This window comes from Corynebacterium tuberculostearicum, assembly GCF_046097255.1.
GTDB classification, from domain to species: Bacteria; Actinomycetota; Actinomycetes; order Mycobacteriales; family Mycobacteriaceae; genus Corynebacterium; species Corynebacterium tuberculostearicum_J.
Window position 1 is genome coordinate 1,990,677 of sequence record NZ_CP175770.1, and the last position, 57,671, is coordinate 2,048,347.

49 protein-coding genes and 1 tRNA gene (2 of these 50 cut by a window edge) are annotated in these 57,671 nt (G+C 61.1%); 26 read left to right on the forward strand and 24 right to left on the reverse strand.

Annotated features, from left to right (window positions below):
- Positions 1-832 carry the 5' end (the start) of a transcription termination factor Rho gene (rho, locus tag ACKFRY_RS09480; protein ID WP_408922741.1) on the reverse strand. 1,016 nt of this gene lie to the left of the window's left edge, so only the first 832 of its 1,848 coding nucleotides appear in the window; the start codon lies at positions 830-832; the stop codon falls past the left edge of the window.
- 354 nt (positions 833-1,186) lie between these two features.
- Here rho and ACKFRY_RS09485 point away from each other — a divergent pair, with 354 nt between their 5' ends.
- Genes ACKFRY_RS09485 through ACKFRY_RS09505 form a run of 5 tightly spaced genes read left to right on the forward strand, consistent with a single transcriptional unit; the run spans position 1,187 to position 6,424 of the window.
- A complete protein-coding gene (locus ACKFRY_RS09485; protein WP_408922742.1) occupies positions 1,187-2,968 on the forward strand; it encodes a long-chain fatty-acid--CoA ligase in 1,782 nt (593 codons plus the stop codon).
- 57 nt (positions 2,969-3,025) lie between these two features.
- Positions 3,026-4,138: a GTP 3',8-cyclase MoaA gene (moaA, locus tag ACKFRY_RS09490; RefSeq protein WP_408922743.1), complete on the forward strand. Its 1,113-nt coding sequence runs from the start codon at positions 3,026-3,028 to the stop codon at positions 4,136-4,138.
- 10 nt (positions 4,139-4,148) lie between these two features.
- Positions 4,149-5,348, forward strand: coding sequence for a molybdopterin molybdotransferase MoeA (locus tag ACKFRY_RS09495; protein WP_408922744.1), 1,200 nt, complete (start codon positions 4,149-4,151; stop codon positions 5,346-5,348).
- 9 nt (positions 5,349-5,357) lie between these two features.
- On the forward strand, positions 5,358-5,837 hold the full coding sequence (moaC, locus tag ACKFRY_RS09500) for a cyclic pyranopterin monophosphate synthase MoaC (RefSeq protein WP_005323396.1): 480 nt from the start codon (positions 5,358-5,360) through the stop codon (positions 5,835-5,837).
- A complete protein-coding gene (locus ACKFRY_RS09505; protein WP_408922745.1) occupies positions 5,837-6,424 on the forward strand; it encodes a molybdenum cofactor guanylyltransferase in 588 nt (195 codons plus the stop codon). The genes moaC and ACKFRY_RS09505 overlap by 1 nt, the downstream gene beginning before the upstream one ends.
- A 228-nt stretch (positions 6,425-6,652) precedes the next feature.
- Here ACKFRY_RS09505 and ACKFRY_RS09510 read toward each other — a convergent pair whose 3' ends face one another.
- The 3 genes from ACKFRY_RS09510 to ACKFRY_RS09520 are packed head-to-tail and all read right to left on the reverse strand — an operon-like array spanning position 6,653 to position 10,265.
- A complete protein-coding gene (locus ACKFRY_RS09510; RefSeq protein WP_408922746.1) occupies positions 6,653-8,020 on the reverse strand; it encodes a multicopper oxidase domain-containing protein in 1,368 nt (455 codons plus the stop codon).
- Positions 8,021-9,199 carry a beta-carotene 15,15'-monooxygenase gene (locus tag ACKFRY_RS09515; protein ID WP_408922747.1) on the reverse strand — a complete coding sequence of 393 codons (1,179 nt, stop codon included), beginning with the start codon at positions 9,197-9,199 and terminating at the stop codon, positions 8,021-8,023.
- Positions 9,186-10,265 carry a hypothetical protein gene (locus ACKFRY_RS09520; RefSeq protein WP_408922748.1) on the reverse strand — a complete coding sequence of 360 codons (1,080 nt, stop codon included), beginning with the start codon at positions 10,263-10,265 and terminating at the stop codon, positions 9,186-9,188. The genes ACKFRY_RS09515 and ACKFRY_RS09520 overlap by 14 nt, the downstream gene beginning before the upstream one ends.
- A 66-nt stretch (positions 10,266-10,331) precedes the next feature.
- Here ACKFRY_RS09520 and ACKFRY_RS09525 point away from each other — a divergent pair, with 66 nt between their 5' ends.
- From ACKFRY_RS09525 to ACKFRY_RS09540, 4 genes are all read left to right on the forward strand, one after another.
- Positions 10,332-10,592 carry a DUF2249 domain-containing protein gene (locus ACKFRY_RS09525; RefSeq protein ID WP_225747104.1) on the forward strand — a complete coding sequence of 87 codons (261 nt, stop codon included), beginning with the start codon at positions 10,332-10,334 and terminating at the stop codon, positions 10,590-10,592.
- 67 nt (positions 10,593-10,659) lie between these two features.
- Positions 10,660-11,424 carry a molybdate ABC transporter substrate-binding protein gene (gene modA / locus ACKFRY_RS09530; RefSeq protein WP_408922749.1) on the forward strand — a complete coding sequence of 255 codons (765 nt, stop codon included), beginning with the start codon at positions 10,660-10,662 and terminating at the stop codon, positions 11,422-11,424.
- A gap of 3 nt (positions 11,425-11,427) precedes the next feature.
- Positions 11,428-13,260, forward strand: a complete 1,833-nt coding sequence (locus ACKFRY_RS09535; RefSeq protein ID WP_408922750.1) for an ATP-binding cassette domain-containing protein — start codon at positions 11,428-11,430, stop codon at positions 13,258-13,260.
- A gap of 38 nt (positions 13,261-13,298) precedes the next feature.
- Positions 13,299-13,958, forward strand: a complete 660-nt coding sequence (locus tag ACKFRY_RS09540) for a helix-turn-helix transcriptional regulator (RefSeq protein WP_408922751.1) — start codon at positions 13,299-13,301, stop codon at positions 13,956-13,958.
- On the opposite strand, the gene thrB is transcribed toward ACKFRY_RS09540, so the two are convergent.
- The 4 genes from thrB to argS form a co-directional block, all read right to left on the reverse strand.
- The gene (gene thrB / locus ACKFRY_RS09545) at positions 13,945-14,874 is read right to left on the reverse strand and encodes a homoserine kinase (protein ID WP_179386365.1); all 930 of its coding nucleotides are present in this window, start codon (positions 14,872-14,874) and stop codon (positions 13,945-13,947) included. The two genes, ACKFRY_RS09540 and thrB, sit on opposite strands and share 14 nt — an antisense overlap.
- A 24-nt stretch (positions 14,875-14,898) precedes the next feature.
- The gene (locus ACKFRY_RS09550; RefSeq protein WP_408922752.1) at positions 14,899-16,242 is read right to left on the reverse strand and encodes a homoserine dehydrogenase; all 1,344 of its coding nucleotides are present in this window, start codon (positions 16,240-16,242) and stop codon (positions 14,899-14,901) included.
- A 174-nt stretch (positions 16,243-16,416) separates the two neighbouring features.
- Positions 16,417-17,754, reverse strand: a complete 1,338-nt coding sequence (gene lysA, locus ACKFRY_RS09555) for a diaminopimelate decarboxylase (RefSeq protein ID WP_408922753.1) — start codon at positions 17,752-17,754, stop codon at positions 16,417-16,419.
- Positions 17,755-19,407 (reverse strand): arginine--tRNA ligase, encoded by a 1,653-nt coding sequence (argS, locus tag ACKFRY_RS09560; protein WP_150851121.1) that lies wholly within the window; start codon positions 19,405-19,407, stop codon positions 17,755-17,757.
- A 211-nt stretch (positions 19,408-19,618) separates the two neighbouring features.
- Between argS and ACKFRY_RS09565 the strand changes: the two genes are divergently transcribed.
- The 5 genes from ACKFRY_RS09565 to ACKFRY_RS09585 all read left to right on the forward strand — a co-directional run bounded on the left by ACKFRY_RS09565 (position 19,619) and on the right by ACKFRY_RS09585 (position 24,364).
- Positions 19,619-20,404, forward strand: a complete 786-nt coding sequence (locus ACKFRY_RS09565) for a (Fe-S)-binding protein (protein WP_250410401.1) — start codon at positions 19,619-19,621, stop codon at positions 20,402-20,404.
- Complete coding sequence (locus tag ACKFRY_RS09570; protein ID WP_179386362.1) at positions 20,404-21,909, forward strand: lactate utilization protein B; 1,506 nt, start codon at positions 20,404-20,406, stop codon at positions 21,907-21,909. The genes ACKFRY_RS09565 and ACKFRY_RS09570 overlap by 1 nt, the downstream gene beginning before the upstream one ends.
- Positions 21,906-22,526, forward strand: a complete 621-nt coding sequence (locus tag ACKFRY_RS09575) for an LUD domain-containing protein (protein ID WP_239228080.1) — start codon at positions 21,906-21,908, stop codon at positions 22,524-22,526. Before ACKFRY_RS09570 ends, ACKFRY_RS09575 begins: the two co-directional genes overlap by 4 nt.
- 124 nt (positions 22,527-22,650) lie before the next feature.
- Complete coding sequence (locus ACKFRY_RS09580) at positions 22,651-24,237, forward strand: alpha/beta fold hydrolase (protein ID WP_408922754.1); 1,587 nt, start codon at positions 22,651-22,653, stop codon at positions 24,235-24,237.
- Between the two features lie 53 nt (positions 24,238-24,290).
- Positions 24,291-24,364, forward strand: a tRNA-Arg gene (locus ACKFRY_RS09585).
- A 90-nt stretch (positions 24,365-24,454) separates the two neighbouring features.
- Here ACKFRY_RS09585 and ACKFRY_RS09590 read toward each other — a convergent pair.
- Positions 24,455-25,252, reverse strand: coding sequence for a MerR family transcriptional regulator (locus ACKFRY_RS09590; protein ID WP_250412371.1), 798 nt, complete (start codon positions 25,250-25,252; stop codon positions 24,455-24,457).
- Positions 25,253-25,437: 185 nt separating this feature from the next.
- On the opposite strand from ACKFRY_RS09590, the gene ACKFRY_RS09595 reads away from it, so the two are divergent.
- Genes ACKFRY_RS09595 through ACKFRY_RS09605 form a run of 3 tightly spaced genes read left to right on the forward strand, consistent with a single transcriptional unit; the run spans position 25,438 to position 27,930 of the window.
- Positions 25,438-25,857, forward strand: coding sequence for a hypothetical protein (locus ACKFRY_RS09595; protein ID WP_408922755.1), 420 nt, complete (start codon positions 25,438-25,440; stop codon positions 25,855-25,857).
- 3 nt (positions 25,858-25,860) lie between these two features.
- The gene (locus ACKFRY_RS09600; protein ID WP_005323417.1) at positions 25,861-26,760 is read left to right on the forward strand and encodes an ABC transporter ATP-binding protein; all 900 of its coding nucleotides are present in this window, start codon (positions 25,861-25,863) and stop codon (positions 26,758-26,760) included.
- Between the two features lie 3 nt (positions 26,761-26,763).
- Entirely contained in the window at positions 26,764-27,930 is a 1,167-nt protein-coding gene (locus ACKFRY_RS09605) for an ABC transporter permease (protein ID WP_005323418.1), read from the forward strand.
- A gap of 56 nt (positions 27,931-27,986) precedes the next feature.
- Here the strand turns inward: ACKFRY_RS09605 and ACKFRY_RS09610 are convergent, their stop codons facing one another.
- From ACKFRY_RS09610 to ACKFRY_RS09640, 7 genes are all read right to left on the reverse strand, one after another.
- On the reverse strand, positions 27,987-28,190 hold the full coding sequence (locus tag ACKFRY_RS09610) for a hypothetical protein (protein ID WP_005323426.1): 204 nt from the start codon (positions 28,188-28,190) through the stop codon (positions 27,987-27,989).
- A 108-nt stretch (positions 28,191-28,298) separates the two neighbouring features.
- On the reverse strand, positions 28,299-28,598 hold the full coding sequence (locus tag ACKFRY_RS09615; RefSeq protein WP_005323427.1) for a hypothetical protein: 300 nt from the start codon (positions 28,596-28,598) through the stop codon (positions 28,299-28,301).
- 5 nt (positions 28,599-28,603) lie between these two features.
- Entirely contained in the window at positions 28,604-29,110 is a 507-nt protein-coding gene (locus ACKFRY_RS09620) for a MarR family winged helix-turn-helix transcriptional regulator (RefSeq protein WP_250410312.1), read from the reverse strand.
- 4 nt (positions 29,111-29,114) lie between these two features.
- Positions 29,115-31,700, reverse strand: coding sequence for an AAA family ATPase (locus ACKFRY_RS09625; RefSeq protein WP_408922756.1), 2,586 nt, complete (start codon positions 31,698-31,700; stop codon positions 29,115-29,117).
- Positions 31,700-32,818, reverse strand: a complete 1,119-nt coding sequence (locus ACKFRY_RS09630) for an exonuclease SbcCD subunit D (RefSeq protein WP_408922757.1) — start codon at positions 32,816-32,818, stop codon at positions 31,700-31,702. The genes ACKFRY_RS09625 and ACKFRY_RS09630 overlap by 1 nt, the downstream gene beginning before the upstream one ends.
- Positions 32,818-33,639, reverse strand: a complete 822-nt coding sequence (locus tag ACKFRY_RS09635; RefSeq protein WP_408922758.1) for an SWIM zinc finger family protein — start codon at positions 33,637-33,639, stop codon at positions 32,818-32,820. The genes ACKFRY_RS09630 and ACKFRY_RS09635 overlap by 1 nt, the downstream gene beginning before the upstream one ends.
- 3 nt (positions 33,640-33,642) lie before the next feature.
- The gene (locus ACKFRY_RS09640) at positions 33,643-36,678 is read right to left on the reverse strand and encodes a DEAD/DEAH box helicase (RefSeq protein ID WP_408922759.1); all 3,036 of its coding nucleotides are present in this window, start codon (positions 36,676-36,678) and stop codon (positions 33,643-33,645) included.
- 167 nt (positions 36,679-36,845) lie between these two features.
- On the opposite strand from ACKFRY_RS09640, the gene putP reads away from it, so the two are divergent.
- From putP to ACKFRY_RS09655, 3 genes are read left to right on the forward strand one after another with little or no spacing between them, the layout of a single operon-like run.
- Positions 36,846-38,411 carry a sodium/proline symporter PutP gene (putP, locus tag ACKFRY_RS09645; RefSeq protein ID WP_408922760.1) on the forward strand — a complete coding sequence of 522 codons (1,566 nt, stop codon included), beginning with the start codon at positions 36,846-36,848 and terminating at the stop codon, positions 38,409-38,411.
- A 37-nt stretch (positions 38,412-38,448) separates the two neighbouring features.
- Positions 38,449-39,027, forward strand: coding sequence for an HNH endonuclease family protein (locus ACKFRY_RS09650; RefSeq protein ID WP_200435164.1), 579 nt, complete (start codon positions 38,449-38,451; stop codon positions 39,025-39,027).
- Positions 39,028-39,071: 44 nt separating this feature from the next.
- Positions 39,072-39,521 carry a DUF2269 domain-containing protein gene (locus ACKFRY_RS09655; protein ID WP_200435163.1) on the forward strand — a complete coding sequence of 150 codons (450 nt, stop codon included), beginning with the start codon at positions 39,072-39,074 and terminating at the stop codon, positions 39,519-39,521.
- 20 nt (positions 39,522-39,541) lie between these two features.
- Here the strand turns inward: ACKFRY_RS09655 and ACKFRY_RS09660 are convergent, their stop codons facing one another.
- Both ACKFRY_RS09660 and ACKFRY_RS09665 read right to left on the reverse strand, forming a co-directional pair.
- Positions 39,542-40,768, reverse strand: coding sequence for an HNH endonuclease signature motif containing protein (locus ACKFRY_RS09660; protein WP_408922761.1), 1,227 nt, complete (start codon positions 40,766-40,768; stop codon positions 39,542-39,544).
- A 148-nt stretch (positions 40,769-40,916) separates the two neighbouring features.
- On the reverse strand, positions 40,917-42,776 hold the full coding sequence (locus ACKFRY_RS09665) for a DEAD/DEAH box helicase (RefSeq protein ID WP_408922762.1): 1,860 nt from the start codon (positions 42,774-42,776) through the stop codon (positions 40,917-40,919).
- Positions 42,777-43,149: 373 nt separating this feature from the next.
- On the opposite strand from ACKFRY_RS09665, the gene ACKFRY_RS09670 reads away from it, so the two are divergent.
- Entirely contained in the window at positions 43,150-43,764 is a 615-nt protein-coding gene (locus tag ACKFRY_RS09670; protein WP_408922763.1) for a hypothetical protein, read from the forward strand.
- On the opposite strand, the gene hutI is transcribed toward ACKFRY_RS09670, so the two are convergent.
- The gene (hutI, locus tag ACKFRY_RS09675; RefSeq protein ID WP_408921268.1) at positions 43,761-44,930 is read right to left on the reverse strand and encodes an imidazolonepropionase; all 1,170 of its coding nucleotides are present in this window, start codon (positions 44,928-44,930) and stop codon (positions 43,761-43,763) included. The two genes, ACKFRY_RS09670 and hutI, sit on opposite strands and share 4 nt — an antisense overlap.
- A complete protein-coding gene (gene hutU, locus ACKFRY_RS09680; protein WP_408922764.1) occupies positions 44,931-46,607 on the reverse strand; it encodes a urocanate hydratase in 1,677 nt (558 codons plus the stop codon).
- Positions 46,608-46,796: 189 nt separating this feature from the next.
- Between hutU and ACKFRY_RS09685 the strand changes: the two genes are divergently transcribed.
- Positions 46,797-47,588: an SGNH/GDSL hydrolase family protein gene (locus ACKFRY_RS09685; RefSeq protein ID WP_408922765.1), complete on the forward strand. Its 792-nt coding sequence runs from the start codon at positions 46,797-46,799 to the stop codon at positions 47,586-47,588.
- Here ACKFRY_RS09685 and hutH read toward each other — a convergent pair.
- Positions 47,566-49,119 (reverse strand): histidine ammonia-lyase, encoded by a 1,554-nt coding sequence (gene hutH, locus ACKFRY_RS09690; protein WP_408922766.1) that lies wholly within the window; start codon positions 49,117-49,119, stop codon positions 47,566-47,568. The two genes, ACKFRY_RS09685 and hutH, sit on opposite strands and share 23 nt — an antisense overlap.
- Before the next feature lie 78 nt (positions 49,120-49,197).
- Positions 49,198-49,974, reverse strand: coding sequence for an IclR family transcriptional regulator (locus tag ACKFRY_RS09695; protein WP_408922767.1), 777 nt, complete (start codon positions 49,972-49,974; stop codon positions 49,198-49,200).
- Positions 49,975-50,004: 30 nt separating this feature from the next.
- Here ACKFRY_RS09695 and hutG point away from each other — a divergent pair, with 30 nt between their 5' ends.
- Positions 50,005-50,937 (forward strand): formimidoylglutamase, encoded by a 933-nt coding sequence (hutG, locus tag ACKFRY_RS09700; RefSeq protein WP_005323467.1) that lies wholly within the window; start codon positions 50,005-50,007, stop codon positions 50,935-50,937.
- 8 nt (positions 50,938-50,945) lie between these two features.
- On the opposite strand, the gene ACKFRY_RS09705 is transcribed toward hutG, so the two are convergent.
- The gene (locus ACKFRY_RS09705; RefSeq protein WP_005323483.1) at positions 50,946-52,292 is read right to left on the reverse strand and encodes a YjiH family protein; all 1,347 of its coding nucleotides are present in this window, start codon (positions 52,290-52,292) and stop codon (positions 50,946-50,948) included.
- A 133-nt stretch (positions 52,293-52,425) separates the two neighbouring features.
- Between ACKFRY_RS09705 and ACKFRY_RS09710 the strand changes: the two genes are divergently transcribed.
- Positions 52,426-52,821 carry a (deoxy)nucleoside triphosphate pyrophosphohydrolase gene (locus tag ACKFRY_RS09710; protein WP_005323485.1) on the forward strand — a complete coding sequence of 132 codons (396 nt, stop codon included), beginning with the start codon at positions 52,426-52,428 and terminating at the stop codon, positions 52,819-52,821.
- On the opposite strand, the gene ACKFRY_RS09715 is transcribed toward ACKFRY_RS09710, so the two are convergent.
- Positions 52,808-53,011: a hypothetical protein gene (locus ACKFRY_RS09715; RefSeq protein ID WP_239191599.1), complete on the reverse strand. Its 204-nt coding sequence runs from the start codon at positions 53,009-53,011 to the stop codon at positions 52,808-52,810. The genes ACKFRY_RS09710 and ACKFRY_RS09715 overlap by 14 nt on opposite strands.
- A gap of 367 nt (positions 53,012-53,378) precedes the next feature.
- Between ACKFRY_RS09715 and ACKFRY_RS09720 the strand changes: the two genes are divergently transcribed.
- Positions 53,379-56,501: a DUF3427 domain-containing protein gene (locus ACKFRY_RS09720; RefSeq protein ID WP_408922768.1), complete on the forward strand. Its 3,123-nt coding sequence runs from the start codon at positions 53,379-53,381 to the stop codon at positions 56,499-56,501.
- 93 nt (positions 56,502-56,594) lie between these two features.
- A protein-coding gene (locus tag ACKFRY_RS09725) for an Nramp family divalent metal transporter (protein ID WP_239277909.1) crosses the window boundary here: on the forward strand, positions 56,595-57,671 show its 5' portion. Its footprint extends 216 nt past the window's final position; 1,077 of the gene's 1,293 nt are visible here — the first part of the coding sequence; its start codon is at positions 56,595-56,597; its stop codon lies off the right edge, out of view.

Genomic DNA, 57,671 nt, shown 5'->3' on the forward strand with positions numbered 1-57,671 from the left:
CCTGGCCGGTGATGGCGTCACCAGAGCGCAGGCCCAGGCGGCGGACGATGCCGTTGTTTACGAAGACGTCGGAAGCCGCGGCGCGGTAGCCCGTGGTGCGCAGGAAGGCGACATTATTGTCTACGACATCCAAGATGCCGCCGACGGCCTGCAGCTCATCGCCCTCGCGGACCTGCAAATCGTTGCCGCCGTTATTGTCATTGTTATTTCCGCGGCCGCGGCGGTTGCGACGGTTGCGGCGCCCACGGCGGTTGCCGCGCTCGTGGTTATTGTTGTCCTCGTGGCGGTTGCCGCGCTGCTTATTATCGCCGCGGTCATTCTTCTCGCCCTGACTATCGGAGCCGTCCTGGGAGTTATTGTCGCGGTTGTCCTTAGCGCCGCCCTTCTCCTCGTTGCGGTTGCGCTCCTCGCGCTCTTGCCGTTCCTGGCGCTCCTGACGCTCTTGGCGGCGGGCGCGGTTGCGGCGAGCGCGGCGGGCCTGGGAGCGCGACTCATAGCGCTGCTCCTCACCAGAGCCCTGCTGGCGATTATCCTTCTTCTCGCTGGATTCTTCCTGCTTTTCCGCCTTGTGCGGCGCTTCATCCTGCGCCTTATTGCGCGGCTTTTCCGCCTTCTCAGGCTTCTCTGCCTTTTCCGCCTTTTCTACCTGAGCGGCCTTTTCCACCTTGGCCTTGGCCTTAGGCGGAACCTGTCCGGTCTTGATGGCGGTGATGAGATCCCCCTTGCGCAGGGCAGAGACACCACGTAGGCCGCGCTCTGCGGCCATTTTGCGCAATTCCGGCAGCTTCAGGGATGCAAGATCCTGTGCTGCGGTGTTGTCCGTTTCGCTCACGGATATCCTTTCGTTGCTTGACCAGGTCCGATTATGCGGGAGCCGCCGCAGCCTATGCTCGCGGCGTTGCACTGGAAGCCAATGTGTATTTTTCTAGGACTTCTCGCCCTCGTGCCAAGGCGCATGCGCGTCCTGCCGGGCAATAAGTATGAGGCCTCTTCCGTGTCCTCGAGGAGACTTCGCACAACGAGTGCGCGAACCGGAAGAAATCAAGAAACGACTGCGGGCAAACTACTTCTCTGGGCCCGAATGCATAGGAAAGGGGAGCTAAAACTTTCCGGTTTCCTACCAGTCGCGAACAAGTATAACGCATAGGGCGCAACGCCCGCACCATGACACCGCTACAGTAGAGGCATGCTTTCCACGATGATGGATATCCCCCTCTCCCTGACCCGCATTTTGGAATACGGTGCCTCGGTTCACGGGGACACCACGGTTACCACCTGGCACGGTGAGGGCACCGGCTCGGAATTCGATCCAGCCGAGGAAGTTACCTTCCGCGATATCGCTGCCCGCGCCGCCGCGTTCGCCCACGCCATTCACGATGAATTGGGTATTACCAGCGATGAGCGCGTGGGCAGCTTTATGTGGAATTGCGCCGAGCACTTGGAAGTAATGTTCGGCACCGCCTGCAAGGGCGCGGTTTTCGCCCCGCTGAATAAGCAGCTGATGAATGACCAGATCCGCCACATTATTAACCATGCGGAAATCTCCGCCATCGTGTGCGATCCCCGCTTGGCGCAGCAGCTAGGCAAGGTGCTCGTGGGCACCGACTCCGTGGGAAGCGTCATCATCACCGGCGCCCAACCAGCGCAGCAGTTTGCTCACCTTTTCCCCCGCGGGGTTGAGGTGTATTCCTATGAGGCTCTTATCGACGGCCGCTCTACCGTCTATGACTGGCCCGAACTAGATGAGCGCACGGCCGCGGCGCTGTGCTATTCCACGGGCACCACGGGTGCGCCCAAGGGAGTGCTGTATTCACACCGGTCTCTCTATTTGGAGGCCATGCAGCTGCGTTCCTCAGACTCGCTGTGCATTACCCACGGCGAGACTTTCCTGTGCTGCATTCCTATCTGCCACGTGCTCAGCTGGGGCGTTCCCTTCACCTGTTTCATGACGGGCACCCCGCTGGTGCTTCCCGACGCCGACGTGTCCGCCCCCACCCTAGCCAAAGCCATCGCCGCTACCTCTCCGCGCGTGGCACACGGCGTGCCCACCATCTGGATTCAGCTCTTTGTCCACTACATGCACCATCCACCAGAGCGCATGACGCTCACCGAGATCTACGCCGGCGGCTCCCCCGTCCCGCCGACGCTGATCAAGATGTGGGAGGAGCGCTACGGCGTCGATGTGGTCCACGTGTGGGGCATGGTGGAAACCTCCACCGTGGGCAGCGTTGCGCGCCCGCCCCAGGGCGCCTCCGGCGATACCCGTTGGGCCTACCGCGTATCCCAAGGCCGCATCCCCGCCTCACTGGAATACCGCGTGGTCAACGACGGGCAAGTCGTCGCTCGCACCGACCGCAATGCCGGCGAGCTGCAGGTGCGCGGCAACCTGGTCACCGGTTCCTACTACCACTCGCCCACCGCTGAACCGGGCGAAATCGCTTCCGAATTCCGCGGCAATCAAGTCGAGGCCGCGGAGGATAAGTTCACCGCCGATGGCTGGCTGCGCACTGGCGACGTCGGCTCTGTGACCAAAGACGGCTTCCTTACCGTGGAGGACCGCGCCCGCGATGTCATTCGCTCCGGCGGCGAATGGATCTATTCCGTGCAGCTAGAAAACCTCATCATGTCCGACGAGCTTGTCGTCGAGGCCGCCGTCATCGGCTACCCCGATAAGCAATGGGTCGAGCGCCCACTCGCCGTCACAGTATTGGCCGAGGGCGCCTCGCCCACCATCGAGACCGCAGAGCGCCTGCGCGCCAGCATGCGCAAGGAACTGCCGAGCTGGATGCTGCCGGAGTATTGGACCTTTGTGAAGTCCATCGATAAGACTTCCGTGGGCAAGTTCGATAAGAAAGATTTGCGCGCCCACCTGGCAGAGGGCGAGTACAACATCATCCGCCTCAAGGGCCCAGGCGAATCCCAGCGCCTCGATGCCACCAACGCCGCCGATTTAAGCCGGGAAAACTAGGAATAAATTCGCCGTTGCAGCTTGGTGTACCTCGTCCCCTCTCTTAGACTGGCACCAATGACCCCTTCCTCCCAGCAGCCCGTGGTTTCCCTGCCCCTGCCTACCGTGGGCCGAGCGAAACCGCCGGCGGATCTGCCTGCACCGGCCGCTGATGGCACGCGCGCATTGCTGGATCGCTATGGACGCCAGGCCCGTGACCTGCGCGTCTCACTCACGGATCGCTGCAACCTGCGCTGCACCTATTGCATGCCGGCCGAAGGCTTGGAGTGGATGCCCACAGAGCAAACCTTGAGCGATGAGGAAACCATCCGGCTGATCCGGATAGGCGTCGGCAAGCTAGGCATCCGCCAAGTGCGCTTTACCGGCGGCGAACCACTGCTGCGCAAGTCGCTGGAGAAAATTATTGCCGCGACCAAACAGCTGCGCACCGACCAAGGCCGCTCCCCATCCACCGCGCTGACCACCAACGGGCTTGGCCTAGAAAAGCGCGCCGGCGCCCTCGCCGCGGCCGGGCTCGACCGCATCAATATCTCGCTCGACACCATCGACCGCGAGCGCTACGCCGCGCTCACCCGCCGCGACCGGCTCGACCACGTGTTGCAGGCCATCGCCGCCGCGGATGCCGCGGGCCTGCATCCCATCAAGATCAACGCCGTGGTCATGCCCGGGGTCAACGAAGAAGACATCGTTCCACTGGCGGACTATGCCGTCCACCACGGCGCCCAGCTCCGTTTCATCGAGCAGATGCCGCTCGGGCCCCGCGAGCAGTGGCGCCGCGAGGACATGGTCACGGCCGAAGATATCCTCACCCGCCTGCGCACCCACTTTTCCATGGAGCCGGCACGCGAGCCACGCGGTTCCGCCCCCGCCGCCCTGTGGGAGGTCAGCGCTCCGGATGGCACGCGCGGCACGCTAGGCATCATTGCCTCGGTCACCCACCCCTTCTGCGGCGATTGCGACCGCACCCGTCTTACTACCGACGGCGCCATTCGCAATTGCCTCTTTGGCAATTCCGAAACCCCACTGCGAGACCTGCTGCGCTCCGGCGCGAGCGATGAGGACATCATGGAGGCTTGGGCCGGGGAAATGTGGACCAAAAAGCCCGGTCATGGCATTGATGACGAGGGCTTCCTCCAACCAGACCGTCCGATGTCCGCCATCGGCGGCTAACCTGAATCTTATGTCCACGCCCCGCAGCATCTCCGCGCACCTCGACGCCGTACTCGCGCTGGCTTCCACGCCACCGGCCGAGTCCGCGCCCGTCGACGCCTCCCTCATCGGCCGCGTCCTCGCCGCCGACGCCACCGCGCGCTTTCCCGTGCCACCCCACGCCAACTCGGCGATGGATGGCTTCCTCGTCCATGCCGCGGATTTTTCCTCCCCCGGCCCGTGGACGCTCCCCGTCGCCGGCGATGTCCCGGCCGGCGCGGCCCCCATCGCTGTGCCCGCCGGCCACGCCGTTCGCATCATGACCGGCGCCCCGGTGGCCGATACCGCAGGAATGCTCGTCGTTCCCGTGGAAAACACCACCACCCCGGCCGGCCCGGTAGCACTTCCAGACGAGGTCACCATCACGGAGGCCCCCACCAAGTCGCATATCCGCCCCGCCGGCGAGGACATCCAGCCCGGCGCGCCAGTCGCCACCGCGGGCACGCTTATCGACGCCGCCGTCATCGCCGCGCTCACCTCCGCCGGCGTGTATTCCGTCTCGGCCTACCGCCGCCCGCGCATTGCGGTCATTTCTTCCGGCGAAGAACTCGTCTCTTCCCCAGCGCAGCTCGCACCCGGCCAGCTGCCGGATTCCAATGGCCCGATGCTCGCTGCCCTTGCAGGTGCAGACGCACACGTCCACGTGGGTGATGCCCCTGCGGACCTCGCCTCTGCGCTCGATGAGCTAGCCCCCTCCCACGACCTCATCATCACCTCGGGTGGCGTATCAGCCGGCGCCTTCGACGTCGTCCACACCGTACTGGGGCGCACGGATTCCGCGTGGTTCGGGCACGTCAACCAGCGCCCGGGTGCCCCGCAAGGCTACTCCCTGTGGAATGACACCCCGGTGTTGTGCTTGCCCGGCAATCCCGTAGCAGCCTTTGTCGATTTCCAGCTCTATGCCCGGCCACTTATCGCCGCTCTGTCCGGACACCCCGCCCCACGCCAGCGGGTCAACCTCCGCGCCCGGGTGGATTCGCCCCTTCCCGCCTCCCGCGGACGGCCGACCATTGTTCCCGTCACCGTAGACTTTCAGGCAGCGCCCGCCATCACCTCGCACCTGCCCCACGGCAGTCACCGCATCGTGTCGCTGGCCGGCACCAATGGCTTTTGCCTCATTGACTCCGAGCCGCCGGCCATGGGCGAGGACATCACCGTTTATCTGTATTAAGGAGCAACCATGGAATTTACCCACCTGAACTCTGACGGCGCCGCCTACATGGTCGACGTCACCGAGAAGCAGCCCACCGTGCGCACCGCCACCGCCGAAGGCGAGGTCGCCTGCTCACCCGAGGTCATGGCCGCCCTGCGCGATGGCACCGTGCCCAAGGGCGATGTCCTCGCGGTCGCTCGCATTGCTGGAATTTCGGCCGCCAAGAAGGTCCCCGAGCTGCTTCCACTGGCACATACCATCGGCGTGCACGGCTGCGCAGTGGAGCTCACGCTTGCCGACGACCACGTGTCCATCTCCGCCACTGTCCGCACCGCCGACCGCACCGGCGTGGAAATGGAGGCACTGACGGCTGTGAACGTTTCCGCGCTCGCCATCATCGACATGGTCAAGGGCGTGGACCGTTCCGCGTATATCCGCCGCTGCGGAATCGTGGCGAAATCCGGCGGCCGCTCCGGGGACTGGTCCCGCACCCTCCCGGAGTCCTAATGCTCGGCGCGGTCATCCTCGCCGGCGGCCACGGCAGGCGTATGGGCGGCGCCGATAAGGCCTCCCTTTTTGTCCACGGCACGCGCTTTATCGACCGCCTGCTCGCCCAGCTTCCCTACGGCACCCCGACCGTGGCTGTCTCCCCGCATCGCCTCGGCGTGCCCCAGGTGTGCGAGTCACCGCTCTACGGCGGTCCCGTCGCCGGCATCGCGGCCGGCGCCCAGGCGTTATCCCACTGCTCCGAGCTCGCCCTCTTCGCCGTGGATGCCCCCGATTCGCCGCTACTGCTTCCCCGCCTGCGCTCGGCCCTCGCCTCCTCCTCGGCCGATGCCGTACTCACCCGCGCCGCCGACGGCTACCTCCAGCCGCTGTGTTCCCTCTGGCGCGCTCCCGCGCTCCGCGCTCAGCTCGAGTCCCTTCCCACGACTCGGAACGTCTCCGTCCGCCGCCTCATCCGTGGTGCCAACTTCATCGAGATTCCCGGCACCGGCGCTGAACGCGATTACGACACCCGTGCGGAGCTGCGCGAGCTCCCTGCGTTCACTGCCCACACCGGCCTTCGCGCTCATCGGCAGCCGCTGACCTAGCCCACCGCCTCCGCCCGTGAGCGCCAAGGGAAGAAGTCTCCGCCTCCCCGCCCTTCGCGCTCACTGGGAGCCGCAGCAAGCGCGAAATCGCCGCCCCAGTGAGCGCGAGGGGTGGACGAACACAGAAGCCGGCCCTTCGCGCTCACGGTGGACATGAAATGTGACCACGAACGGTCGCTGGTGAGCGCGAAGGGCGGGAGGAGCGGGAGGGGCCGTACCGCTGGAGGGCTACTCGGTAACGATGAACTTGCCGTGCTGGCCCTTCTCGGCGTTAGTCATGATGTGATTGACAAAGGAATAGGTACCGGGCTCGTTGAAGGTCATCTCGACGAATCCGCCTTGCGCCGGGAGGAGGTCCAGGGCTTGCGAGCCGGTCGAGTCCTCATTCCTGATGAGGTAGGCGCCTTCCTTGTAGGCGGTATCGAATTGCTCGCCCACAACGTGGAAGCTCAGCGGCTGGTCGGGACCTAGGTTGGTCAGCCACAGGCGGACGGTATCGCCTACCTTGGCCTTGATAGGCTCTGCGTCATACTGGCCCGGGTAGTAATTGAAGGCCATGAGGTCGAAGCGGCCGTCGGCAACGCGCTGGGCGTCGGCGCCGGTGGATTCCTCGCCCAGGAAGACGTCAGTGGCCATGAAGTTGTACTCCGCGTCCACGGGCTTGAGGTCCGGCGGATCGATGATGACGTTGCCGGCCATGCCGTTAGCGATGTGTAGGGACATGGGCATCGTGGAGCAGTGATACATCCAGATGCCGGAGCGGTTCGCGGTGAACTTGTAGGTCAATTCCTCGCCCGGCTGGATGGATTTCATGGTCTTATCTGGGTTGACCTCGCCGGCGTGGAAGTCAATGGAGTGGGCCATGGAGCCCTCGTTCTTGATGGTGATTTCGAACTTATCGCCCACCTTGCCGCGCAGAGTGGGGCCTGGGGCTTGGCCGTTGAAGAGCCAGCGCATCTGCTTGATGCCGGGGGCAACCTCCACGACTTCCTCGGTCATCGTCCAGGTCTCTTTGTGCGTCTTCGTCTCAGCGGCCGGCTGCAAGGTGGCGTCAAAGGCGGAAAAGTCGTCGCGCTGTGCGCCGAGTTCGGCGGCAGTTGGCACGTCTACGTGCGGATTGCTAGCTGAGGACACCGCATGGTCATGTCCTGCAGCGGCGCCGTCTCCCACGTTGACCTGGAAGGTCATGCCCTGCATCTTGTGGCCGGCGATGGTGCAATAGCCTTCCACGGAGGAGTCGATGACTCCGGCGTCGAGTTGGACGGTCTCGCCGGGGTCGACGCGGCCGGTTTCGGCGTCGCCAATCTTGAGGTCGTGGACTTGGTCGCCGGAGTTGGTGAAGTTGACCACCAAGTGGGTGCCGGGGCCGATATCGATGGACGAGGGGGTAAAGGCCATGCCGTCTACGCCCACGTCAATGGTCTGCGTTTCGCCAGAGGATACCGGTGCCGCAGACTCCGTGCCTTTGCCGGTGGAATTGACCACCGCGAGCGCGATGACCGCCGCCAGCGCGATGCCGATGAGCAGCCACGAGGCCCAGGAGGAATCCTTCGGCGCGGGTTTGTCCGCAGGTTGTGAGGAAGAAACGCTCAGCATTTAACTCTCCAGTCTTTTCTTAAGGTAGATGGCTCGGCCGACGGCGATAACGTTGGCGGCAAGGCCTATCCCCATCATGATAAGCCCGGCCACGGTAGCGCCCAGCAATGTCAGCAGTCCGCCCAGGTTGATGAGCAGCAGACGGGCGTAGCCGGTGCGCTCGGTGGTATCAGGGCGTGCGCCGGTAAGGATAGGAAGCAGGTGGTGAAGGACGCCGGTGACCAACTGCAAGAGGCCGGCACCGAGGAAGGCGGGCAGCAATATCAGGGTGATGGTGCGCGGGTAGGCACCCACCGCTGCGGAAATGGCGTCACCGGCACACAGCGTCAACATCCACAGCAGTCCGGCGATAACAGCCACGGTGGCGGTGGTCAGCCGCGGCGAGCGCCCCATAACGGTGGCAAGCACCGGCTGGATGATGAGTACCGCCGCCAGGACCACGAGCAGTTGAGCCACGCCTGCGGCGCGGGTAAGGCCCACCGCGTACAGCGCCATCGCCAAGGCCAGGCCAACACAGTGCACGATGAGCGCGCGAGTACACCGCGCGCGAGCGGTGGGCGAAATCGCGGTGGCCGATAGCGTGGGGAGCAACGTGACCACCGTGCCGATGACGGTAAGCCACGCGAAGCCCCAGATCATGCCGCGCGAGTGGGCGCCGACAAGGAGGGAATACTCGCCTACCCCATTTCCGCTCAGGATGACCAGCACCACGGAGACAATCATGAACACGGCCGCCGCGATATAAAAGGGCACGGTCACGGCAAAAGAACCAGACAATGAGCCGCGCAGGCGCCGCGCGATGAACCACAGGTGCCAGGTGAGGGCGGCGATGATGAGGGCAGAGGCGGCGTCGGCAAGCGGGCCCCAGTCATACCCCGCCCTATCAATGAGCAGCAAGATAAGCCCGAGCTGCACTAGGCCCACGCGACTGCCGACGCCCCGATAGTCCCCGCCCGCAGTCCGGGTTAAGGCCTCGGTGAAGTGGGTGGAAAAGACGATGATTGCCGTGGTCAGCGCACCAATGGTGAAGGGATGGATGATATCCCACCACACCACCGGAGCGCCCAAGGATGCGGCAATGAGCAGGCCGAGACCGGTAAAGATCCAGAAGCCAATAACGGCGGCGCTCAGGGTATGCCAGCGGCCGCGCGCGGCCAGGGACACGTCATGAATGCGCACGGCGCGCCTCCTTTCCGGTCAAGGCAATGCCGCAGGCGAGGAAAACTAACACTGCGATTATCGTAACCACCCCGCCGGTGCGGAGGGCAGTGGTGTGCTCGGCGCAATCGGCAAGGATGCGCAACGCGAGGCCGCTATGTAAGAGTGCCACCGGCACATAGAGCACTGGGTGGTACGGCAATCGGCGGCGGATGACGGAGGTGAAGATGATGGGTGCGTGCGCAAAAATCATGGACATGACAAAGCCCAAGAAGATGGCGTGCACTGAGGCATCATAGGCAAAGCCGGTGGACTGCCCGTGCAGCAGCCAGAGGTAACCGCCGAGGGCGAGCCAGCCGTAGCCGGCCAGCATGCATGCCGCCGAGTAGCGCGGCAGGCCGTGCGAGCGCACCAGATTCTTGGCTACGTCTACCCGAGCGGTGGCCGCAGCGATAGCAACGAGCACCAAGCCCATGGCGCGATAGCCCACCGCTGGGGCAAGCACGTAGATGACGCTTGCCGCCGCCAGCCCCAGCACCAGGAGGGTCAGGTGGTTTTCGGCGCGGGTTCCGGCCATGGTGACGCGCGCTAGTTCCATACGCTCGCCGATGATGGTGGCCACGGCGTAGAGAACGCACAACGGCATCGCCGCAGCGAACCCCGGGCCCATGGCCCACAGGGCGGCGGCTGCTACTCCCCCGATAACTCCAGCTGCCTGCACCAGGATCGCGAGGCTCGCCTGGCGGCGATAGATGGTGGCGTAAATGAAGCCCAGGACAAGGAAGCTGGCGGCAAAACACACTGCGGGGATCGCACGCGGCAGGCCGGCGAGAATGCCCAGCACGCCGGCGACGTGGCACACGGGCCCGGCCCATGCCCAGGAGGTGTGCACGGCAACGGTGCGCTCAAGGCCGATGGCTCCGCCCACGAAACCGAAAACCATGAGTGGTCCGTGGTCGGCGGCGAAGGACGCGCCAGGGGTGGCCGTTAGCCCCAATAGGGTGGCGCCCGCAGCCAGGCCTACCAGCAGAGATAGGCCTGCGAAGGCGAGGAAGATGAGGCGATGCGCCACGCTATTATTTTGCACGGGTTTTATCGTACTAATATTGGTTGCAGAGCGAAACTCGCATCCCTTTAGAAAGGACCACTCGCAATGCAACTGCCCATTTCCGATGCCAACAAGCCACACTCCATCCCAACTCTGAATGCCTCCGAGATTCCGCACGCTGTTCGCCACGGCGCCATCCACGGCGCGCTGGGCACCCTCAACGTGGGCGAATCCATGATCCTCATCGCCCCGCATAATCCAGTTCCACTGCTCAGGGAGGTCGAGGCTCGCGAGGAGAGCTTCGAGCTGGACTACCTCAAGGAGGAAGAAAACGACTTCCACATCAAGTTCACCCGCGTGAGCTAAACCCTCGCGGGGCGGAGGGCTATCCTGGTTAGGTCACCCTCTCCGCTGTAGAAGGAGCCCTCCGCAGATGAAGAAGCGCGCCGCCGCACTCCTCGCCGCCCTCGCATTCGCCCTTACATCCTGCGCTCCCCCAACGTCAACGACTTCCGCCCAGGACGCGGATGCTGCCACGCTCAATGTCTTGGCTGCATCCTCCACCCGCGTCATCAATGACGAACTCACTTCCCGCGCAGGCTGGCTCGCGCCGCCGGTAAATCTGAACTTTGAAAATGGCGGCTCCTCCGATCTGGTAAGCAAGCTGCGCGAGGGAGCCCCGGCCGATCTTCTCCTCACAGCGTCGAAAAAGACCATGGATAAGGCGGTGCAAGATGGCACGGTTGCCGCGCCCAAGGTGCTTGCCACCAATGTCATGGTCATGGTCGTGCCCAAGGGCAACCCGGCGGGAATCCATTCCGTGGAGGATCTGCCCCACTCCGACCACTTCGTGCTCTGCGATCCCCAAGTTCCCTGCGGCGATATCTCCTCCCAGATCATCTCTGATAAGCGCCTGGACGTCCATCCTTCCTCCCAGGAGCGCCAGGTAGCAGACGTTTTAGGAAAGGTTGCCTCGGGTGAGGCGGATGCTGGGTGGGTCTATTCCACCGACGCCGCCGCAGCCGGCGATGATGTCGAGGTGATTGACATTCCCGGCGCGGAGAAATTCACTAACCAGATCGTGGGCGCGGTTACAGCAGAAGCATCCCACCCCGACCAGGCTCGCGCGGTTCTTGATATCTTGAGCGGCGACTTTGCGTCCACCTGGCGCGAGCGCGGCTTCACGCCAGCGGAGTAAGCTATGTCCGCCCCACAGCCTATTCGCCCCAAAGCCCCGCTTCTTATCGGCCTCATTGGTCTCATTGCGGTAGCGACCATCATCGTCCCCGTTGCCGCCCTTGGCCTGCGCGTGCCGTGGGCGCGCATCGGCGACTATCTCGCGCGCGACGAGATCCAGGACATGCTGCTCATCTCAGTGGCAGCCGCCTTCCAATCCATGATCCTTGCGCTCGTACTGGGCTTAGGACTGGCCCTGTGGGTGCAGCAGCTCGGCCGCGGTAGCGCCGTAGTGCGCCTCTTGGTCTACCTGCCCTTGGCCATGCCACCGGTGGTGGGCGGCTTGGCCCTTACCGCAGCTTTCGGCCGCAAGGGGTACCTGGCCCCGCTTCTCGACGCCCTCAGCATCCACTTCGCCTTCGCCTTCCCCGGAGTCGTTATGGCGCAGACCTTTGTGGCGCTGCCCTTTGTGGTGGTCGCGGTCGATTCGGCGCTGCGCCAGCTGGACCAGGAAATCCTCGCCTCTGCGCGCGGCGTGGGCTTGGGCCGGTGGGAGGTCCTGGGCAAAATCACCCTGCCATCCATCGCCCCGGCCTTGGCTACGGGTGCGGGGTTGGCCTTCGCGCGCTCGCTGGGCGAATTCGGCACGACCCTGACCTTCGCCGGCTCGCAGCCCGGTGTTACCCGCACCATGCCCCTGGGTATTTATTTGGAGCGCGAGGTCGATGCGGATGGCGCATACGTGCTCTCCGCGCTACTTATCGGGTTGGCCTTGGCTTGCCTGGCGCTGGCGGGCTTGCCTGTGCTGCGGCGGCGAAGCTACCAGCCGCAGGCCAGGCGGTTGCATGAGATGGACGTCGATAAGCTCCGCGCCCTTACCCGGCCCACCGATGCGCCGGCGCTGTCCGTGACCGTCGATGGGGTGCGCACGAATTTTTCCCCGCGCGCCATAACGGCCGTAGTGGGCCCGAATGGTTCCGGCAAGACGACCTTGATGGGGCGCGCTGCCGGGCGCCTGAGCGGCGGGGAGGTCTCCCCGGAGTGCGCCGACGTCGTCTTGCTCACCCAGCGTCCTGGCTTGCCGCCGCGCTCGACGGCCCTGCAGGCGGTCGCCATGGTCACCCGCGATAAGACCCGTGCGCAGGCGCTCCTGGCTGCGGCGGGATTGCACGAGCTTGCCGACGTCCCCGTTCCCGCCCTGTCCGGCGGCCAAGCCGCCCACGTGGCGCTCGTGCGCGCGCTAGCCGCACAGCCGGCGGTCCTGATTGTGGACGAGCCCCTGGCCGCAGTCGACGTGAAATCCGCCGAGAGGTGGCGCCGCTTCTTGCACGCGGCCCGCGCAGACCGTACCACGCTGCTTGTTACCCATGACGCGCTCGATATTGTGCACCTAGCGCAGGACATGCTGGTCATGGAATCCGGCCGAGTGCGGGCCCACGGCGCAACCGCGCGTCTGCTTGAGGCACCGCCGACAGGCTTCGTTGCGGCGCTAGCGGGTCTCAACCGCCTCGAAGGAACCGTAACCGAGATCGGCGCGTCCGCCGTCGAGGTCGCGTGCGGCGATATTACCGTTCTGGCGACCACGGAGGATGCTTCTTTTGAGCCCGGGCAGAAGGTGGCGGTGACCTTTGCCCCGCATGCGGCGACAATTGGCGCGGCGCCAGAGGCCTGCAATCAATGGGCAGCGCGCGTCTTGGCCGTCGAGGCCACCAGCCTCGCAGCGGCCCAGCTGCGCGTTGATCTGGGCGGCCAGGAGGCTACAGTACCGGTAGACCGCGAGTTCGCTTTAGACGTCGCGGTGGGTAACATCGTATCCTTAACAGTGTCTAAAGCAAACGTTTTTGTCCACCCCAACTAGTTATTCTGTATTCGCAGACCCCAAGGCGGATTCCCACCATGCCTGATTCACTTCCCCGGTCCACCACCGAACTTTTTCCGGAGGCCCTCAACCTCTCGCCCAAGCAGCGCGAGGTGCTCACCGCTGTGCAGCGCCACCCCGAAGGCGCCAAGGCCGGCACCGTTGCCGAGGAACTAGGCATGCACGTCAACACCGCTCGCGGACACATCGATGAGCTGGTCAACGCTGGAGCCGTCAACGTAGTCTCCGCGCCGAGTAAGGGCCGCGGGCGCCCCTCCCTCATCTTCCAAGCCCGCATACCGGATAATAAAGCGGTGGCAGAGGAATACATCACCTTGGTGGAGGTGCTGACCACGATGCTGGCGAAAGAGAAAGAACTTGATGACGCCGCCTCGACCAAGGCCCTAGAGATCGGGCGACGCTGGGCGCGCGCCGCGGGCGCGGATGCCTCCAATGGTGCGCTCGATACGCTCTTTGCCACCCTGCGCGATATGGGCTTTGACCCCGCCACCAAGCCGGACTCGACCGACATCGAGCTTCATGCTTGCCCCTTTGTCTCTTCGGGTCTTGAGCCTTCGCAGTTCCTGTGTGCGGTACACGCTGGCTTCCTGCAAGAAACCAGCGATGATGACACCTCGATCACTTTGGTGCCGCGCCAGCACCCCAACGTGTGCCGGCTAAAGATTAAGCCTGCGTAAGCTCCACGCGGACGGGGCCGGCCACGGTGAGGTCGATGACGCGGAGGTTTTGCTCGCGGGCGTCGGCAAGAATGCCCTCCTCAATATCCTCGGTGTGCAGCACCATGACGGTGGGGCCGGCGCCGGATAGGTAGGCCGCATAGCCGCGGTTGCGCAGTCGGTTGACCCACTCCGCGGTCACGGGAAGCACATCCGCGCGGTACGGCTGGTGCAAGCGATCGCGGGTTCCCTCCCACAGGAGATCCGGGTAGTTTTGCAATGCCGCCACTTGGACCGCGGTGCGCGAGACGTTGAACGCCGCATCCGAATGCGTCACGTGCGAGGGCAGGACGCGGCGCACCGCTTGGGTGGAGGCGTGGAAATCAGGCACGAGCGCGGTGGCGCGGATATCTTCGTGCACCTTGATGGACGCGGCGCGGTAGTCCGGCAAAGAATGGCCGTCGACAGGGACATTTGTCCACGACACCACGGCGTCGCCCAACACGGAGGCGGCCGCATTATCGGGGTGACCCTCAAAGGCGGAGGAAAGCTGCACCACTTGCTCTTGGGTCAGCGGGCTTCCCGCCAGCGCATTGCCGGCGGCCACGCCCGCCACCGCGGCGGAGGCGGAAGAGCCCAGGCCGCGCGACTGCGGGATATTATTATGCGAGACCACGCGCAGGCCGGGCACGGTGGCGTCGGCCGCCGAGAGTGCGGAGCGAATCGCCTTGACCACCAAGTGGGAGCCATCGCGCGGCAGGTCTTCTGCGCCCTCGCCGAAAATTTCCACCGTAAGGCCCGAGGTGGTGACCTCTACCTCAACGGTGTCATACAGGCTCAACGCCATGCCCAAGGTGTCATATCCTGGGCCAAGGTTCGCCGTGGAGGCAGGAACGGTCACGATGGCTTTAGTGCCGACTTCAACTTCGATGCTCATAGCTATCCAGTCTATTTGGCCGGGCTAGCTGCCGAGGCGGATTACGGAATGAACGGCCTTGACCTCTTCGAGCTCGCCCAAAGCAGCCACAATGGTGTCCAAGGTGGACTCCTTCGCGGCGTGGGTGACCACGATGAGGCGGGCGGTGTCCGCGCCGTCTTCTTGGCGGACGGTGCGCAGGGAGACGTCGTTGTCAGCAAAGACGGCGGAGATGGCGGCGAGCACGCCGGTGCGGTCCTGGACTTCCATATCGATGTGGTAGCGGGTTTCTACCTCACCGAAGTCTGCGATAGGCAGGTTGGCATAGGTATTCTCGCCTGGGGCGCGGCCGCCGTGGACGATATTGCGGGCTGCACCGACGACGTCGCCAAGCACGGCAGAAGCCGTAGGATTGCCGCCCGCACCATTGCCGTAGAACATCAGGGAACCTGCGGCCTCGGCCTCAACGAAGATGGCATTATAAGACTCGCTCACGGAAGCCAGCGGGTGCTCCTTGGGCACCAACGTGGGGTGCACGCGGGCATTGACCGCCTCGGAGCCGTCCTCACGCTGGAGGCGCTCGCAAATGGCCAGCAGCTTGATGGAATAGCCGGCATCATTAGCGGCGGCGATATCAGCGGCGGTGACCTTGGTAATGCCCTCGCAGTGGACGTCCTCGAATTTCACGCGAGTGTGGAAGCCCAAAGACGCCATGATGGCAGCCTTGGAGGCGGCGTCATGGCCCTCTACATCCGCGGTGGGATCGGCCTCGGCATAGCCCAGGCGGGTAGCCTCCGCCAGCGCTTCATCATAGGAAGCGCCCGTGGACTCCATCGCGTCCAAGATGAAGTTAGTGGTGCCATTGACGATGCCGGAGATGCGCTCTACCTGATCGCCGGCCAAGGAGCGCCGCAGCATGCCTACCACCGGAATCGCGGCGGCTACGGCAGCCTCGAAGTAGAGATCTACACCGGCACGGTCGGCGGCCTCCGCCAGCTCGTCTGCGTGCGCGGCAACCAGGGCCTTATTGGCGGTCACCACGGACTTTCCGGAATTGAGTGCGGCGAGCACCAGCTCGCGCGGAAAATCGATGCCGCCGATAACCTCCACCACGAGGTCGATATCATCGCGGGCGACGAGCGCTTTGGCGTCATCGGTCAACAGCTCCTGGGGCACACCCGGGCGCAGCTTATTTTTATTGTGGATGGCGATGCCGCGAATCTCGGCTGGACCACCGATGCGGTGAGCAAAGGCATGAGCGTTCTCCCCCAGCAAGCGAAAGACCTCAGCACCAACGGTGCCGAAGCCCAGCAGCGCGATACCGACGGTCTCGCCCTCGCCCTTGCCGGAATGCTCGTGTGCCTGAAGCTCGCTAGTCGATGCAGCCATAGTCCGTCTCCATTGTGCGGTTGGGGTAAAGGTTTAGTGCCCGCTAATTGCGGATACAGGACACTATACAGAACAAGCTGTCTACTTTCGCCACAAATGGGTCAACAGATAGAAAAGTCCCCGTCACAGGCCCTGAATTAAATTAGGCCTCGTGACGGGGACCGGGTGGCCGGGCTAGTCCACTTCGAGGGAAAGAAGATCCTCGATGGTCTCGCGGCGCAGCATAGGCTTGGTCTGGCCTACGCGCGTGGCGACGACCGCCGAGCGTACCGCACCGTTATAGCGCGAGGACATCATGTACTGGTAGCCACCGGTAGCAGCAAAGGCAATCAAGTCTCCTGGCTGGATATCATTGGGTAGCTCGCCGTCTTCAAGGAGAATATCGCCGGACTCGCAATGGAAGCCCACCACGCGGGAGGGCACCTCTTCCCCATCGCTAAAGCGGTTGACTACGCGCACGTCATAGGCCGAACCGTAAAGTGCCGGGCGGATATTGTCTGACATTCCACCATCGACGGAGATATAGCGGCGCAGCGGCAGATCCGACTTGCCAGTTTCTACATCCTTGACGGTACCCACGCGGTAGACGGTCACCGCCGAGCCGGCAACCAAGGAGCGACCGGGCTCAACCAAGAGGAAGGGCGCCTCGATGCCCAACTCCTCTGCGGTGTGCTTGACCGCGCCGAGCATATCGCCGGCCACGCGCTCGATATCCAGCGCCTCCTCATAAGGCATGTAGGGAATGCCAAAGCCGCCGCCCAGATCGAGCTCTTCCAACGTCACGCCCAGCTCGGTATAAATCTGGCGGTACAGCCCCATGACGCGCTCCGCGGCAAGTTTGAAGCCCTCCGCATTAAAGACCTGGGATCCCACGTGGCAGTGCAGGCCGCTCAGGTGCAGGTTGTCCGCCTCCAAGCAACGCTTGGCCGCAGCAAAGGCTGCACCCGTGGCGAGCGAAATGCCGAACTTTTGATCCTCATGCGCCGTGGCGATGAATTCGTGCGTATGCGCATCAACACCCGGCTTAACGCGGATCATCACCGGCTGGACCTTGCCAGCCTCGCCCGCAATGCGATTGAGCTCTTCCAGCTCGAGCTCGTTATCAATGACCACGTGGCCCACGCCGGCGTCTACACACAAACGCAGGTACTCATCGTCCTTATTGTTGCCGTGCGTGGTGATGCGCTCGGCCGGGAACTCCGCGGCCAAGGCAATCTTGAGCTCATTGAGCGAGGCCGCATCCAAGCACAGGCCTTCCTCATTGACCCAGTTCACGATCTTCTTCGAGATGAATGCCTTGGAGGCATAGTGCACGTGCTCTGGGCCTCCGAAGGCGCGGGCCATGTCCTGGCAGCGGGACCGGAAGTCATCTTCATCGAAGACATACAGTGGGGTCTGGAATTCCTCCGCCAAATCCGGCAGCGGAACACCAGCAATGGTTACTACGCCGTCTTCCTCGCGCTTGGCATTGCGCGGCCAGACGTGGGCCGGCAGCTCATTGAAATCCGCCACTTACATCTTCTCCGGGGTGCTCACGCCCACCATGGTCAAGGCATTCGCCAAGACCACGCGGGAGGCTTGTGCCAACGCTAGGCGGGCGCCGTGGATAGGAGCTTCGTCCTCGCCCGCCTTGGGCAGGACCTGGCAGGAGTCATAGAACCGGTGGAAGACCGCAGCAAGGTCCTCGGCATAGCGGGCGATGCGGTGCGGCTCGCGCAGCTGCGCGGCTTCCTCCACCACGGCCGGGAACTCACCCAAGGTGCGGATGAGGTCGCCCTCGCGATCATGGGTAAGCAAGGAGAGGTCTGCACCGTCCGAATCGATGCCCAGCTCGGCTGCCTTGCGGCCGATGGAGCACAGGCGGGCGTGGCCGTACTGTACGTAGTAGACGGGGTTATCGGAGGACTGGGATTCCCACAGGCCTAAGTCAATATCGATGCTCTGGTCCACAGAGGAACGCACCAGGGAATAACGGGAGGCGTCCACACCGATGGCAGCCACGAGATCCTCCATGGTGATGACCGTGCCCGCACGCTTAGACATGCGCACTGGCTTGCCATCACGCATGAGGTTAACCAGCTGGCCGATGAGCACCTCGACGGCGTCTGCGTTGTACCCCAAGGCCGCTGCGGCAGCCTTCAAGCGCGGCACGTAGCCGTGGTGGTCAGCACCCAGCATGTAGATATTCAAATCGTGGCCGCGGTCGAACTTATCGGCCACGTAGGCAATGTCACCTGCGATATAAGCTGCATTGCCATCGGACTTGACCACCACGCGATCCTTGGAATCGCCGTAATCGGTGGACTTGAGCCACCAGGCATTTTCAGCCTCGTACATATGGCCTTCGGCCTTGAGCTTTTCCAGCGCGGCATCGACTGCACCGGATTCGAAGAGGGAGTTCTCGTGGAAGTAGACATCAAAGTCCACACCAAACTCATGCAGAGACTGCTTGATCTGCGCAAACATCATCTCCACGCCGTCTGCACGGAAGGCTTCCTGAACCTCTTCGTCGCTACCCTCTAGCGCGGATGGGTTCTTCTCCACGACGGCCTGGGCGATGTCCTGGATATAGGCTCCGCCGTAGCCATCCTCTGGAGTAGGCTCGCCCTTCGCGGCAGCCACCAGGGAACGGGAGAAACGGTCAATCTGGCCGCCGTGGTCATTAAAGTAATACTCGCGGGTGACCTGGGCACCAGAGGCCTCCAGCACGCGGCCCAGGGAATCGCCCACGGCCGCCCAACGGGTGCCGCCGAGGTGGATCGGGCCGGTCGGGTTAGCGGAAACAAACTCGAGGTTAACCTTCTTACCCGCAAAGGAATCGTTAGAACCATACTCCTTGCCGGCGCGAAGGATTTGCGCGACGATCTCGCCCTGGGCGTCGGCAGCAAGGCGGATATTAATGAAACCAGGACCGGCAATGTCGGCTTCTGCAACGGCATCATTGTCCGCCAAGGCCTCTGCCAACCAGCCGCCCAGCTCGCGCGGGTTTGCACCGGCCTTCTTGGCCACTTGCAGCGCCACGTTGGTGGCGTAATCGCCGTGCTCAGGATTGCGTGGGCGCTCTACAGTTACCGTTTCCGGCAAAACGGAGGAATCAAGCTCATGGCTTTCCATGACCTTAACGGCAGTTTCTTTAATCAATGTGGCCAAATCAGCTGGTGTCATGTCGCACGATTCTAGTGGACTGAAAAGTCAAGTGTGAAAAGGGCCGGGCCAGAAAACTCCTCTTTGCAGGACAAACGTTTGATAAGAGCTTTTTGCAACATTGATATTGCGAAATAATTGCTGGTCAACAAAGGGACGCATTACGCACGTACTGCTTAAAAGGAGTAGGGTTGTGCCTACCCCCATGTCAAGAATCAACGAGGAGCACCGTATGCGCATTGCGCTATTTTCCACTTGCATTGGTGACGCCCTTTTCCCGGACGTACAAAAGGCAACGGCACTGGTTCTCTCCCGCTTGGGCCACGAGGTGGTCTTCCCGGAGGAGCAGACCTGCTGCGGCCAGATGCACATCAATACCGGCTACCAGAGGGAAACCCTGGGCATGATCCGCTCCTATGCGGATGCCTTCGCAGATCCCTCCATTGACTACGTCGTTGCTGCCTCTGGTTCCTGCGTGGGTGCCGTTCGTGAGCAGCACGAGCGCATCGCCGACCGTTACGGCAGCTCCGCCGACGTCGACGGCGCTCGCAAGACCACCCAGAAGACCCTGGACCTGCCAGAATTCCTGGTAGACGTCGAGGGCGTTACTAACGTGGGCGCATTCTTCCCGCACCGCGTGACCTACCACTCTTCCTGCCACGGCCTGCGCTTCCTGAAGCTGGGCGATCGCCCGATGCAGCTGCTGCAAGAAGTCGAAGGCATCGAACTGGTCACCCTTCCGAATAAGGAAGAATGCTGTGGCTTCGGCGGCACCTTCGCCATCAAGAACGCAGAGGTATCCCGCGCGATGGTCACCGATAAGACTCGCCACATCAAGGAGACCGAGGCAGAATTCGTCACCGGCGGTGACTCTTCCTGCCTGATGAACATCGGTGGCGCCCTGAGCCGCCAGCGTTCCGGCGTCCGCGCCGTTCACATGGCTGAGATCTTGGCTTCCACCAAGGAGCACCCATGGACTCCGACCTCCGCCGCTTACTCCAAGGAGACGATGCTCTAATGACCTCTTTCCTCGATACCACCCCACCGCGCGCGCCGGAAGGCTACGGCAACCTGCGCGGCAGCAAGGCCTTTGTTCCTCTGGCACACGTTGGCCTGAACAACGCCACCCAGCGCCACAACCTGCAGCACGCCACCACTTCCATTCGTGAGAAGCGCTCCAACGCTGTGGAGGAGCTGGACGATTGGCAGGAGCTGCGCGCTGCAGGTTCCGCCATCAAGGAAGACGTTGCCGCCCGCATGCCGGAGCTGCTCGAGCAGTTCGAAGAGGCAGTTAAGGCTCGCGGCGGCGTCGTCCACTGGGCACGCGACGCCAAGGAAGCTAACCAGATCATTGAGGGTCTGGTTCGCGCTACCGGCGAGACCGACGTGGTCAAGGTTAAGTCCATGGCCACCCAGGAAATCGGCATGAACGAGCACCTGGAGGCCGCGGGCATCAACGCTCGCGAGACCGACCTGGCCGAGCTCATCGTGCAGCTGGGCGAGGATAAGCCGTCCCACATTCTGGTTCCGGCTATCCACCGCAACCGCGCGGAGATTCGCGATATCTTCGTCAACAAGATGCCAAATACCGATGACACCCTGCAGGCTAATCCAGCAGAGTTGGCCGAGGCATCCCGCCAGTTCCTGCGCGAGCAGTTCATGCAGGCCAAGGTTGCCATCTCCGGCGCCAACTTCGGCGTGGCAGAAACCGGCACCATCAACATCGTGGAGTCCGAGGGCAATGGCCGTATGTGCCTGACCCTGCCGGAGACCCTCATTACCGTGATGGGCATCGAAAAGCTGGTTCCTACCTTCCAGGATCTGGAGGTCTTCCTCCAGCTGCTGCCGCGTTCTTCCACCGCGGAGCGTATGAACCCGTACACCTCCATGTGGTCCGGCGTTACTGAGGGCGATGGCCCGCAGAACTTCCACTTGGTACTGCTGGATAACGGCCGTACCGCGGCCCTGTCCTCCCCGATCGGCCACCAGGCTCTCAAGTGCATCCGTTGCTCGGCTTGCCTGAATGTTTGCCCAGTCTACGAGCGCGCCGGCGGCCACGCCTACGGCTCTGTCTACCCTGGCCCGATCGGTATTTCCCTGACGCCGCAGCTGACCGGCATGAAGGATCACAACGATCCTTCCGCCAGCCTGCCTTATGCGTGCTCGCTGTGCGGCCGCTGCGACGAGGTGTGCCCGGTGAAGATTCCGCTTTCCGACGTCATTTTGGAAAACCGCCACCAGAAGGTCACCCACGCCACCCCACCAATCGAGCCGAAGCTCTTCAAGACCATTCAGCTACTGTGGAGCAACCCGAAGCTGTGGAACAAGGCAACTCACATGGTCGCCTTGGGCCGCATCTTGGGTGGCACCAACAAGACCATCGAATCCCTGCCACTGTTTATGTCCGGTTGGTCCGAGGGCCGCGACACCGCGGTTCCGCCAAAGAAGTCCTTCCGCCAGTGGTTCGAGTCCGAAGAAGGCAAGGAACTTCTTGCCGAGGCCCGTGAGGAGTCCAAAAAGTGAACGCAAAGCAGGAAATCCTAAGCCGCATCCGCTCCGCCCAGAAGCAGGCTGGTCTCCCCGACCACGTTGATGCCCCGCGCGACTACCACCACGAGGGCACCCTGAACGCGGACGAGCTGCGCGATATGCTCATTGACCGACTCGAGGATTACAAGGCCGAGGTGCACGTCACCGAGGAAGGCGAGCTCAAGCAGACCATCGCCACGATCCTCAAGGACCGCGAGTGCAACGACATTCGTTACGCCGAAGGCATGGACGCCACCCTCTTCGAGGGCTTCGACGCCAAGCCGGACGATAAGTCCGTCGATCCGCGCACCCTGAACGAGACGGACGCTGTGGTTACTTATTCCCACGTCACCTCCGCACAGACCGGCACCATTGTGCTCGAGTCTGATGAGCGCTGCGGCCGTCGTGCACTGACTCTGGTTCCGGACCGCCACCTGTGCATCGTCCACCAGAACGAGATCGTCTACGGTATCCCCGAGGTCATCTCCCGCATGAACCCGGAGAAGCCAGCGACCTGGATCTCCGGCCCGTCCGCTACCTCCGATATCGAGCTCACTCGTGTCGAGGGCGTACACGGCCCGCGTGACCTCATCGTTGTCATCGTCAAGTAGTAATGCGTAGCCCCTCTCCTGCCCCGGCCGGTGAGGGCACCCACCTACTGTGAATATGATGCCAAAGGCATCAAAAAAGCATAGGCTAGGTCTACCAATCATTTTTATTCTGGAGACCTAACCTATGCTTTCTTTTTCTTCTAAGCTTGCGGCCACGCTTGGTGCTGCCGCACTGACCATGGGCATCACTGCACCGATTGCCACGGCCGCGCCTGCACCTGCACCGCTGGAAACCAAGCCCGCTATTTCCTGGGAAGACTGCCCCGAGCAGGTAGACATCGACTCGGCTGAATGCGGACGCATCGAAGTCCCTACCTACTATGACAATCCGAAGGCCGGCACCATCAGCGTCGGCTTCGTGCGGGTGCCCGCAGCCAACCCAAGCGCCCGCCGTGGCGCATTGTTTACCAACCCTGGTGGCCCAAGTGGCGATGCCTATGGTTGGGCCGGCAATAGCGCCATTCCATGGCCACAGGCCGTGCGCGATGAGTGGGACACCATCGGGGTACAACCGCGTGGCCTGCCGGGCTCCACCCCGGTCAAGTGTGATGCCACGGCCACCAGCAATCCGCTCCAAGGCAGCCTCCAGGTAGGAAAGCTCACCCGCGATGCCTGCGAAAAGAATACTCCGGGCTATACCAACTCACTGACCACTGCGAATACCCTGCAGGACTGGGAAATGGTGCGCCGTGCTTTGGGCGAGGAAAAGATTGACATCGCCGGCACCTCTTATGGCACGTACCTCGGCTCTGCCTACGCCACCAAGTATCCAGAGCACACCGGCAAGGTCTTGCTAGATTCGGGTATGAGCCCCAAGCTGGCGTGGAATGGCATCTTTGCTTCCCAACAGCGCGGCTATGAAAAGGGACTGCACGATCTCTTCGGATTTATTGCCAAAAATGATGCGAAATATCACCTTGGCACCACCCCGCTGCAGGTCTATGAAAAGTGGTCGCAGAAGGTAGCGCGTGAAGCAGGTGTACGCCCTACTGTCTTGCCACCTAACGCCAAGATCGGTGACCTACCTCCAGGCCTCGAGTTTGCCGGTCAGCCTGGTGCGGACATTATGACCGCCACTGGCCCGCTGCGGGTGCAGGCGGAGTTTCTCAGCCAGAAGATTCACAACCCGAACGCCGTGCAGGCAGCCTCCCCGTTACTGAACATGACGCGCCTCCTTGTTGTACCGACCCCTTCGCAATGGGATGCCTTTGCCAAGCACCTCAACGGTAGCGAACCTATGGATGCGGAGCAGGCCGATCCGGACGCCTTGCAGAAACAACAGGAGTCCTTCGCGCAAGCAATAAATATGCAAAACCTCATTGTTTGCAATGAAAACACCGTGCCCGGAAATCCGCTGCTGTACCCGAGCTACCTGTGGTCCAACTTCGTCAGCTTTGATCCCTTCACCCAAGTCAACTCTCTCTACGGCTCCGGCGCGGGCTGCGGTGGACGTGCGCCGGTCACTGGCCAGGCGCCTCTCGACGGCTCCAAGCTCGCCACCAAGCCCCTCCAGATTCAAGCAACGGGCGACCCACAAACGCCGTACCAATACCACACCAGCCTCTCGAAGCCGATGCAGTCCCGCGTGGTCACCGTCCACGGCCCTGGCCATGCCCACTTTGCGTCCCAGAATAAGGTCGTCGATGACATCGGCGTGCACTACCTGCGCACCGGCGAAGTCACTACTGCCGACGCCCCCGGGTTGATTTAGTCCCCCACTACCCCATGCGCTAAAATCACATCGTTGGGAATTTTCCCAGCGATGTCTCCGTAGCTCAGCGGATTAGAGCATCGGTTTCCGGTACCGAAGGTCGCAGGTTCGATCCCTGTCGGGGACACATTCACCGCTGACCACCAAGATTTTCTGGTGGTCAGCGGTCTACTTGTTTTCTGGTCAGCTAGGTCTACCTTAGCTGCACACGAGCCTTCTATTTCCACTCCGGCTTGTCGGTATCCACCCCTTGCGCCTTAGCCGCATGCTCAATCGCGTCTGCCAGCCACTGCGCCAACCCCTCCTGCTGCGCCTCATAATGGGCACGGAAGCGTTCATCAGCCACATAGCCGCGCGAGATTAAGAAGTGCTTTGCCGGCGTGACGGGAAAGAAGGCACTGAGTGCTGCGCGGTGCTTGTCGACGAGCCCCTGGGCCTCCTCCGACCCCGCAGCCACACCGCCCGCTACGGCTTGGGCCAGCTCCTTTTCCACCTCAGCGACGCCGGTTTGAGCATCACTCCAGTCATCCTTCGACCAACCGGCCGTGCGCTGCTGATAGATAGACCAGTCCTCGCTCGATCCATAGGCTTCTTCGGCTTCTTGTTGATGCGCGGCGAAGTTGGCATCGCCGACAATCTGTCCTATTTCTTCGGTGGTGAGCTTTCGGTTATTCATTGCATCCTCCATCAAGGTGTCAATTGCTGCCAGCATGTCTGTAAGACTGTCTCGCTGCGCGAGCAGGCTTTCTCTTTGCCTCCGCAAATGCTCCAGATCGGAAGCATCGCCATCTAGCAGCTGTTTAATATCGGTCAATTTCATCCCGGTAGCGCGGTAGATCAGAATCTTCTGCACGCGGGCGCAGTCTTCCTCGGTATACAGCCGGTAATTGGACCAGCTGCGCCACGTGGGAGATAGCAAGCCTTGTGCCTCCCAGTGGTGCAAGGAGCGCACCGTAATGCGGAAAAGCGCTGCTACCTCGCCAACGGTATAAAGAACTTCATCGATGTCGTCCATGGTGACATTGTCGCGCCTAACGTCGCGTCAGGGTCAACCCCAAAGAAAATTTGCAGAAACTGTTGCCAGAGTGTTGGGTTTATGCAACACTTGAATGTATGACAGCAAACGACGCCCCTGTTTCAACAACGATCCGCGCCGAACGGTTCCGCAGGCTCGGCCCCACCCGGGGATTAATCGCGTCAATGTATGGCTGCGTAGCTGTATCCGCGATTTTCCTCATCGTCGCCCTGGCGATTTCTTCTTACTGGGCACTGTTAGGAATGTCTATCGCAATGGTGCTTTCTTGCATTCCCTGGACCATTCTGCGGGTGTCCATTGATTCCAAAGACCGCAAGCCGCTGTCCTCTCTTGATGAGTACGAGGCCCGGGTTCTCGACCAGTGGCGCCGGAAGGCTTTCCAGCTGTCTAACGCGTTTCTTTTTGCCGGCGGTCTTGTCACCCTTCTCGTAGGCAATTGGTTCCTAGGCGGAGGAATTACCGGCACTATTGGCACCAAATATTTGCTTGGAGCTGGCTACTACCTGCTCTTTAGCTACTTCATCTCTGCCACGTTGCCCGCTGTCGGCTACGCACTGACCTTCAACCAGAACTCGGAGGACTAACACATGCCCACCTTGACCATTGACCACCTCAATAAGTCCTTCGGGGAGACTCAAGCCCTGCGGGATATGACCTTTAGCGTTGGTGACGGCGAAATCTTCGGTTTCGTCGGATCCAACGGCGCCGGAAAATCCACCACCATGCGCATTGCACTTGGTGTGCTGGCCAAAGACTCTGGCGAGGTCTACTTCGATGACGCCCCAATCAATGACGATAACCGCCGCCGCATTGGTTATATGCCAGAAGAGCGCGGGCTCTACGGCAAAGAGCCTCTGCTTAGCCAGCTGGTCTTCCTCGGTACACTGCACGGCATGGATAAGCCCGCCGCCAAGCGCGCCGGCACTGAGCTCCTAGAACAGTTAGGTCTGGGCGAGCGCATGGACGATAAGCTCGATGACCTCTCCTTGGGCAATCAGCAACGAGTACAGCTCGCGGCCTCCCTCATCCACGACCCCGACATGCTGATTCTGGACGAGCCTTTCTCCGGGCTGGACCCGGTTGCGGTCAACGTCATGTCAGACATGCTGCGCGAGCGCGCCAATCGCGGCGTGCCCGTCATTTTCTCCTCGCACCAGTTGGACCTGGTGCAGCGCTTGTGTGACCGCGTGGGCATTGTGACGAAGGGGCATATGGTGGCTGAAGGGGGCGTCGATAAGCTGCGCAGCCAAGGCCCTCTCCGCTTTGAGGTCGCTACCCCAGCGCGCGGCTGGTATCCGGAAGGCACGGAGCTGGTGGCAGAAACAGCCGACGCCGTCGTGCTCGAGGCCGATGAAACCATCGATGACCAGGCAATCCTGCAGGCAGCCCTAGCCGCAGGCCCGGTACATTCCTTCGGCCGCAAGATCCCAGACCTGACCGAGCTTTTCCAGGACGTCGTCACCAGCAACCAGAACGAGGAGGCCTAGGCCATGCAGTATTCCGCAATGAAGACCATCGGAGTTGTAGCCAAGCGTGAGATGGCGGTCGCGCTGAAGTCGAAGATGGTGGTGGGCACCATGCTGCTACTCATCCTCGGTGCCATTATCGGCCCTATCGCTATCAATTTCTTCAGCGGCGATGACGAACCAGATTCCGTAGCCGTCGTGGGGATGGAAGCGTCTGCTTTTGATGATTCCGGCATCGATGCCACCGCGGCGAAAGACCGCGCAGAAGCCCAGCAGATGGTAGAGAATGAAGACGCCGATGCCGCCTTAGTGCCGGCCGAGAACGACGGCTGGGAACTCGTGAGCAAAGGGGATGCCCCAGCGTCCGTGACCACCACCGTCAACCAAATCGTTGCTTCTCAAGCACAAGCAACTGCGCTGGATACGCTCAATATTGACCCACAAGAGTTAGAAAAGGCTACCCCCTCGACCACGGTCAATCAGGTGAACTTAGAAGAAGAGGACGGCACGGAACATAAGATGGCCGGCGTAGCCACGGTCCTCATTGGCGCAATGGTGGTCGTCTTTTCCGTCATGACCTTCGCCGGCTTGATTGGTGGCCGCGTCACGGAGGAAAAGTCGTCCCGAGTGGTGGAAATTATCTTGTCTTCCGTGCGTCCGGTGGACTTTTTGGCCGGCAAGATTCTGGGCAATACCATCGTTGGATTCCTAGCCACGCTGCTCATTTTGGGCGGCGGTGCTATCTCTCTTGCTACGACTGGATTGGCTAGTGACATCGAGCTGGACTACGGCTTGGTAGCCGTCCTCCTTGTTGGCGAGATTCTCGGCCTGCTCTTCTTTGGCAGCCTCTACGCTGCAGCCGGCTCGATGGTGCAGCGCACCGAGGATCTCCAATCCACGCAGGCACCCATCCTTTTCCTCGTCTTTGCCACCATGTATGTACCGATGTTCGGCTGGATGCACCTAGATGCTACATGGATGCAGGTCATGACCTGGCTGCCGCCGGTATCCATGCTGGTCGCCCCTATGCAGGTGGCCGGGGGCAACCTCAGCTGGCTGGGACTTGCCGCAAGCTACCTGCTCATGGCCTTGGTCACGGCACTTATTATCGTCATCGTTGGCCGCATCTACCGCCGCGCCATTTTGAATAATGGCAGGAAGATGACCTGGCGTCAGGCGCTGGGCAAGTAAAAAATAATCCGGCTTCCCGCCGTCGTGCGGGAGCCGGATTCTTCTATGTGCCGAAGCTACTGAGTAATGAACTCGTTGGTGATCGGCTGAGTGATGTCCAAGGTGCCGTGCTCGATGTAGTACATACCGAAGAACATGGCAGCAACCATTACCAGTGCCAGCAGCATGTTCGGGATCCACTGGACGAAGACGGAAACCCAGCCCTTGCTCTTATCGCGGGCGGCTGCTTCGCGCTGTTCCTGAGCCTCACGCTCGTTCATAATGATAAAACCTTTCGATCCACCGAGGATTAACTACGGATATCTTAACAGTTAAGCGACCAGAAGGCCGCATTCCTCGCACTTTTGATTGACACCAAAATTTGGCGATTAAATTCCTGGGTCCTCATCATTGAGCAGCGCCTCTACGAAGGACTCGCGGTCACCAAGCATGCGCTCAATGTCCTCTTCCGCGCCGACGATCCACAGCTCGGTGTCTTGGTCATAGGTGAGAGCGGAATCTGGGTAGGCCTCCAGTGCCTCCTCCATGGCGGCAACCTGGTCCTCGCTGGCGGCGTCGTCCAAGTGCACCTCTGGATCGCCGATGCGCGGGCTAAGCTCCTCCAACGCGGTGATCCCGTAGGTCTTATACTGCTTCTTCGGGTGCTCGAAGAGCTCTTGTCCCATCATGGAGCTTAATCCTTTCCGTGTAGTAGCGAATCTGGCACGTACCCCTCATAGCCCGGGATGTTATTGACCTGAAGAACTCCGGTGAAAAAGCGCCGCAGCGCCGGTACGTCCTCGGGTTGCAGGTGGTCAAAGACCATACGGCGCACAGATTCCACGTGCTCCGGAGCGGCACGCCGCAGGTGTTCTAGGCCCACGTGGGTCACACACACGTTGATGCCGCGTGCATCATCCTCGTCTGGTTCTTTGGTGAGCAGGCCGCGCTTTTCCATGCGAGTTACCTGATGGGAGGCGCGGGAGCGGTCCCACTCCAGCTGCGTGCACAGTTCGTGCAGGCGCAGGCGTTGTTCCGGTGCCTCGGACAGGGCGACGAGGACGGCGAACTCGGAGGCAGATACTTCGCCGCCGGCCTTGAGCGTTTCCTCCATTCCCCTATCGATCTTGCGCACGGCGCCAAGGAGCAGGCGCCATAGCTCCTGCTCATCGTCGTCTAACCAGCGAGTTTGATAAGGCATGGCACTAGATTACCCCTTTGAGCGCGGCAATGTCGCGCTCACTGCGTCCCGGTACGCGGGAGTAGCGCTCCGGCATGCAGGTAAAGACCAATACCTGGTTGTCCCTTCCGACATGGGAAAAGAGCGTGGCCATAAGTTGCAGGCGGTGTGCATCGGTAGAGCCCAACGCGTCATCCACAATAACGGGAACCGACTCCGGCCCCACCAATTGCGCGATGGCAAAGCGGGTGAGGATGGCCAGCTGCTCGCGGGCACCACCGGAGAGGCTGGCCAGGCTCACCGTTTCATTGTCCTGGGTGCGGGTGGTCACGCGGAGGTCGTCATCGAGCTCGAAAGTGATGCCGCCGCCGTACACGGTGCGGGCCAGCCGCGACAGTGCAGCCACGAAGGGCGCGGCGTAGCGCTGGCGGGCGGCATCGCGATGCTTGAGCAACAGTTCGCGCAGATAGCGGGCGGCTTGCGCACGCTTGTCCACGCTCTCATATACCGCCCGGGCCATCTCCAGCGCCGCGGTGGCCTGTTGGGCGCGCTCGGCGGCACCGGAGTGGAAGTTCACCTCGCTGGAAAGCCGGCCGAGGTCTACCTCGCAGCGTTGGATGCGTTCGGTGAGGTAATCCAGGTGGGACTGCGCGCCTTCTACCAGGGACTGCGCGGTAGCAAGGTCAACGGCTTCCATTTCTTCGAGCTGCCCGCGCAGGTCTCCCACGACGGCTTCTAGGCGGCTGACCTCGGCACGCAGGTCCTCGTCGGCGGCGCGCTCGCGCGCGGAGGTGAGGTCCCGAGTCACGCGCTGCGCGTTTTCGCGGGCCGCGGCAAGTTCGGCATCGAGGCGCACAGCCTCATGGGCCAGGCGGCTTTCGCGGTACGGTACGAGTTCGCGGTCGAGCGCATCGACCTTTTCGCTAGCTTCTTCCTCCGCGGCTTCGGCGGCGGCGAGGTCTAGCTCCTCCCCGTCCGCAAGGTCCGCGATCTTCTCAGCCAGCGCAGTATGCTGGGCGCGCAGCTCGCCCAAATCATCCGGACCCAGTTCCGCGGCAAGGGCGCGGGTGGCAGCATCGAGGGCGTCGTTCTGTGCGCGGTGCGTCTCATGGGCTTCCTCGGCCGCAGCCACTGAACCTACGCCCAGGGTATCGAGCAGCTCGTGCAGCCGGGTGCGGGCCTGTTCCACATCGCGCTGGGTGTCCTCCGCGGAATAGGAACCGGCCGAGAAGCGGGCGGTGATATCGCCGATGGTGATTACGCGGGAGTCGACAAGCTCGACGGCGGTGTCTTCCCCCACCTCGATGTCCTCGCCGTCGACGCGGATGGTGGAGCCAGCAGGTCCGGAAAAATACACCTTGGCGGCCGCGGCCTCGTGCAGGCGCTCGGCCACCGACAGCGCTGAGTCCGCCTTATGCAGGCTGGTGACATCGGCCGCGGTGACCTCGCGACTGCGCTGGGCGATGGCCGCACGAGCCTGGTCTACCTCGGCGGCTAGTCCGTCAAGCGATTCCAGACGGGTGCTGAGCTGCTCAAACTTCTTCTTGTCCTGCAGGCGGCGTGCCTGCTTTAAAGTGCTGCGGGCCGCGGCATAGTCCTCTTTGGCCTCTGCCAGTTGCTTCTCCAGCGATTCTTTGGCCGCGGCTTCTTCTTTCGCCTTGTCCTGGGCGGCGGTGAGCTTGTCCTGGGCGGCCTCGGTGGCCGTGGCGGCTTCCTCGGCCGCGGTGACGAGCCCGGCGCGCTCGGTGACGGCGGCTTTCGCACGGGCAAGGTCATCCGTAGCACGGGCGAGGGTGGCCTTATGGGAGTCCAGGGTGGCCTGCGCGGTGGCAGCTTCCTCGGCCTGGGCTTGTTTCTCTGCGAGGTCGGCGCGGGCGGCGGGAAGCTCTGCTTCGGCGGCGGCTTGGTCGCGCTCGAGTTGTTCGTAGCGCTCGACCACGGAGTCGAGCTCGCGCAGTACGCGAGTGGCCTCAGTGTATTCTTCTTCGGCACGCGCTAGGGCTGCGGCGGATTCCTTGTACTCGCCGGCCGGATTACCCTTCGCCGCGGTGAAGTAGCGCTGATACTCCTTGTCCACGCGGGCCAGCAGCGCAGAATCGTCGCCGGAAACCTCGTCCTCGGCCAGGCCAGATTCGCGCTCGAGCGCGCGGGTCAGACTCGGAATGCCAACGGCAGAGATGGCCTCGCCGGTATCGTCTTGGCGCATAAAAAGGGCGTCGACAAGCGAGCGGTCCAGGTGCTCAGAGAGGATGCGCTCCAGCTCATCGTCAGCCTGGCTGCCGGTAAATTGCGCCGGCCGCGGGGACGAAATATTAAGCTCGCAGGACTTCTTGGATAGCCAGCGCTTGGCAATGCGGAAGCGGTACTCCCCCACGCTTAGCTCGGCCGTAACTTCCGGGGCAACGTCCTTGCCCACCGGCTGCAGGGAGCGAATGCGCTTGGAGCGGCCGCTGTGCTTTTCGGTGAGCACCACGTCGAGCGCCTCCACGATGGTGGACTTGCCAGCCTCATTCTCGCCATGGATGACCACGACGCCGGTCTCGGGCAGCTCATCGAGGACCAGGTGCTCAATGCCGCGAACGTTGGTGAGTTCTAGGCGGTGGATGCGCATTAGGACTGTCCCTCCAAGCGGAATAGCAGGTTGGCGGCGTCGCGGGCGACGGGATCCTCGCGGTTATCCAGCAGTTCATGCAGCGCTTCGGCCGCATAGCCAGAAATATCGAGGCTGGCCAATTCCTCCTCGCTGGGTTCCAAGTAAAGATCCATGGTGCGCTCGCGCGGGCGCAGGGAGGCAAACACGGCCTCGTACTCGTCCAGACCGCGCTGCAGACGGGCGTGGGCCTCGACGCCGAGCGTGCCGCGCAGGCTATATTTCACGGCCGTGCGCACCTTATCGGGGTACTCGCCTAGGCGCGCGAGGAAGCGCTCCACGTCTTCGGCAGAATCCACGGCGGCATCAATGGCCTCAAAGGTCCAGCGGCCGATGCGGCGCTTATCGACGTCCACCTCATCCCCCACACGCACCACCAACGCATTGCCGGAATCGGCCTCGCCGCCACCGGTGCTGGTTTCCTTATAGTCCGTGGTCTCCGGGCTGCCGGAGAACCACACCCGGCCGGTGGTGCCGAGGCTGGCGGTGGAGTGGGTATCGCCCAGCGCTAGGTAGTCGATCACCCCGCGGTCCAGGCAGTCCTCGACGAAGGCAAGGTCGATGGTATCGGCGTCATCCTCGCCGGAGCGGGAGTCCACCTGGCCGTGGCCGACGGCGATGCGAATGCCCGCGGCCGGCTCCAACGGTTCGAGCGCTTGGCGGACCAAGTCGTGGTTTGCGCGCTTGGACAGATACGGTGCGCCGACCAGCTCCACGCCGGGCGCAACCTGGATGGGCTCTGAGTCTGCGATGACGTGGACATTCTCCGCGCTAGTCTTATAAAAGACCGAATCCGCCACCAGCGGGTCGTGGTTTCCCGGCAGGACATAGACCGGCACCGGCAGGCGCTTGAACATCTCCGTGGCGCGGGCGAGGATGTCGCGCGAGAGGGCATTATGCTCGAAGATATCACCGGCCACGACTATGAAGTCCGCGCCCGTGTCCTTAGCCAGCTCTCCCAACCGGACGATGGCGGCCTCGCGGTCATCATTAAAGCGGCCTTGGGCCTCGCCCTTCAAGAACCACCGGGTCATGCCCAGCTGAAAATCAGAGGTATGGATAAACGTGGTAGCAGTCATTAGTGCGAGAGGTGATAGTAGAGGTCTTCAATATCGGATACCGCGCGCAGGAGATCCAGATTGGTGTGTGAAACCGAGCGCATGGCCTTGCGCAACAGGTCCGGATCGGAGTCATCGATGGCCGGGGCGACCTTGGGCTGCGGCAGCTTCGGCAGCTCGCGGCCGTTCCAGAAGATCTCATTCTTTTCTTCCTCGGACAGGTCGCTCGGGGTAAAGCTTTCGCGGCTGACCGTCTTGGCCTGTTCGAGGACCATGCGCTCTAGGCGGGCAAAGTCCAGACCACGCATATTAAAAATGACGGCCGGGTCCGCATCAGCGCGGGTGGCGAGCTTATCGCCTACCGCCACGATGTGCTTGCATACGTACTCGCCATCGGGGCAGTCACAGGTCAGGCGCAGGTCTTCGGCCTCGGGGGCGAAGAGGGTGTCCAAGGCGGCGTCGGAAAGCATGCCCTTGCGCGCGTTGGCCACGGAATTGGGGGTGCGGGCGAATTCGGTGGCCAGCTGGGCAATATCGTCGTTATTGCGGTACGGCAGCTGGATGAGCACCGCAAAGGGCTCGTTCTGGGAGCCGGCCACGCGCCCGTGGATGGCGCCGTTGCGCACCTCGAGGCCCACGACGTGTCCGCCTTCGGCATACTGGCGGCCCCGGGTAATCCTGCCTCGGTCTGCACCATGCGAGGTAAAAGCCGCGATGCGGGAGGCCGTAGTGGACAGGATGCGCCCGCTGCGGTCCACGTGATTGACCTCGGCCGGGGTGCTTACTCGTTTGCGGGTGCCAAAATTAGCATAGATGACGTTGTCGTCGCCTTTTACGGCCATGGATTACTCCCTCCCCCGATAGCTCATGAGTGCGGCCAGCTGATCTGGGTCTAGCTCGGTAAGCCAGCCCTCGCCTTCGCCCACCACGGCGCCGGCCAGCTGCGTCTTGCCGTCCAAGATATCCTGGATGGATTCCTCCAGCGTACCTGCGGTGATCATCTTATACACCTGCACATTGCGGCGCTGGCCAATGCGGAAGGCACGGTCCGTCGCCTGGTTTTCCACCGCCGGATTCCACCAGCGGTCCATGTGTACGACGATAGAGGCGGCCGTGAGGTTCAGGCCGGTGCCGCCCGCCTTGAGCGATAGGATCATCGCCGGTGGGCCGTCCTCGGACTGGAAGTCCTCCACCATCTGGTCACGCTTATTCTTGCTTACCCCGCCGTGGAGGAAGGGGATCTCGCGGCCGAGCTGGTCGCTTAAGTAGGGCTGCAGGATATCGCCAAAGGCCTTGTACTGGGTAAAGACGAGGAGACGCTCGCCGGATTCGGTGGCCTCGTCCACGATGCGCATGAGCTCTTTGACCTTGCCAGAGCGGTGCTTGCCCTTGAGCGTCACCGGAGAGTTATCACCCAGGTAGTGCGCGGGGTGATTACAAATCTGCTTAATGCGGGTCAGCGAGGCCAGCACCAAACCGCGCTTATTAATGCCCGTCGCCTCCTGCAGATCCTTCTTCACCTGGTTGACCAGTGCCTTATACAGGGCGGCCTGCTCGGTGGTCATGGATACGGTGAGGATCTGCTCGGACTTTTCCGGCAGGTCATCGATGATATTCGGGTCCGTTTTGACGCGGCGGAGGATAAACGGCGCGGTGAGCTGGCGCAGGCGCTCGGACATTTCCTCGTCATTATTGCGCTCGATGGCCTTGGCAAAGTGATTGCGGAAGAACGAGGCGGTGCCCAGCACGCCGGGGTTGCAGAAATCCAGGATGGAGCGCATCTCCGAGAGGCGATTTTCCACCGGGGTACCGGTCAGCGCCACGCGGTGTTCCGAGGGCAGCGAGCGCACGGCCTTGGACGAGCGCGTCGCGGAATTCTTAATCGCCTGGGCCTCGTCGAGGACGACGCGCTGCCAGCCGACTTCGCCCATGTCCTTAAAATCGCGGCCCACGGTGCCGTAGGTGGTGATGACGAGGTCACACTCGCTGGCCTCCTTTAAAAAGTCCTCCCCGCGCGGGCGGCTGGGGCCGTGCTGCACCATGACTTTGAAGTCTGGGACGAAGCGCTGGGCCTCGCGGGCCCAGTTGCCCACCACAGACGTTGGTGCCACCACGAGGGTGGGGCCGGTCTGCTCCCCGCGGTCCTTCTCCACCGCGAGGAGGGACAGTAGTTGGAGGGTTTTGCCGAGCCCCATGTCGTCGGCAAGCACTGCTCCAATGCCACTGCGCGACATCCAATACAGCCAGTCGACGCCGCGGCGCTGGTACTCGCGCAGCTCCGCATGGACGGAGGCGGGAATCTCCACGCGCTCCGGGGCAACCTTATCCACCCCGCCGAGCAGCGCCGTGTGCCAGGTGCTGCCGGTGAACTCGATGGGCTCTTGGGTCATGGACTCTAGCGCCAGCTCGCGCAGTTCGGCCACGGTGACCTGCTCGTGCTCCTCGCCGCTCTCGTTGAATTCTTGGCGGCGGCGCTCCACGTCCGCCATCAGGGCTTGCCACCCTGGCTGGTCGAGCTGCTTGGCCATCTCCGCGGAGGCGGCTAGCTGCTCGAGCTCCTTCTTTTTGCGCGCTATGGCCTTCTCCCGCAGCGCGTCCATGTAGCCGGAGACTTGGGAGACGACCTGTTTATCGGCCATGACCCACTTGCCGCGCAGCTGGATGAGGCCGGACTTGGAATTGACCAGGTCTTCCATCTCTTCCTCGGTCAGCTCCACATCGCCTACGGACATGCGCCAGTTATAGTCCACTAGCTTATTCATGCCGATGTGCTTCTTCGTGGCGGCCTCGGCCGGATCGCGAGCCTCGTGGGTTTCCAGCTTGGCCTTAGTCTCCATCTGCGCCCACGCCTTGGGCAGCATGACGGTCACGCCACTGGCCTTGAGCTTATCCACCTCATGGGTAATAAAGTGGGTGAGCTGGTGGGTTTCTAGGTAGACGTCCCAGTCGCCGTCGCCAGGCTGCGGCAGCTGCGCGGTCTCCCCCAGCGTGGGTGCGATGCGCACGGCCTTGCGGTGAGCTTCGCGCAGCTTTTCCACACTCGCTCTATCCAAACTTTGCGCCGACACCGGCCGTGGAGAATCCGTGCCCGAGCGCACCCGCACGCGCACTGGCCACTTGGCCGTATCCGGGTCAACGTCAAGCGGCTCCTCCACGATGTAGACCAGCTGGAGTTCTACCTCGTAGATGGAATTCTTCCACTCGTTGAGCCCGCGCAGCAGCTGCGAGCGCCCTCGTCGGATCGGCCGCGTATCGAGCAGGGCGCGGGCGAACTCGTGCCAGGGCATCGGGCGCGGAGCCTCCGCCACGGGCCGCAGCTCGCGGAAGGCAATCCAGTGGGTGAGCTCATCGGCCATGTCATCTGAGAGTGCCCGGTTATTCACGTGCAAGATGCCCGGCGCGGCCGCCATCATCTCCGCGAGCCAACCGCGCTCGTCCAAGCCCGAGGCCAGCTGCCACATGGGGAACCACTCATTGGCCTGGTAAGCCAGCCGGAAGGTCACGCGGCCAGCGCGCACGAACTTGCATAGGCCACTGTAGGCGTGGATGAGCCACTGAAGGTCGGGCGCAATGGTGGCCGGCGGCTTGTGGTTCAGGTGCTCCATTTGGGCAAGCGCCGCCACGGCCTCTTCGGGGCCGAACATCGCCATGGGCACCATCAGGGAGACATCCTTGCCCTTTGGCGTACGCAGCGATACCCGCGCTCGGTTGCGGAAGGATTTCTTCGCCAGGATGGACTCCACCGCTGGCGGGAAGGTGCCCTCAGGAACGGCATTGGGCATGACGATCTTGTGTCCTTTTACCTGTTCAATCCATAGACCTAGTCCCGTAACGGGGAGCCACAGTCCATGCACTAGGTAAGAAGCCATAGCCGCCAGCATAGCAGCCCCTTTTGGTTTTGTTACAGGCTCGTTATGTTCCACCCTTTTCCCAGTTGAACGACAGAAAATCGAAACGGAGATCTGCGCCACACCTGTATTTTCGCTTGGGTTAACCTTGTGACCCCGTTAACGTGAGAATGTCATCACACACCTACAAGGAGTAAAACGTGCAAGATTCAACTTGGTACGTCATTGCGATGATCGTGTATCTCCTCGCAATGGCAGCCATTGGCTATTGGAGCTACAAGCAAACCGATCAATATGACGATTATGTTTTGGGCGGCCGTGGCCTGCACCCATTCGTAGCGGCCCTCTCCGCAGGCGCTTCCGATATGTCCGGCTGGCTCCTCATGGGCCTGCCTGGCGCGCTCTTCCTCTCCGGCATGTCCGAGCTATGGATGGCCATCGGCCTGCTCGTCGGCTGCTGGGCAAACTGGAAGTGGGTCGCACCGCGCCTGCGCTCCTACTCGGAGATCGCGGCCAACTCGATTACCGTGCCGTCCTTCTTTGAAAACCGCCTGCACGATAAGTCCCGCCTGCTGCGCATCATCTCCGCAGCCATCATCATCTTCTTCTTTACCTTCTACGTCTCCTCCGGCATGGTCTCCGGCGGCCGCTACTTCGAGTCCACCTTCGGTGGCGACTACCTCACCGGCATGCTCGTCATCGCCGCGGTGACCATCTTCTACACCTTCGTCGGCGGCTTCTTGGCGGTGTCCTACACGGACGTCGTCCAGGGCGTGCTTATGTTCGTCGCCCTGATGATCGTGCCAATTATGGCAATCGTCTCTCTCAGCGATCCTGCCTCCATCTTCTCTTTCGCCAGCAATAATGCCTACGGCACCGATGGCATAGTGGAAAATGACAACTTCTTCTCCATGTTCGCGGGTGTTTCCGCTGGCGTCATCATCGGCAACCTGGCCTGGGGCCTGGGCTACTTTGGCCAGCCACACATCGTGGTCCGCTTCATGGCGCTGCGTAAGCCTTCCGACGCCCGCCAGGGCCGCTTCTACGGCGTTACCTGGATGGGCCTGTCCGTCATCGGCGCCATCTTCGTCGCTCTCTCTGGCACCGTTTACTTCACTCAGACCGGCCACAGCATCACCGACCAGGACAACTTCGAAACCATCTTCCTGGATATGGCTCAGGCCATGATGCACCCACTGCCCGCAGGCTTCGTTCTGACCGCGGTTCTGGCCGCCATCATGTCCACCATGTCGTCCCAGATGCTCGTCGTCTCTACTTCCCTCATCGAGGACCTCTTCCTCATCTTTGCTAAGAAGAAGCCCAGCGAGCAGGTCCTCATCAACCTCTCCCGCACCGCCATCGTGGCCATCGCGGTCATCGCCGCTCTGCTGGCTATCAACCCGTCCGATTCCATCCTCGGCCTAGTTGGCTTCGCCTGGGCTGGCTTCGGTTCCGCCTTCGGCCCCATCGTTTTGCTGTCCCTGTACTGGAAGCGCTTCAACTCCACCGGCGCAATTGCTGGCATGGTAACCGGCGCCGTCGTGGCCATTGGCTGGGGCATGTCCCCGCTTTCCGACGTCCTCTATGAGATGGTCCCAGGCTTCTTCCTGGCCCTCCTCGTGGCCGTCGTAGTCACCAAGCTCACCAAGGAACCACAGCCGGAGGTTGTTGCCGAGTTTGAAGAGGCCACCAAGCTGGCCAAGCTCGTGGAAAATAACTCCAACCTCGACTTTGAGGAAGCCGCAGAAAAGGTCACCGATAAGTAATCGGAACCAACGCGGACTCCTCGCAGTCCAATAGGACATGAAGTCCTATTACCTGGCCGCGCTATCATGCATCACCGTCCTTATCGGCGCATGGTATGCGTGGCCTTTTCCGCGTTTTGACGTCACCACTCTCCCCTCCCGCCCCGAAGCCGCCGGCTACAACCGTGAAGACTTCGGCATCTGGCAACCCCACGGCGCCTGCACCACCCGCGAGGTCATTCTAGAAAGCCAATCCAGCGATCCCCTCCACGCCTGCCACGCTCGCAGCGGGACCCTTTATGACCCCTATAGTGGCACCACCATTCCCGCTACCTCGCCCATTGAGATCGACCACATTTTCCCCCTCTCCGCGGCCTATGACCTGGGCGCGTCCGAGTGGGACCGCGAAACCAAGGTCCGCTTTGGCAACGACCCGCTCAATCTCGTAGCCACCAGCCGTGAGCTCAACCAAGAAAAGTCAGACGCCCTTCCCGCGGAATGGCTACCTCCCGCCAACCGCTGCGATTATTCCCGCCGCCTTGTTGACATAGCCCGAAAGTACGCTCTTCCCCTGCCTTCCAAGGACGTGCGGGTGATGCAAAGGCAATGTCGGTTAGCCGTACTCACCGGAAATTGATTAGGGTTGACGTGGCAACTTTCCGCGATTGAAGGGTTCTTTCAATGACTTCTTTCCTTGTATTCCTCCACGTGGCCGCAGCCATTCTATTGATCGGCCCAGTATGCGTATCCACCTCTAGCTTCCAGACCCAGATGGCCAAGGCAGCACAGGGTGACAACGCGGCGCTCGGCTCCGCTCGCGTCCTGCACAACATCACCAATACCTACGGCTACATCTCTGCAATCGTGCCTATCCTCGGCCTCGGCGTATTCCTTTCCGATATCAGCGCTTACAAGTCCGAAGTGAACTTCCACATCGCCATCTTGGTTGCCATCATCGCATGGTGCCTGCTCTTCTTCGTCATTCTGCCAAAGCAGAAGAAGGCAATGGCCGCCCTCGAGTCCACTGAATCCTTCAACTACGCGGCAGCAAAGAAGCCGCTGTCCGCATTCGGCGGCGTATTCAACCTTCTGTGGATCATCTGCCTCATCCTGATGTACGTCAACTTCTAAGTGGCCTTCTAAAAAGCCATTTACTCCTCTGGGACAGTGTCTTCACTGTCCCTTTTCTCGTTTTCTAGCTCTTCCTTCAGCTTTTGCGCATCTTCGTGCGCATTTTCTCGACGCCGCCGCGTCGCCTGCGCCACAGTCTGCGCCCACCTCCGATTCTTCGGCGCGAGCGGCCCGCTGGCTTCGTCATAGACCCAAGTCGAATCTTCAAAGAGCCAGACGACGTCCCCGCTAATCGGGTCCTTGATATAAAACGCCCGCCCATCAGTCTTGATGTTGTGGTGATGTTGACACAGGCAGGTCAAGTTTGCCGCCGAAGTAGGTCCTCCGTCAGCGAAGTCATGCCGGTGGTCCATCTGGGAAGCCATCGCCGGCCGCGTACATCCGGGCCACCGGCAGGTTCCATCGAGCCCTTCCACAAAGGCGCGAATATGCGGCGGGGTGACGTAGTTTCCGCTTTCATCTTCTGCCGCCTTCTCCATGTCGCGCACGGTCGTGGCCCGCGATTGCATGTCATCGGCCACCTCAGGCGAAACCCAACCCAAGCTTTGGACGAAGGCGGGAGCATCCGGCAGATCGCACCGGTACATATTGAGCACCACCTTCGCCTTGGCTTCGGCCTCACCGGTGAGCAACTCGACCGCCGCTTGCGCCAAGGAAATGTCCTTCTCTGTGGCCACACCGCGAATATTTCGGTCAATGATTTCGGCAGTCTCTAAGCCCACGTCGAGACAAACGGCGGCCCACTCCCCGCCCGTAGGCTCAAGGTGATAGGACTCCTTGCGCCGTGGGTCGCGTGCGGCGATGGTCGGATCGAGGCGGACAATGAGCTCCCGAAGCTTTCGCCGCAGGTTGCGATGGGACGGTAATTTTTGGTTGGGGCGTTTGGGGGTGAGGTAGGTGGTTAATTCGGCGTCGATAAGCAGGCGTTTTTCGGCGTCAATCTCGCCTAACTTGGACAGCGTCTGGTCAATAGTGATTAAGCGGTCTAAATCTAAGTGGTAATGCTCTTCCTGCCGGGCTTTAAGGCGCGGCAGCTCCTGTAATCGCTCAAAGGCGAAAATGATATTTCTAATTCGGGACTGGCGCGTTCCGGTGAGATCCGACAGTGATTGGCTAATTATTTCGATATCGTCATCCGGGTCTGGATGCAGGCGTTTCCAAAGGAGGTATTCGGCCTTGCGAATGTCTGTTGCTGCTTGTGATGTGGAATTTGCTGGATTGGTATTGGCAAAGTAGGGCGCATTCATGGACTTCCCCCGCAGAAGTTTCTCTAGAACATGTTTGCGCTTTCAGTATACAAAACGCCTCCGACACACTACCCCCGTTTATAGTAAAATCGCAGGTCAAAGGGCACGAAAAAATGGGCCTCCGAAGAGGCCCATTGAGTCGAAAATGCTAGTCGCGCCAGCGCCCACCGCGCTTGCGTCCGCCGCCGTGATCACGGCGTGGCGGGCGGCCGGTATCCTTTTGAATCTTGATCAGCTGGCCGGAAATGCGGGTATCCTTCAGGCGATCCAGCACTGCCGGGTCGAGGTTCTTTGGCAGGTCAACCAGGGTGTGGCCCACCGCGATGGTGATGCGGCCGAAGTCCTTGGCAGACAAGCCACCCTCGTTGGCAATAGCACCCACGATGGCTCCTGGGCGCACATTTTGCCGCTTGCCGACGTCCAGTCGGTACGTCTCAAAGTCTCCGTCCGGCCGCTTGGGGCCGCGACCCTTGCCGCCGCTCTTGAAATCGCGCTTGCGATCATCGCGGCGGTCGCGGTCACGCTTCGGCTTGGGAAGCGGCTTGTCTTCCATCAGGAAGTTCTTGCCACCCTGCAGCATGACGGCGAGGGCTGCAGCGATGTCATCCATGGCCGCGTTATTGTCCTCGGAGTACTTGCGCACCAAGGTGCGGAAGAAGTCCGCCTGCTTATTGTCCATGGAGTTGGTAATGGACTGCGCGAACTTTTCCTTGCGCTTTTCATTGACCTCATCGACGGACGGCAGGTCCATCTCTTCCAGACGGGCGTTGGTCACGCGCTCGATGGAGCGCAGCATGCGGCGCTCGCGCGGGGTGACGAACAGGATGGCTTCGCCGGAGCGTCCAGCGCGGCCGGTGCGGCCGATGCGGTGCACGTAAGACTCGGTATCGTTCGGGATATCGAAGTTCACCACGTGCGTGATGCGCTCAACGTCGAGGCCACGGGCGGCGACGTCGGTAGCCACGAGGATGTCTAGGCGGCCATCCTTGAGCTGATCGACGGTGCGCTCGCGCTGAGCCTGCGCAATATCGCCGTTGATGGCGGCGGCGCTGAAACCGCGGTCACGCAGGGTCTCGGCCACCTCTTCGGTCTCGTGCTTGGTACGGCAGAAGACGATGATGGCGTCGTAATTGATGACCTCGAGGATGCGGGTGAAGGCATCCATCTTTGCGCGGTGCGGAATGAGGAGGAAGCGCTGCGTGATGTTGTCATTGGTGCGGCGCTCGGACTTCACCGTGACCTCGGCGGGGTTGTCGAGGTACTGCTTAGACAGGCGTCGGATAGCGTTCGGCATGGTGGCCGAGAAAAGCGCCACCTGCTTGCGGTCCGGGGTGTCCTCCAGGATGCGCTCGACGTCTTCTTGGAAGCCCATGTTCAGCATCTCATCGGCCTCATCGAGGACGAGGAACTGCAGCTGGGACAGGTCCAGCGAGCCCTTCTCCAGGTGGTCGATGACGCGACCCGGGGTGCCCACGATAACCTGCGCACCGCGGCGCAGACCGGAAAGCTGAATGCCATAGGCTTGGCCACCGTAGATAGGCAGCACCTCGACGCCCTTGAGGGACTCGGCGAAGGATTGGAAGGAGTCCGCCACCTGCAGGGCCAGCTCGCGGGTGGGAGCGAGCACAAGGGCCTGCGGATGGCGGGCCTTGGTGTCAATCTGCGACAGAACCGGCAGCGCAAAGGCTGCGGTCTTGCCGGTACCGGTCTGGGCAAGGCCGACAACGTCGCGGCCTTCCATCAAGATCGGGATGGTTTCTTCCTGAATGGGGGAAGGCTTGGTGAAGCCTACTTTCGCAACGGCCTCCAGAATTTTCTCTGGCAGGCCAAGATGCGCGAACCCCTGGGAGTTGTCGTTGGCTGAATCTTCGGACTCAGCGCCGGTGTCCTCAGAAGTATTCGCAGCCCTGGTGTCCTTGGTGACACCTTGCGAGTTGTCCTGAGATTCCGACTTATTAAAATCTTCCGGCTCGTTGACGCCGCCGGTGGCGTTATCGGTAATGCTCATTGCTTCACCAACCCTACGCGATTGCAGCCACAAACTCCATTGCGCAGCTCCTCGGCTTTCCTAGCCCAGATTTCCTGCAATGTTCGAAGCAGTTCGAAAACACCGAAGCGTGGCGTCGCGTCCTTCTTCTAAGGTGCAGTTCATGTCTCATCCACGCCCACGGTTCCTTTACGACCAAGCACGTATCCGTGCCAAGCTAAGTTCGTATCCAGGGTTCAGCACGGAACTGGACCCTCCGGTAGATCTTTATCTGTCCTCGCTGTCTACGGGCCTGATCTACCCCACTAGGCGCAGCCGTCGGCCACAGCATGGCGAGTTTGTACACATTACAGACCGCCGCTTTCACCTAAACCCCGTTTTTCGCATAACTAAGGTGGAGGACAATTTTGAGTTTTATGTGGTGGAGCTAGATCCAGTGCGCTTTCACCGCACTGAACACGCCGCACGTCCTAAGCTTCTTAGCCTTGGCAGCGTGGTGGACAACGAGAAAACTACTTACTTTCCGGTGGAGTTTGATTTCGCATCTCGTGCCAAGTTTGTGACTTTTAGTGCTGTTGATAAGCCTAAGGTAGGCCGCCTATACTCCTGCTTTACTTCACGGCCTCGGCACCCTTTATGCCTGCGCATAGAATCCACGGAGGACAACAATGGGCTGGTGCGCGCCCAGGTGAGCGAGCTCTATAGCGACTTTGAGCGCGGAGAAAGAAAAGGACCGCGAAAGGACTACGGCCCCGATAACCTCCCCTACCGGCCACCGGCTATCACCCGCACGGACGTAGAGATAGAGCTAGGGCGCTTCCGTCGCCTCTACGACCCAGAGTCATGGACTGTTCATGGTGCACAAGACGAAGAAACCCTCTTTATGGTAGAAGATCCGGATGGATCGCGGGCGGTCTTTATCGGCAAAAAAGACGCGTGGCTGCATATGACAAAAGAAAAAGGCCGCCGACTATATCAGATAGCGGCGACCTTTCTAGAGGAGCGCTAGGCTCCGGCGATAAAGGTGCGATAGCTCAGTGGCATGCCTGGGCGGTAGGCCAAGTGCACGGCGCTGGGGGCGTCGAGCACGTGCAGGTCCGCGGCGGCGCCCTCCACAATGGTGCCCTTAGCGGGGCGGCCCTGCGGGTCGAGGCCGTTGCCAACGTTGTGGCGGCGCAGGGCGGTCGCTCCGCCGGTGGTGGCGGCGTGGATGGCCTCATCGACGGAGAGGTGTTGCTGCAGGACCGCGGTGGTCACGCAGTAATTCATCGAGGAGGTATAGGACGTGCCGGGGTTGAGGTTGGAGGCGATGGCGAGGGTGGCGCCGGCGTCGAGAAGCGTGCGGCCCGGGGCGAGCGGCTCGCGGGTGGACAGGTCGCAGGCCGGGAGCATGGTGGCCACGGTATCGGAATTGGCCAGCAGCTCGACGTCTTCGTCGCTGAGGTAATTGACGTGGTCTACCGAGGCCGCGCCCAGTTCGACGGCGAGGGCAACGCCTGGCCCCTCGCCCAGCTGGTTGCCGTGCACGCGCAGGCCCAGGCCCAACTTCTTACCGGCCTCCAGCACGCGGCGGGATTGTTCCTCGTTGAAGGCGCCGCGCTCGCAGAAGACGTCGATCCACTGCACGTAGGGAGCAACGCCCTCGAGCATGGGGCCAACGACCTCGTCAAGGTACTCCTCCGCGTCCGCTCCCGGCGGGACCAGGTGCGCGCCCAAGAAGGTCACGTCATCGACGTGGCGGGAGGCTACCTTGGCGGCCTCCACCTCGGACTCGGTATTTAGGCCGTAGCCCGTCTTGGTCTCGAAGGTGGTGGTGCCACCGCGGCGGCCGGCGGCCACGCGGTCCGCCACCAGCTTGTCCAGGCGGTCGGTGCCGGCCTGGCGGGTAGCGTCCATGGTCACGGCGATGCCGCCTGCCTCATAGGAACCGCCGGAGATGCGGGCCTCGAATTCGGCGGAGCGGTCACCGTCGAAGACCATGTGGGTGTGCGAATCTACCCAGCCGGGCAGGACGGCGCGGCCGCCCAAGTCCACCTTCTCGTCGGCGGCCGGTGCCTCGGAGGCTGGGCCGACCCAGGCGATGGTGCCGGATTGGGCGATAATGGCGGCGTCGTTAAGCGTGCCACGCTCGCTGACCGTACGGAGTTCTGAAATGCCGGTAAAAAGTGTGCTCATCTAGTCCCTTGCCTTGAATTCCATCGGAATGCGGACGCCGCGCTCGTCGGCGACCTCCTTCGCGCGAGTGTAGCCGGAATCGACGTGGCGGATAACGCCCATGCCCGGGTCATTGGTGAGCACCGCGCGCAGCTTGGCCGCGGCGAGCTCGGTGCCGTCTGCAACGGTGACCTGGCCGGCGTGGATGGAGCGGCCCATGCCCACGCCACCGCCGTGGTGGAGGGAAACCCAGGTAGCGCCGGAAGATACGGCGGTCATCGCGTTGAGCAGCGGCCAGTCAGCCACGGCATCGGTGCCATCGAGCATGGCCTCGGTCTCGCGGTACGGGGAGGCCACGGAGCCAGAATCCAGGTGGTCACGGCCGATGACGATCGGCGCCTTGATCTTGCCGTCGCGCACCAGGTCATTGAAGAGCAAGCCGGCCTTGTGGCGCTCGTTGTAGCCCAGCCAGCAAATGCGTGCCGGCAGACCCTCGAACTCGACGTACTCCTCGGCGGCGTCGAGCCAGTTGTGCAGGTGCTCGTTGTCCGGGAAGAGCTCCTTGAGTGCTTGGTCGGTGACCTTGATGTCCTCTGGGTCGCCGGACAGCGCGGCCCAGCGGAAGGGTCCCAGGCCCTCGCAGAAGAGCGGGCGGATATAGGCCGGAACGAAGCCCGGGAACTCGAAGGCGCGCTGGTAGCCGGCCTTGCGGGCCTCATCGCGGATGGAGTTGCCGTAGTCAAAGACCTCGGCGCCCTCATCCTGGAACTCGACCATGGCCTGGACCTGGGCGGCCATGGACTCGCGCGCCTTCTTGGTAAAGGTGGTCGGATCCGCCTTGGCCTCGTTGTGCCAGTCTTCCATGGTGATTTCAGAAGGCAAGTAAGACAGCGGGTCATGTGCGGAGGTCTGGTCCGTGACGATGTCTACGGTAAATTCCCCGGCGCGCTGGCGGCGCAGGATCTCCGGGAAGACCTCGGCGGCATTGCCCACGAGGCCGACGGACAGGGGCTTCTTGTTTTCCTTGGCATCCAAGACCAGCTTGAGGGCCTCGTCGAGGTCGGTGACAACCTCATCCAGGTAGCGCTTGTGCTGGCGGCGCTTCAGACGGGTCTCGTCCACGTCCACGATGAGGCAGGCACCGCCGTTGAGGGTGACGGACAGCGGCTGTGCGCCGCCCATGCCGCCGCAGCCACCGGTCAGGGTGAAGGTGCCGGCCAGGCTGCCGCCAAAACGCTTCTTCGCCACGGCCGCAAAGGTCTCGAAGGTGCCCTGCAGGATGCCCTGGGTGGCGATGTAGATCCAGGAGCCGGCCGTCATCTGGCCGTACATCATCAGGCCCTCGTCCTCGAGCTTGCGGAAGTGCTCCCAGTTAGCCCAGTCTCCCACGAGGTTGGAGTTAGCGATGAGCACGCGAGGTGCCCACTCGTTGGTCTTCCAGATGCCCACCGGCTTGCCGGACTGCACCAGCAGGGTCTCATCGGACTCGAGGTCCTTGAGGGATTCAACGATGGCGTCAAAGGCTTCCCAGCTGCGTGCTGCGCGGCCGGTACCGCCATAGACCACGAGGTCCTCGGGGCGCTCGGCAACCTCGGGGTCGAGGTTATTCATGAGCATGCGCAGGGGCGCTTCGGTCTGCCAGGACTTGGCGGACAGTTCGGTTCCGCGCGGCGCGCGTACTTCGCGTGGTTGAGACATGGGCTTCCTTTCGTCGTGCTTGTTCGACGCCTTCCCAAGCCCCCTAGGCCGGTGTCCCGGGGCTGTCCCCGAGGACTTGTTCAGCGTCACATGTCACAAGGTACTGTGACCTAGCTCTGTGTACCATGCCACACGAACCCGAACTGTCTCGTATATGAGACACCCGCGGAGTGATCTACGATGGCCTGCATGCGTCGGTTCATCCCCCTCCTTTCCGTGGCCCTCCTCGCCGCTTGTTCCACCCCCGCCGAGGAACCGCAGCCGCCCCACTATGTGGCGCTAGGAGATTCCTATGCCGCCATGGGCTCGACCACGCTGCCACTGGATCCGCCCAATACCTGCGTGCGCGCACAGGATTCCTACCCCGAGCTCGCGGCCAAGGAGATGGGCGCAGAGCTCACCAATGTCGCCTGCCAGGGCGCTAGCACCCTCGACGTGCTTTCCTCGGCCGGCGAGCACCCCGCCCAGGTGGACGCCCTACGCGAGGACACCGACCTGGTGAGCCTATCCATCGGCGGCAATGACGCCAGCTTCGTGCGCCTTACCCAGTGCGCCACGGACGATATCTGCCAGGCGCAATCCGGCGCGCAGATTGACCTGGAAATCCGCGATCTGCCCCGCCGGCTGGACAAGGTTTACGAGGAGATTCGCCGCCGCTCCCCTAATGCGAAGATCCTCGCCACCGGCTACCTTCCGCTGATAAAGCGCGGGGAGACCTGCCCCTACATAGAAAAAATCCCGGCCAGTGACCGGGAATGGTTGGCAGGCTCCATCGAGCGCATCAACCAGGCGGTGCGCGAGGCCGCCGAGCGCAATGGGGCTACTTACGTGCTTGCCGACGCCGCCCTAGACCACACCGCCTGCTCCCCCTCGCCGTGGGTGGATTTTACGGGCCAGGAGACTAATTCCTTCCCCATGCACCCCACCCACGCAGGACAGGTGGCGATGGCCCAAGCCCTTAGCCGCGCAGCTGGCCGGTAGCGTCCTCGACGGCGTCGATAAGAGCGCCCTCCTTGACTAGGCGTACAGTCTCCTCGATCTCCGGGGAGAGGTAGCGGTCCACGCCGGGGCCTTCGACGGTCTCGCGCAGCTTCTCAATCACCGCGCCGGTTCCCTTGGCCGGGGTGCCCTCGCGCATGTCGATGGCGCGGGCGGCGGTGAGGATCTCTACGGCGAGCACGCGCTGCAGCCCATCAACGGCCTTGCGCAGCTTGCGGGCGGCGGACCAGCCCATGGACACGTGGTCTTCCTGCATGGCCGAAGACGGAATGGAATCGGCCGAGGAGGGATTAGCTAGGCGCTTCATCTCACTAACGATGCCAGCCTGGGCGTACTGCGCGATCATGTGGCCGGAGTCCACACCAGGGTCATCAGCAAGGAAAGCATTCAACCCGCGGTTGCGCGCCGGGTCCAAGAAGCGGTCGGTGCGGCGCTCGGAAATGGAGGCCAAGTCCGCGGTGACGATGGCGAGGAAATCGAGCGCATAGGCCACCGGCGCGCCGTGGAAATTGCCATTGGAGACCACGCGGCCGTCCTTGGTCACCACCGGGTTATCCACGGCGGCGGCCAGCTCGCGCTCGGCCACCTGGGCGGTGTGGGCCAGGGTATCGCGGAACCCGCCGGCAACCTGTGGGGCGCAGCGCACGGAGTAGGCATCCTGCACCTGGTTCTTCTTGAACTCCTCGAGCGCGGCCTCCAGGATCTCCGAGCCTTCAGCCACCTGGAGGATATTCGCCGCGGCATCGGCCTGGCCTGGGTGCGGGCGAAGCTGCTGCAGGTCATCGGCAAAGACCACGAGGGTGCCGAGCAGTCCTTCCACGGTCATAGCAGTAGCGATATCGGCGGTCTTTGCGGCCGCGCGCAGGTCAGTAATGGCCAGGCAGAGCTGGCCGAGCATGCCATCGGTGCCGTTAATAAGCGCAAGACCTTCCTTCTCGCGCAGCTGCAACGGCTCGATTCCGGCAGCGGCCAGGGCGTCGCCCGCATCCTTAAGCTCTCCGTTGACACGCACCTCGCCCTCGCCCAGCAGGGCCAGCGCGCAGTGAGCCAGCGGCGCCAAGTCGCCAGAGCAGCCCAGCGATCCGTACTCGCGCACCACCGGAACGATGCCAGCGTTCAGCGCCTTGGCATAGGTTTCTACCACCACGGGGCGCACGCCGGTACGACCGGTACACAAGGTGGACAGGCGCAGCAGCATAAGCGCGCGGATGACCTCTTCTTCCACCTCCGGGCCAGTTCCCGCAGCATGCGAGCGCACCAGGGAAAGCTGCAGCTGGGCGCGCATCTCCTCTGGGATATGGCGGCGAGCAAGCGCGCCAAAGCCGGTGGAAATGCCATAGACCGGAGTGGGATCCTGTGCCAGTTCTTCCACGCGCTCGCGGGTAGCGGCCACTTCTTCGAGAGCTTCGGGCGCAATCTCCACCTTCGCCCCATAGCGGGCAACGGCAACGACGTCCTCGATGCTCAGCGCACCGACATTGACGGTCACGGTGGATGGGTAAGCGTTAGGCATGGCAAAAACTCCTTGGAGTAGGGATTGATAATCAAAAATGTGTCGCGCGACAACCCAACGCGATAGATGTATGCTACATCACTTTCTTCGATTGCGGTACATTTTCCCCGCCACCTTGTCTGACGCCTCCTGCAGTGCCCGAATGGCGCCATCCACCTTTGCATCTGGCGTCCCTACCGGATACGTCACCGCCACCGCCGCCGCTGGGCGGTCCAGATGGTCCAGAATGGGCACCGCTACAGAAGCCTGGCCACGAGTAATTTCCTCCACCTCTTGGTCCCAACCCCGCGCGGCCACCAACCGCAAGCGCTCCTTCAAAGCAGAAAAGCCACTACCACCCGCAGTATCGAATGCGGCGCGCACCTCCGCGTCAGGAAGATGCGCCAGCATTACGCGCCCGGACGCCGTCTTATGCGCTTGCAATCGCACACCAACCTCGGTCACCAAAGAGATTGCCCCTGCAGCACGGACCTCCTGCAAGTACAAGATTTCCGATCCAGCCATACGAGACAAGTGCCCCGATCCACCCACCAGATCCGCGCACCGTTCCAAGTCCCGAGTAGCCATTCGCACCAAAGGCTGTTGAGTTACATAGGCCGAAGCCATGGAATAGGCCGCAAGGCCCAGGCCATATGTCTTATGTTCCGGCAAGTGCGCCACAAAGCCGGCATCCACCATCTCCGCTAGCAAGTGATACGTAGATGACCGTGGCAGTCCCAGTTCGCCTTGTATCCTGGCAGCAGAAATTGGTACGTCAATCGTCGATAACAACTTAAGAATCTCTAACGCGTGACGGGCCGCTGGAACTCGATTTGTACTCACACTTAGTGATTGTAGGCAGAATTTTCCTGCCATATCCCGCGTTTTTACCTACCCTCGGTAACCATGAACACTGAAGAAGCTGAACTTTTCACCCTCGCCCCCGAATGGTCCGGCCGCTCCGATGGCCCTGGCCCCGAGCATGCCCGCTGGCATAGCGTTATCAATCAGTCCACCGACTCCCCCGCCCCGGTAACCCTGGTGGGCTTTGCCTCCGATGAGGGCGTGCTGCGCAATGGCGGCCGCCAGGGTGCAGCCGCAGGCCCGGCCGCGCTGCGTTCCGCGCTGGGTTCCTTGGCAGTGCACCATGCGCATGCGCTTGCCGACGCCGGCACGATCACCACCCAAGCCGACGACCTCGACGGCGCCCACGATGCGCTCTCCGATAAGGTGCAGGAGCTCGTCGAAGCCGGCACTCTCCCCATCATTCTGGGCGGCGGTCACGAGACCGCCTTCGGCTCACACCGCGGCCTCTACCGCGCGGTGGGCGCCACCAAGATCATCAACCTAGACGCCCACTTCGATCTGCGCCGCGCCGATCAAGCCACCTCCGGCACCCCGTTCAAGCAGATTTCGGAGCTCACCGATGACTTCGACTACACCGTGCTGGGCATCTCCCGCCCCAATAACACCGCAGTGCTTTTCGACGAAGCCGAGTCCCTCGGCGTAGCCATCACCCTTGACGAAGAGCTGGTCAACCTCTCCCCGGCCGAATGCGGCGAGCTTGCCGCCCAAGCCACCGAGGGCAAGGACAAGGTCCACCTATCCATCGACCTCGACGTCCTGCCAGCATCCACCGCGCCGGGCGTATCCGCCCCGGCGTCGCTAGGCGTCAGCTACGAGCGCATCCGCGCCATGGCCGTGGCTATTGCGCGAACGGGCAAGCTAGCCCTGGTGGACGTCGTCGAGCTCAACCCCACCTTTGACATAGATAACCGCACCGCCAAGGCAGCGGCGCGGCTTATCGATGACATCGTCACGGCCCACCTCGGGGCCTAGCGCTTAGCTCAAAACAGCAGGTGGGCAATCGGCGTGGCGATGAGGATGGTCAGCGCCACGCGCTCAAACCAGATGATGACCAGGTGGGTGAGCTTCACCGGAATCTTGGTAGCCAAGATGCACGGCACCAGCGCGGAGAAGAAGATGATGGCGGAGACTGCCACCACGCCGATGACGAACTTGACCACCATGTTGTCGCTGCCTGCCACTGCGGTGGCGGGCAGGAACATCTCCGCAATACCCATGGCCGCGCCCTTGCCGGCCTGGACCGGCTCCGGCAGCTGCACTACCCACGCGAACGGATAAAACAGGTAGCCAATCCACTCGAAGATGGGCGTAAAGCGCGCAAGCAGTAGGCCAATAAGGCCCACCGACATGATGGAAGGCACGATGGCCGCCGCCATGCGCACGCCATCGCGCAGGTTCTCCCAGATGGACTCCCACAAGGACGGCGCGCGCTGCAATGCCAGCATTGCTTCGCGCCACGCGTTCTTGATGCGCGAGCCCTCCACCGGCTTTTCCGGGTCTGGGTGTGCTTCTGCAAAGTACTCATCTGGAATGGTGCGTAGCGGCGGAATGCGCACGGTAATGGCCGTCACCACAAAGGTCACGATGAGCGTGACAATAAAGTAGGTGCCCCAGATTTTCATCAGGTCAAGCTGCTTGGCCACAATGACCATGAAGGCCGCAGAGACCGTCGAAAAGCCGGTGGCAATAATGGCCGCCTCGCGCCCGGTATAGCCGCCCTTTTGGTAGACGCGGTCGGTCACCAAAATGCCCAGCGAGTACGAGCCCACAAATGAGGCCACCGCGTCAATGGCGGAGCGCCCCGGCGTCTTCCACAGCGGCCGCATGATGGGCTGCATGAGCACGCCAACAAATTCCAGCAAGCCAAAGCCAATGAGAAACGCCAGGAAAGCACCACCGATAGGCACGATGAGCCCAACCGGAATCGCGATGGAATTCCACAGGAACGGCACTAGGTCTTCATCGCCCAACACCCACGGCAGCGCATCGATGACCATGAGGAAAGAGATCACCGCACCCACAATGTTGAGCACCGCGAAGACCGCCTGCAGCGCGCTTTCCTTAAACGCCCCGGTGGTAAAGCTGCGCACCGTGCCATAGACAGCAAGGGCAAAGATAATCCACGGCACCGCCGCTGGAATCCCCTCGCGCACCATGGTGACCATGTGGTCCAAAGGAATGGAGCGCTTATCCTGGTACGTCACTGGCAGGAAGAATACGAACGCGCCGATGGCGCTATATAAAAAGAGTTTCCACCGTCCCCCAGGCTGCGGGATTTCCCCGTCATGGCTCTGGTGCGAGGTGTAGACAGATTCGGTAGAAGTCACAGTAAAACCGTCCCCTCAAGCTTGCATACAAAAATCAAGCCCGCGTGACAGCCTTACGCGAACATTGGGGATATGTTATCTAAGTAACAGCTCACTGTCTAGATGTTTCCGAGATCCAAGGCACAATGGAGTCATGTCTAACCCCATTCGCGTCGTTGGCGCCGTCTTCCACGACGGCGAGCGGTTCCTCGCCTGCCGCAAGAAACCAGGCAAGCCATTGGAAGGCCACTGGGAATTTCCGGGTGGAAAGATCGAGCCTGGCGAAACCCCTGAGCAAGCTCTAGCTCGCGAAATTCGCGAGGAGCTCAACCTCATCGCCGAGGTCGGCCAGAAAGTGACGACAACAACCTATGAGTACGAATTTGCGACCATTGAGCTAACCACTTTCTACTGCACGCTTGTCGACGGCGACCTACGCCTGACCGATCACGACGCTACAAAATGGGTTACCTCCACAGAGGCCGCACACCTGGCGTGGGCTCCCGCAGATATCCCGGCAGTAGAAGCTATTGCTTCTAGTCACAGCTGAGAAAAGAAAGATTCTTCCTTTCGTATTTTCCTTCTGCCAGCATGCGGCGGATATCCTCCGCCAAACGCACTACCAATTGCGGATCGGATTCCGCCAACGCTGCGATTTCCTGCGTTGCCTTGCCTCCGTTTGTCGTTTGCCCTTCATAGGAGGGTCGCGCCGAGTAGAGATCAAAGTATTTTCGGCTCACGCCGTTGACATTCCTAAATTTAGGACCTGGCTGGAACTCGTCTCCATACATGACTCCCCTAGCCAGTAGTTTGGAAACCCGAGATATTTCCTCCTTAGGTCCTGTAGCTGGCCATCCTAAACGGATTCCGATTTCGGCGACCAACAGAATCTCATCTCGTAGCCATTTTGGACTTCTCAATCCAGTCTCCAATCAACAGGGATAAAAATTTAGACTGCGGGGATTGCTCTTCTTAATTGAGACCAAAGAACTCTAGTGAATGCCATGCCTCAAAATCACTGAAGGGCAACACCGCCTGGAGAAAAATTACTTCGCCAATCCTTGAATCAGCCAATTTGCATTTCGTAGCATTTAGAATTTGGTCATTATGAGTACTAACCCTGACTCTTCCCTACCTTTCGGCGTTTACGAGACCCCTATTACGGCCCGAATCCGTGAACGCATGAACGAAACGTTAAACCAACATCCTGCTGCAGGATTCGGTATTGGAAGAAGCTCCGATGAAGAAGCTCATGGCCGCTATACCTCGGCGGTTTCACAACACATTGGTTCACTTCTAGAGCGACGGCTATACGGTTTAAAGTCACCCGAAGACCGGGTTGCCCTAATCAACAACATCGCGCTTCTACTGGGTGAAGATGAAGAGATTGATTCCGAAGAACTCCTCTACGCCGTATACAACTCCGGATTGGCGGACCCTCCCCTGCTTCCGGATGTTTCACTCACCAAGAGTGCACTATTCACTAACGCCCAAGGAGAATCTAGTTTAACCAGCGAAATCGAGAGAGAAATCAAAACTGCTGATTCGGTTGATCTGCTCTGTGCGTTCATCAAGAACTCCGGCATCAGCGTTCTTGATAGACAACTCGAGTACCTTCGCGATAACGAGATCCCTTTCCGGCTACTCACTTCTACCTACTGCGGTGCATCCGACGCAGCAGCGCTCAAGCGATTGGTTGAGAAATATCAGGCCGAAGTAAAGATTTGCTATGAGCACAAATCCACTCGCCTTCATGCCAAAGCTTGGCTGTTCCGCCGAAAATCCGGGTTCGATACTGCCTTTATCGGCAGTTCCAACCTTTCCCGATCTGCTCTCGTCGATGGTTGGGAGTGGAATGTCCGCGGGTCCAATACCGCGACTCCTGAAGTAATCGATAAGTTCATCAAGACTTTCGATAGCTACTGGCACGACAGTCATTTCAAGACCTTCGACCCTAATCGCGACATGGAGAGACTCGAGCGGTCTCTTCGCGTCGCCAAGGGTGGCGAAAACTCCGGGGCGCTTCGCCAACTGGAGTTATCTGGCCTTGAGGTAACTCCTTACCCCTACCAAGAAGAGATGCTCGAGGCGCTACGCTCAGAGCGTGAGGTAAAAGATCGACATAGGAACCTCCTGGTTGCTGCTACAGGAACAGGAAAGACGGTAGTTGCCGCATTGGATTACCGGAACCTATGCGAACAATGGAAGCGACGCCCTCGGCTGCTTTTCGTTGCACACCGGAAAGAAATTCTTCAACAAGCCCGCCGGACATTCCAGGAAGTGCTTAAAGATGCGGACTTTGGCGAGCTGCTAGTCGACGGCGCTCAGCCTCGCCGCTGGGACTATGTGTTCGCCAGCGTGCAATCTCTCAGCGCTTCCCGTTTACAAAACCTAAGTAGCAACCATTTTGATGTCGTAATAATCGACGAGTTTCATCACGCACAAGCCCCCACTTATAAAGCACTTTTGGACCACCTCCAGCCACAAGAGCTCCTGGGTTTAACGGCAACACCAGAACGTGGTGATGGAGAAAACGTCCAGAAATACTTTGACTATCGCGTAGCTCATGAACTTCGTTTGTGGGATGCATTGCGTCTACAGCTTTTAGTCCCCATGCATTACTACGGGATTGCCGACGGAACGGACCTTTCCTCATTGACATGGAGCCGAGGCAAAAAGGACTACAACACCGAAGAGCTCTCCGAGTTCTACATCAAAGCGGGAGAAAAGCGCACCCGCTTCATTGTTAACGAGCTAAACCGACGCATCTTCGATCTCTCAGAGATGAAAGCTATCGGCTTTTGCGTCACGATTGCCCACGCAGAATATATGGCGCGGCAATTCCAGCAATTTGGAATCCCAGCGCGAGCTGTCACAAGCGATCTCACCGCCACCGAGCGTGCTCGGGCCATCAAAGATCTGGAGACTGGCGACGTCAAAGTCCTGTTCTCTGTAGATATATTTAATGAGGGCGTTGATATTCCTTCTGTTAACACCCTTCTTTTGCTCCGCCCGACACAAAGCCCTGTGGTCTTTCTACAACAACTGGGTCGTGGTCTTCGTCTATCTCCAGGCAAGGACTCCTGCGTCATTCTCGATTTCATTGGACAGCAGCACGTCGATTTTGATTTTGAGCGAAAATTCCATGCCTTAACCCGGAAGCGGGGCAAGCGCTTAGCTGAAGAAATTGAGCAGGGCTTCCCCACCACCCCACCGGGTTCGCATATCCAGTTCGACCAATCGACGACCGAGCAGGTTCTCCGAAACGTTAAGAAGGTCTCACGAAATTCCTTACGGAAAGTGCGTGCATTGCTCTCTGAAATTCGAACCACGAATCTCAAAGAGTTCCTTGAGGATTCTAACCTGCAACTAGAGGATATCTACCGCCCGTCGAAATATTCGTGGACACGGCTTCTTCGAGAAGAAGGCCTACTAGAGCAAAAGGCCGATGAGACCGAATCATTTCTACTTAACAGAATTCGAGTCTTCCTTCACGTCAACGATCCACACCGAATCGATGCCTATCTGCGCATCCTTTCCACCCCAAGTCTTCACTACGCCGACATGGAGCCGTCCGACCAGGCCTTCACCCGAATGCTCGTACTCGGATTCTGGGCAAACTCAAATTCTCCGCACCCTGGATCCTATGACGCGGCCTTGACGATTTTGCGCCAGCATCCACAAGTTGCTTGGGAATTGGAGCAGGTTATGCGACTGAGCAGTGACTCCTCACGCATCGTTCCACAACATAGCGATAGTTCAGTTTTGGAGACGCATGCGGATTACTCGTTGGCCGAGCTTATTGGTGCTTTAGAGTCGGGAAGCCTTCACCAGCTTGTAAACCTGCCACGCGAAGGTGTGAAATATTTTCCCGATATCAACACTGATCTTTTCTTGGTGACGTTTCAAAAGGACGAGCAAGTCAGTGCCTCCACGAATTACCGAGACTATCCAATAGCACCCGATCTGTTGCACTGGGAATCTCAATCGACAACGACTTTGAAATCAAAGGCGGCTAGGCGATATATCGGCCATCAGGAGCGAGATGGAAAAATTCTCATTGCCTCGCGCTTTACCAAGAAAAACAAAGTAGGGACAGCGAGCGCATATACCTACCTCGGTGCAGTGGATTATGTTTCCCACCATGGAGAAAAGCCAATTCAATTTGAGTGGAAGCTCCAGAGGTCAATGCCCAAGGCTCTCTATGCTGCGGGAAGAACGGTGGCTTAAATCTCCGCTCGAGGAATTGAATTCCTCGTTTTCCTGATACTAGACAGCACTCTCCCTATAGTGATTAGAAACACAATCAATCGAGAGGGTGCTATGAGCCAGACCAGCGAATCGAATTCCGCCCGGCCTGCAGGGGGCAAGCACGACACAGAATCAACCGACCAGACAAGAGTGAAATGGACCCTGGTCGGTCCGGGGCTAGTTGCGGCCGCAACAGGCGTCGGCGCAGCCGACCTAGTTGCCACCATGATTGCCGGTCAACGCTATGGCTACGCACTCCTTTGGGCGGTCATTATCGGAACAATTATGAAAATTGTGCTGGTCGAAGGCGTCGGTCGGTATAGCCTTGCTACCGGAAACACGATGTTCCATGGCTGGCGCGAGTTGGGACGGTGGACTTCCTGGTATTTTGCCCCTTATATCGTTATTTGGGGTCTTGTCTACGGTGCTGCATCGATGTCCGGCGCTGGTCTCGCTCTTAGCGCTCTTTTCCCAGGTACCAGCCTAGAAATGTGGGCAATTATTGCCGGAATATCCTGCTTTACTCTAACTTGGCTTGGGCGGTATCAGCTTTTCGAGAAGCTATCAGCCATCTTGGTCGGAATCATGTTTGTCACCGTGGTGGGTATCGCAGCCATTACGGCCCCGAACCTTCCCGAAGTTATCGGCGGTTTGGTACCGCAGATTCCGGATGGCTCCTTCGTCTACGTGTTGTCCATCGCCGGCGGAGTGGGCGGCACAATCACGCTTGCCGCTTATGGCTACTGGCTGAGAGAAAAGGAATGGTACACACCGAAATGGATGCAGGTCATGCGTATGGACAATGCGGTGGCATACGCAGTTACCGGAATTTTTGTGTTAGCCACACTCGCGCTGGGTGCTGAACTCCTCTACAGCGCCAACGTCGCGGTCTCCGATAATGATCAGGGTCTCGTTGATATGGCGGACGTACTAGAGGAACGCTACGGGACTTTCATGTCCAAATTGTTCATCGTCGGGTTCTTCTCCGCCGCGTTCTCTTCCTGCCTTGGTGTTTGGAACGGTGTATCCCTGATGTTTGCCGACTACATCGGTCACCTCAAAAAGATCCCGCAAGGCGATCCCCGGACCAGTACTGGTGGAAAGTATTACCGCGCTTACCTCATCTGGCTAACTTTCCCACCAATGCTG

Coding starts and splice junctions, on each gene's coding strand:
- ACKFRY_RS09485 (WP_408922742.1), top strand. CDS start 1,187: ATGCTTTCCACGATGATGGATATCCCCCTCTCCCTGACCCGCATTTTG.
- moaA (WP_408922743.1), top strand. CDS start 3,026: ATGACCCCTTCCTCCCAGCAGCCCGTGGTTTCCCTGCCCCTGCCTACC.
- ACKFRY_RS09495 (WP_408922744.1), top strand. CDS start 4,149: ATGTCCACGCCCCGCAGCATCTCCGCGCACCTCGACGCCGTACTCGCG.
- moaC (WP_005323396.1), top strand. CDS start 5,358: ATGGAATTTACCCACCTGAACTCTGACGGCGCCGCCTACATGGTCGAC.
- ACKFRY_RS09505 (WP_408922745.1), top strand. CDS start 5,837: ATGCTCGGCGCGGTCATCCTCGCCGGCGGCCACGGCAGGCGTATGGGC.
- ACKFRY_RS09510 (WP_408922746.1), bottom strand. CDS start 8,020: ATGCTGAGCGTTTCTTCCTCACAACCTGCGGACAAACCCGCGCCGAAG.
- ACKFRY_RS09525 (WP_225747104.1), top strand. CDS start 10,332: ATGCAACTGCCCATTTCCGATGCCAACAAGCCACACTCCATCCCAACT.
- modA (WP_408922749.1), top strand. CDS start 10,660: ATGAAGAAGCGCGCCGCCGCACTCCTCGCCGCCCTCGCATTCGCCCTT.
- ACKFRY_RS09535 (WP_408922750.1), top strand. CDS start 11,428: ATGTCCGCCCCACAGCCTATTCGCCCCAAAGCCCCGCTTCTTATCGGC.
- ACKFRY_RS09540 (WP_408922751.1), top strand. CDS start 13,299: ATGCCTGATTCACTTCCCCGGTCCACCACCGAACTTTTTCCGGAGGCC.
- thrB (WP_179386365.1), bottom strand. CDS start 14,874: ATGAGCATCGAAGTTGAAGTCGGCACTAAAGCCATCGTGACCGTTCCT.
- ACKFRY_RS09550 (WP_408922752.1), bottom strand. CDS start 16,242: ATGGCTGCATCGACTAGCGAGCTTCAGGCACACGAGCATTCCGGCAAG.
- argS (WP_150851121.1), bottom strand. CDS start 19,407: ATGACACCAGCTGATTTGGCCACATTGATTAAAGAAACTGCCGTTAAG.
- ACKFRY_RS09565 (WP_250410401.1), top strand. CDS start 19,619: ATGCGCATTGCGCTATTTTCCACTTGCATTGGTGACGCCCTTTTCCCG.
- ACKFRY_RS09570 (WP_179386362.1), top strand. CDS start 20,404: ATGACCTCTTTCCTCGATACCACCCCACCGCGCGCGCCGGAAGGCTAC.
- ACKFRY_RS09580 (WP_408922754.1), top strand. CDS start 22,651: ATGCTTTCTTTTTCTTCTAAGCTTGCGGCCACGCTTGGTGCTGCCGCA.
- ACKFRY_RS09590 (WP_250412371.1), bottom strand. CDS start 25,252: ATGGACGACATCGATGAAGTTCTTTATACCGTTGGCGAGGTAGCAGCG.
- ACKFRY_RS09595 (WP_408922755.1), top strand. CDS start 25,438: ATGTATGGCTGCGTAGCTGTATCCGCGATTTTCCTCATCGTCGCCCTG.
- ACKFRY_RS09600 (WP_005323417.1), top strand. CDS start 25,861: ATGCCCACCTTGACCATTGACCACCTCAATAAGTCCTTCGGGGAGACT.
- ACKFRY_RS09605 (WP_005323418.1), top strand. CDS start 26,764: ATGCAGTATTCCGCAATGAAGACCATCGGAGTTGTAGCCAAGCGTGAG.
- ACKFRY_RS09610 (WP_005323426.1), bottom strand. CDS start 28,190: ATGAACGAGCGTGAGGCTCAGGAACAGCGCGAAGCAGCCGCCCGCGAT.
- ACKFRY_RS09615 (WP_005323427.1), bottom strand. CDS start 28,598: ATGATGGGACAAGAGCTCTTCGAGCACCCGAAGAAGCAGTATAAGACC.
- ACKFRY_RS09620 (WP_250410312.1), bottom strand. CDS start 29,110: ATGCCTTATCAAACTCGCTGGTTAGACGACGATGAGCAGGAGCTATGG.
- ACKFRY_RS09625 (WP_408922756.1), bottom strand. CDS start 31,700: ATGCGCATCCACCGCCTAGAACTCACCAACGTTCGCGGCATTGAGCAC.
- ACKFRY_RS09630 (WP_408922757.1), bottom strand. CDS start 32,818: ATGACTGCTACCACGTTTATCCATACCTCTGATTTTCAGCTGGGCATG.
- ACKFRY_RS09635 (WP_408922758.1), bottom strand. CDS start 33,639: ATGGCCGTAAAAGGCGACGACAACGTCATCTATGCTAATTTTGGCACC.
- ACKFRY_RS09640 (WP_408922759.1), bottom strand. CDS start 36,678: ATGCTGGCGGCTATGGCTTCTTACCTAGTGCATGGACTGTGGCTCCCC.
- ACKFRY_RS09650 (WP_200435164.1), top strand. CDS start 38,449: ATGAAGTCCTATTACCTGGCCGCGCTATCATGCATCACCGTCCTTATC.
- ACKFRY_RS09655 (WP_200435163.1), top strand. CDS start 39,072: ATGACTTCTTTCCTTGTATTCCTCCACGTGGCCGCAGCCATTCTATTG.
- ACKFRY_RS09660 (WP_408922761.1), bottom strand. CDS start 40,768: ATGAATGCGCCCTACTTTGCCAATACCAATCCAGCAAATTCCACATCA.
- ACKFRY_RS09665 (WP_408922762.1), bottom strand. CDS start 42,776: ATGAGCATTACCGATAACGCCACCGGCGGCGTCAACGAGCCGGAAGAT.
- hutI (WP_408921268.1), bottom strand. CDS start 44,930: ATGAGCACACTTTTTACCGGCATTTCAGAACTCCGTACGGTCAGCGAG.
- hutU (WP_408922764.1), bottom strand. CDS start 46,607: ATGTCTCAACCACGCGAAGTACGCGCGCCGCGCGGAACCGAACTGTCC.
- ACKFRY_RS09685 (WP_408922765.1), top strand. CDS start 46,797: ATGCGTCGGTTCATCCCCCTCCTTTCCGTGGCCCTCCTCGCCGCTTGT.
- hutH (WP_408922766.1), bottom strand. CDS start 49,119: ATGCCTAACGCTTACCCATCCACCGTGACCGTCAATGTCGGTGCGCTG.
- ACKFRY_RS09695 (WP_408922767.1), bottom strand. CDS start 49,974: ATGGCAGGAAAATTCTGCCTACAATCACTAAGTGTGAGTACAAATCGA.
- hutG (WP_005323467.1), top strand. CDS start 50,005: ATGAACACTGAAGAAGCTGAACTTTTCACCCTCGCCCCCGAATGGTCC.
- ACKFRY_RS09710 (WP_005323485.1), top strand. CDS start 52,426: ATGTCTAACCCCATTCGCGTCGTTGGCGCCGTCTTCCACGACGGCGAG.
- ACKFRY_RS09720 (WP_408922768.1), top strand. CDS start 53,379: ATGAGTACTAACCCTGACTCTTCCCTACCTTTCGGCGTTTACGAGACC.